This window comes from Xenorhabdus sp. NBAII XenSa04 (genome assembly GCF_963866145.1).
GTDB lineage: Bacteria > Pseudomonadota > Gammaproteobacteria > Enterobacterales > Enterobacteriaceae > Xenorhabdus > Xenorhabdus indica.
In genome coordinates this window covers 1-57,671 of the sequence record NZ_CAWMEB010000068.1, presented here as the reverse complement: position 1 = coordinate 57,671, position 57,671 = coordinate 1, and the positions used below count along the sequence as shown (strand labels likewise).

The window sequence follows — 57,671 nt, the reverse complement described above, 5'->3', positions numbered from 1 at the left end:
AATGTACTGTGGGGCCTTTTGCTCGTTTACGTCCAGGTTCTAAACTGGCGGAAAAAGCACATGTTGGCAATTTCGTGGAAATGAAAAAATCTTCCCTCGGCTTAGGTTCTAAGGCGGGACACTTGGCTTATCTTGGTGATTCTGAAATTGGCAATAATGTCAATATCGGTGCAGGAACCATTACCTGTAACTATGATGGTGCTAATAAATTTAAGACCATTATTGGCGATGACGTATTTGTGGGTTCTGATACCCAACTCGTTGCACCTGTAAACGTTGCTAAAGGTGCGACTATCGGAGCAGGAACCACGGTAACAAAAGATGTTGCTGAGAATGAGCTGGTCATCAGTCGTGTCAGGCAAACTCATATTCAGGGCTGGAAACGTCCCGTTAAGAAAAAATAAAATATATACATAATAAAAATCCCCATCTCTACCAAGCTCAGGGGCCGGCAAAGCCAGAACGCGATTTGCCGTAAGACAATCAGGTTGTACGACATAAAAAGGGCGTTGATTAGCCCTGTTTTTAGGAATGAAACACATGTGTGGAATCGTTGGTGCAGTAGCACAGCGTGATATAGCAGAAATATTGATCGAAGGTCTTCGTCGTCTGGAGTACCGTGGCTATGATTCTGCGGGTATGGCCGTTGTCGATAGCGAAAATCAGCTAACTCGTCTGCGTGAAGTGGGCAAAGTACAAATGTTGGCTGATGAAGCGGATAAACAGCCTGTTATCGGTGGTACAGGTATTGCTCATACTCGTTGGGCGACACACGGAGAACCAAGCGAGCGCAACGCGCATCCTCATGTTTCTGAACATATTGCGGTTGTACATAACGGTATTATTGAAAACCATGAAGAACTGCGTGAAGAATTGAAAGCACGTGGTTACAGCTTCTCTTCTGATACCGATACTGAAACCATTGCTCATCTTGTTCACTGGGAACAGCAACAAGGCGGCTCATTGCTGGAAGTGGTACAGCGTGTTATACCACAGTTGCGTGGCGCTTATGGCACCGTCATTATGGACAGCCATCAACCAGACGTGCTGATAGCGGCACGTTCTGGTAGCCCATTAGTCGTTGGATTGGGCGTCGGTGAAAACTTCTTGGCATCTGACCAACTGGCATTACTGCCTGTGACTCGCCGCTTTATCTATCTGGAAGAAGGTGACATCGTAGAAGTTACTCGCCGTACCGTTCGCATTTTTGATACACAAGGTGAAGCGGTTGAACGTGAGCAGATTGAATCCAATGTTCAGTATGATGCGGGTGATAAAGGTATCTACCGTCACTACATGCAGAAAGAGATTTACGAGCAGCCAATGGCAATTAAAAACACGCTGGAAGGCCGTTTGATCCATGGTGAAGTAAATCTGTCAGAGTTGGGTGCTAACGCAGAAGAATTACTGTCTCAGGTTGAACATATCCAGATCGTTGCCTGTGGAACTTCTTTCAATGCCGGTATGGTTTCACGCTACTGGTTTGAATCACTGGCGGGTATCCCGTGTGATGTGGAAATTGCCTCTGAATTCCGTTATCGCAAGCCAGCACGTCGTAAAGGAAGTCTGCTAATCACACTATCCCAATCTGGTGAAACAGCAGATACCTTAGCGGCACTGCGTTTATCCAAAGAGTTGGGTTATCTGACTTCATTGACTATCTGTAACGTAGCGGGTTCATCTCTGGTACGCGAATCTGACTTTGCCCTGATGACCAAAGCGGGCGCAGAAATTGGTGTTGCATCCACTAAAGCCTTTACTACTCAGTTAACTGTATTGCTGATGCTTGTGGCGTACATGGGACGCCTGAAAGGTGCTGATGCTTCTCTCGAACAAAATATTGTTCATGCACTGCATGCTCTGCCAAGCCGCATTGAAAGCATGTTGTCGAAGGACAAGGTTATCGAATCACTGGCTGAAGATTTCTCAGAAAAACATCACGCACTGTTCTTGGGCCGTGGCGATCAGTACCCGATCGCCGTTGAAGGTGCCCTGAAACTGAAAGAGATCTCCTACATTCACGCAGAAGCTTACGCTGCGGGTGAATTAAAACACGGGCCACTGGCACTGATTGATGCAGATATGCCGGTGATCATCGTCGCACCAAACAACGAACTGCTGGAAAAACTGAAATCCAACATTGAAGAAGTCCGCGCCCGTGGTGGATTGCTGTATGTCTTCGCTGATCAGGATGCAGGTTTCACCGACAGTGAAAACATGAAGATTATCTCTCTGCCACACGTAGAAGAGTTGATCGCTCCGATTTTCTATACCGTGCCGCTGCAATTGCTGTCTTATCACGTTGCATTGATCAAAGGCACAGATGTGGATCAGCCGAGGAATCTGGCGAAGTCGGTGACGGTGGAGTAACAGTATCATACTCCACTAATATGGTGTGGGATGACAAAATAGATCTAAACGAGACACTAGAGTTGTAAATTGAATAAATCCGGTTGTGCTGTATAAAAAGCATACCGGATTTTTTTATGGACAGATCGAAACAGTCACTTTCAGAGCCGGATATTGGGTTTACTACAAATATCCGGTGGAGTGATGTCAGGCTGCGTAGTCAGTTATAAAGTCATAATCATTTCATGCCAGGCCATGCCGCCATGGTCAGATTCGGAAGGTTTGATATATTCATAACCAAATTTCTTATACAAATCGACGTGATGAGTTTTACACATTAGATGAATCGCCTTCTTGCCCTGCTGTTTCATTAAGACAATAAATTCCCGCATTATGAGTGTAGCGTAGCCTTTGCCCTGATATGCAGGATCCAGCACCACCGACATAATCACAACGTTAGGTGCAGCAGCATCATGTCCAACCAATTCTTTGAACTCTTCATCTGACATCACGACTTCCCAGGCGCAGCCGGAGTTGATGAAGCCGACAACCTTGTCGTCCACTTCCAGGCATAAAAAACCTTCAGGATATTGTTGAATACGAGTGGCGATTTTTTCACGTGTTGCGGCCTCATATCCTTCGTAAGCTTCTGTTTCAATTACAAAACAACGGTCAAGATCCGTCATTTTAACTTTGCGAAATACAGGCTGCATCATAACATTCCCGTCAATGATTAAATATGGACAGCGCTGTTGTACCAGCTTATTATAATGCTAATACTGCATTTTATTCAGATAAAAAATGAAAGTTATGCATTCTTTCTTACGTAATATCGATCTCAACCTTTTGCTGGTTTTTGATGTGCTTTACCGTCAAAGAAAAGTTAATGAAGCAGCGAATGAACTTGCTATTAGCCCTTCTGCACTTAGTCATGCTCTGTCCAGACTAAGAATGTCGTTAGATGACCCGCTATTCATTAGATTAGATGGCCAAATGCGGCCAACCGCTAAAGCTGAACTCATCGCCCCTTCAATCACTGGTGCGTTAGCTAGCCTGTCCGCAAGTCTTAACACGAATGAGACATTTGATCCTGCCACCAATCATCAGGTGTTCCGTTTCGCGGTGACAGACTATACGGCAGCGGCTTTCTTCCCTGTGTTTATAGCTCGATTACAAAAGCTTGCCCCTAATATTGTTACCAAGGTGGTTTATTCATCAGGCTTTGATTCGTCAGATGATTTGCTCACCGGTAAAGTTGATTTTGCCGTGGGGTTTGAAGAAGGAGTGGCAGTACAACGTAAGGGTATTATGGCGATCGAAGGTTTTCAGGATGAGTATGTAGTGGCAGTCAGGAAAAAACATTCATTTATCCAAGAATCTCTTTCAATTGAAGATTACCTCTCTGTTGGCCATGTGGTAGTCAATCCCTGGAATGAACCCCATGGCACCATTGATCGTCTTTTGAAAGGGCTTAATGTCAAACGCAAGATTGTGGTGGAATTGCCAAGTCTGATGCCTGCTCCCCTGATTGTCGCTAACACTGATCTGGCCATTACTATGCCGAAAAGAGCCATAACAACCCTGTTTACTGCTACAGACTTAGCCGTATTTCCCACGCCATTCACCATTCCGCCTTATCGCTTAAAAGTGTATTTCAATCCAAGCTATAGCAATACCAAAGCCCACGATTGGATGAAAGAACAAATAGCCACGGCTAGCTCACTAGATGCTATTTGTCCCACCTAAAAGCTCTGAATGGTAGGACGCTTAGGCTTTAGTTTTTATGTTAATAGGGTTTTCAGACTTTCAATGTATTAGGAATTCTTTACTACACTTAAACGGTAACTTGCTGTGATTAAGGCAATGCTTTAACCGTTTAACGAAGAATATGAACCACGAGCATGAGTTTTGCTCAGTTGGCAATAAATGGAATTCCTCTGATGACAATTGAAAAAATCACCCTGAATTACCCAGAGTCCAAGAGTGCGGATATCACTCAAAAAAATATCGCTCAACTTAAACAACTTTTTCCTGAGGTATTTTCTGAAGGAAAAATTGACTTTGATGCTTTGAAAACGGTTCTTGGTGAGGCGATTGACGATAGCGACGAACGCTATAACTTTACATGGCACGGTAAGGCGCAATCACGTTTGATTGCGCAAACACCTTCGACAGGCACCTTACGCCCTTGTAAAGAAGAAAGTGTGAACTGGGATACCACGGAAAACTTGTTTATTGAAGGTGATAACCTTGAAGTCCTTAAAATATTACAAAAGTCTTACCATAAAAAGATAAAGATGATCTATATCGATCCGCCATATAATACCGGGAGCGATTTTGTTTATAAAGATAATTATCATGATAATATAAGGAACTATTTAGAAGTAACTCGGCAAATTAATATCAATGGACAATTGAATTCAACTAATAGAGAAACCTCTGGTAGGTATCACTCAAACTGGCTGAATATGATATTTTCACGGTTGCTCGTTGCTAAAAACTTACTTCATCCAGAAGGAATGATCTATATATCTATAGATGATAATGAAGTTTTTAATTTAGTGAAAGTTTGTGAGGAAATGTTTGGATATGATGCTGTTAAAATCATTGTGGTTAAAATGAGTGAAGCGAGTGGTCTAAAAATGGCTAATGTCAAAAAACTAGGCACTATTCCAAAATTAAAAGAATATATTATTGCTATAAAACCGAGTGGTATCAATAATATTGAATTTACACTAATAAAGAAACCTATGTGGGACTCGGAGTATAATATATACTTGGATAATTTTAGTAGGGAGAATAGAGACTTTTATGATTCTATAAAAAATTCGGAATATCTTAGTGATGATCAGTTAAAAAAACTAGATGAAATTTTATCAGGAATAACTTTAAAGTCTTTGTCCGAAGTATATAAAGGACCCGTTTCCAAAAAGAATGAATGGCTTTTCAATAATAGCTGGAGAATATGTCAGTGCGTCAAATCTAGTAGTGTTTACAAACTAAGCGAAGAAAAGAAGAAAAACAAAAAAATAAGTGATGTTTTTTCTGTTAAGTCAGCTCAGGGATTAGTATATCTTGTACGAGGAACATATCCAGAAACTAGTCGAGACCCTAGGCTACAATTAATATTTGCCTCTGATAACCTATTTGTTCATCCTGGTGATTTTTGGGCTCATATTAAAACTACAGGGCTTGATAATGAAGGTGGAGTCCCTTACAAAAATGGTAAAAAACCATTAAAGTTAGTGACTGAACTGATTAGCTCTTTAAAATGTCTTAATGATGGAGATATCGTTTTGGACTTCTTCGCTGGTTCAGCAACGACTGGTGAAGCGACAATGATAGTAAGTAAAAATAAAAATATTAAATTACATTATATATTAGTTCAATTACCTGAAAATTTAGAGGACACTTACAAATTAGCCAGTACTGATATCAAAAAGCAAATAAAAGAGTCTATGGATTACTTAAATGAACTGGGTAAGCCTCTTCTCTTAACAGAACTGGGAAAACAAAGAATTAGAATGAGTATTGAAAAATACAAAACTGAATCTCAAATAGATGGATTTAAAGTATTTAAGCTAGATAAAACTAATATCCGTTCTTGGGATGTTAACTTCGATAATTTGGAACCAGCACTTAAACTCGCATTAAAATCAATTAAAGATGATCGCTCGGTAGAAGATATTCTCTATGAAATCCTACTTAAATACGGTGTTGAATTAACCATCCGTGTTGAAGAGGTCACTGTAGAGGGTAAAAGAGTCTTTATTGTTGGCTCAGGTGCCTTAATGATTTGCCTGGATGATGACATCACCGAACAGGTGGTTGAAAGTATCGCCAAACTGAAAGAAAAGCTCAATCCAGAAAGCACTCAAATCGTTTTTAAAGACCAAGGCTTTGCAGACAGTGTTATCAAAACCAACGCGATTCAGATCCTAAAGCAGTATGGTATCAACGACGTAAAGAGCATTTAAGGTAATGATGATGAAGATTCAATTTAGATCGGACTTATTACACCAAACCAATGCAGTTGATGCTGTTTTAGGTGTGTTTGCAGGGCAGGAAACATTTCAATCTAATTTCACTGTCACAGATAAGATGTGGGCGAATCAACAACTGGATATCTTTGCTAAAAACAACGACCTCGGTGTCGGAAATGCTCTTACTTTATTGCCTGATGAGATTTATACCAACACACGTAATGTTCAGTTAAAAAATGGTTTGCCACAGGTTGAAAACACAAAGCAAGAACTGCCAAGTCTGGATTTCAGTGTTGAGATGGAAACAGGTACAGGTAAAACCTATGTGTACCTGCGCTCTATCTTTGAACTAAATCAGCGTCATGGACTGACAAAGTTTATTATCGTAGTACCGTCTATTGCGATTAAAGAAGGCGTCTATAAATCATTGCAAATCACAGAGCCACACTTCCGCGAACAGTATAAAAACGTTCAGTATGACTATTTTGTCTATGACTCATCAAAGCGCGAACAGGTGCGTAACTTTGCTACCAATGATTACATCCAAATTATGGTGATGAATATTGATGCGTTCAGTAAGTCATTCACCGATCCTACGAAAGAAACTACGGCGAATCTGATCCACCGTACAGATGACAGATTGAACGGGATGAAGCCTATTGAATTTATTCAGGCGACTCGCCCTGTCGTTATTATTGATGAACCGCAGTCAGTGGTATCAACGGCAAACCGAAAAGAAGCGATTAGCAGCTTAGCGCCATTGTGTACATTCCGTTATTCGGCCACGTTGGAAGAAGCACCACACCTGCTGTATAAGCTCGATGCTATTGATGCCTATGAGGGCAAACTGGTTAAGCAAATTGAAGTTGCTTCGCTGGAAGTTAAAGACGGGCATAACCATGCCTACATCAAGCTAGTGAGTGTTGATAATAAGAAATCCCCCATTTCTGCCAAGATTGAAATTGATGCTCAAACGCGCACAGGCAAGCTGCAACCACGTAAGGTAATCACTATCAAAGATGGTCAGATTAATGATTTATTTGAACTTTCTGGTGGGCGCAGTGTTTATGAAGGCTATATCGTTAACGATATTTATTGCGAAGAAGGTAATGAATATATTGATTTTACCAGTCGCGATGAAATTGTGCGCCTTGGGCAAGCCATTGGCGAAGTAGATTCGGACGCTTTCAAGCGCATTCAAATAGCCAAAACTATCGAAGAGCACCTGGAAAAAGAGTTGAAATTCTACCACAAGGTAACAACGGGTTATGACAAGCTCAACCATTCGAAAATCCTGAGCCAGAAAGGTATTAAGGTGCTGAGTCTGTTTTTTATCGATAAGGTTGCCAACTACCGCTGCTACTCTAAAGATGGCGTGCCTGTTCAGGGTAAGTTTGCCTGGTGGTTTGAAGAAGAATTTGCCAGGCAGGTTAGTAAGCCCAAATATCGCGTGTTGTACCCGATAATCTGGGATAATAATGGCGATAAATACACTATTAACGAAATAGCACTGCAAGAGCTCACCCAAACAGTGCACGATGGTTACTTTGCACAGGACAAGAAAAAAGACACTTCTGGCAACCCTCAGTTCACTGACTCGAAGCTTTCAGCTAAAGGCGAAGGGGGTAAAACCACGGCAGATGAGTCGGCCTATAATCTGATTATGAAAGATAAAGAAAAGCTTCTATCTATGGATGAGAAGTTGCGTTTTATTTTTTCACACTCAGCATTGAAAGAAGGCTGGGACAACCCGAATATTTTCCAGATTTGTACGTTGAATGAAACCCGTTCAGTCACTAAAAAACGACAGGAAATCGGTCGTGGCCTACGTTTAGCCGTTGATCAGTCTGGTGAACGCGTGCCTTACGGTTTTGAGGTAAATACCCTGACCGTTATGGCAAACGAATCTTATGAAAGCTTTGTTTCTGAATTGCAAAAAGAGATTGAAGCAGAAGAAGGCATTAAATTTGGTGTGGTTGAGTCTCACCAATTTGCCAACATCGTTGTTTCTGGTGAGTTGGAGCAGAAAGCCTTCTTGGGAGCGAAGGGGTCAGAAGAGATCTTCCAGCATCTTCTGTCTCAAGGTTATATTGATGGTAAAGGTAAGATTCAGGATGTGCTGAAAATTGCCATCAATAATAATGAGGTGAGTCTGCCTTCCCGTGTTGCTGAGTATACTGAGGCCATCGTTGCCATGTTGAAGAAGTTGGCAAAAGGCTTGAACGTGAAAAAACATGCAGAGAAGCGCTCTGTAGCCTTGTGTGAAGATACAAATGGTAAGCAGGTTGTACTTGGTGAAGACTTCAAAGCCCTTTGGGGACGTATTAAATACAAAACAACTTATCGTGTTAACTTTAATATCAACGAGCTAGTTGATAACTGTATCAAGGAAATTAGAGCGAATGTGGTTGTAGCCAGAGCCTGGTTTCAGTACACCAAAGTTAAGATTGCTGTTACTGAAGCTGAACTGAAAACCTACGATGAGAAAACCAAGATGCAGTATTATTGCAGTCGCAACTTCCAGTTGCCAGATATCGTGACTTATCTGACCGATCAGACCAATCTGACCCGCCAGACAATTATCGATATTCTGCTAGGTTTAGGCGATAAGCTGGAAGCCTTCAAAAATAATCCTCAGCGCTTTATCGAGTTAGCGGGTAAAGTTATCCGTAAACAGATGCGTATTGCCATTGTGGATGGAATTAAGTACCACCGTATTGGTGACGAGGCATACTATGCCCAAGAGCTTTTCCAAGAAGAAGAGCTGACTGGTTACTTCAAAGATATGGTGAAAGCTGAAAAATCGGTATATGACTACATCATTTGTGATTCAGATACTGAGCTTAACTTCGTTGAAAAGCTGGAAAATGCTGAAGAGGTGAAGATTTATTCCAAGCTGCCATCTTGGTTCAAGATTGATACTCCGCTAGGCAGTTACAATCCTGATTGGGCAGTAATCATTGATAAAGGTGATGGAGCCGGGGAGAAGCTTTACTTTGTGGTTGAAACGAAATCAAGCATATTCTCAGATGACCTGCGTGAAGCAGAAAACGCTAAGATCAAGTGTGGTGTTGAGCATTTCAATGCATTAAGTAAAGACAAAAATGGCAAAGAGGTGCCCAACGCTGCCAAGTTTGTTAAAGCCGATAACTTTGATACGTTCAGTGCTCATTTTGGATCTTAATAGCATCAAGGCATTAGCGCATAGTGCCTTCAGGTTACAGGCAAAGCACTGGTTTTTATCCGGCGCTCTGCCTTAATGTGTCGGGCAGGGTACGTACCGTAACTTTACCAATAAAATCAAATACTACCTTTATATTTATCTATTTCCTGATACGCTTCTGGTGGGATACCGAGTAATTCTGCAAAGGCAGATATAACAGGCGATAATCCCCTGCCATCAATTCAGAACGTAACTCAACCAAATGATCTAAATAATCTTTTGTATCGTCATCGTCCATATAGTAATCATTTTCGTCTACGGAAAAAGTGAATAACAGATAGTTTTCCCCTTTCTCGCAGATCACGGAATGCCCATCATCAATGCGCATAAATACCGAAGGGATCATATCTGGTGGCACTTTCAGGTAGCAAATAACCTGCCCCCAATCTGCATAATAGAACCCCACATCAAAATACTGAGCCATTAATCAAGAGGCAATGTTACAAAAATGGGGGTGGTCATAGCGTTATATGACAGATCTACTTAATACTCACCGTGGCAATATAATTAAGTTTTTTACGATTTCGCCGGAAGTAACGGAACATACACAGAAATTGTGGCCAGTTCTCTTTTTTCAGGGCGTTTTTCACAATGGTAAGCGCGCCGATAAAACCTTCATCATAGATAAGTCCTTGCGGTGACAGTAGTGTCATTGGCCCGCAATTGACAGAGACCTTACTGAACCCGGCATTTTTGAACAGATTTATCCACTCTTCTTTGAGCATGGGCTGGGCTTTCACGTGAATAGCCTGATGCATCTGTGTGAGGGTGACTGTTTTATCCTGTTGATTCCGTAATGCGATATCGTGAGTCAGCAAACGTCCTCCGGGTTTCAGTACCCGTAGATACTCCTGTAGCAAACAGGCTTTGGCTTTATTACTATACATTGTCAACATGGCCTCATTGATCACCACATCGAAACTGTTGTCATCAAAGGGAAGCCTGGAAGCATCTGCAAGGCGGATAGTGATCAGATGTGATAATCCTTTCTCGGCAATGTGTTTGCCCGCCTTTGCCAGTGCATCTTTATCCATATCGATTCCCACAATATGGCAATGGAAACGTTCAGCGATATCAATGGCTGTTGTTCCCATATTGCAGGCGATCTCCAACACAGCAGAGTCTTCTACGAGTGTGGAATGGGTCAACAGCCATTCGGTAGCTTTTTTTCCGCCGGGACGCAGGCGTTTTTTCCCCAAACGAGCCAGAAACTTATGTCCAGCTTCATGAGTTGTGATTTGTTCTTCCATATTGCCCCTTATTTTGCCGATGGTTTACCCGCGGGTTCCTTTAATATCACCAACAGCATTTTGGCTGGTTCAGGTGCATCCACAGCATGTGGGATATTGGCGGGCATGCGGACAATCTCTCCCTGTGTTGCGGTAACGGGTTTACCGTTGATGGTTAGAATAAGGCATCCTTCGATCACTATAACGATGGCGTCAAAGGGGGCGCTATGTTCAGAGAGTGACTGCCCTTCATCAAAGGCAAAGAGGGTGATATTGCCAGCACCATTTTTGGCCAGTACCCGTCTGGAGATCCTCTGTTCAGAGTAATTAATCAGGGCACTGATGGTCAGGGCTTCAGATGAAATGATTGTGTTGTCTTTCATGGTAATAATTCCTTATTAACAAAGATGTCTTTGTTATAGAAACAGTGGTTATCGAAACAGTGGGATCACGCCCTGTGTCTGTCGGTTTTGATGGTTGATGGGCGTGACTGCGATTGGGATCTGATAAAGCATCTGCAAATGAGGCTCTGTCAGAACGGTTTCAGTTTGTCCGAACTGGTAATTGCCATCGGTAAATAGCAATAGCGCGTGGTCCGCAATATGCAGCGCATGCTGGGGACAATGGCTGGTAAAAAGAATAGTCATTGAGCGGTTAGCGGCTAATTCCCGTAGAACCGTTAGCACATTGTCCTGATTGGCAAGATCGAGGGCGGAAGTTGGTTCATCCAGTATCAGAATTTCTGGTTCGCCAGCGAGTGCACGGGCGATCATCACCATCTGCTTTTCCCCACCGCTGAGTTGATCGAAAGGATGATCTGCCAGTTTGATTAATCCGAGATAATCAATGCATTGATCAATGATCCGGTAGTCATCTGCTGATGGAGAAGCATACCAGGGCAGATGGCGGATCCGTCCGAGACTAATCATGGTCTTAACCGAGTAAGTAAATGGAGATGCATTCAGTTGGGGTACATACGCGACAGGTGCATTGAGTGCTATATGGCCTGTCGCGCCTTTCTGCAAGCCAAGTAAGATCCGTAACAATGTTGTTTTACCTCGTCCGTTGGGTCCCAGAACGGCACCGATACTTCCCCTGAGCAGATGGAAATTTAGCGAGGTAAAAAATTGCCTTTTTCCGATAGTGTAATTGAGGTTATTAACGTGGATCATAGCGCTGTAACCTTTTTATTCATGGAGTGGATCAACAGGGCAAAAGCGGGTGCACCGATAAGGGCAGTAATAACACTGAGCGGGATTTCAGCATGGGTTATACAGCGGGCGAGGGTATCGACACCGATCATGTAGATCCCACCGATAATGGCGGAAGTGGGCAGGAGGATTCGGTGATCGTGACCAACCAGGATCCGTGCCATATGAGGAATAATTAAACCGACCCATCCGATTGTACCGGAGATTGCAACAGTTGCACTGGTGATCAGGGTGACACACAAGAGTATGAGCCAGCGTGTAGGAGTGACAGACATTCCGAGAGCCTGAGCATTTTCTTCTCCCAGTGATAACACATTGATACGAAAGCGTAGTGCAAAAATCAGACTGACAGCAATCAATATAACCGGCAGTAATATCCACAGTTTGAAATAGGTTGCACTGGCAAAACTGCCCATAAGCCAGAAAATAATCGACTGAAGGGTGTTGTTCGGATCTGCGAAACAGGTAATCAGCGAGATCAGTGCGCTAAAGAAAGCATTAATGATCACTCCGGCAAGAATCAGCATCAGTAACCGGCTGCCATAGCGGTTCGATCCCAACATAAATACCAGCATAATGGCGATAAATCCGCCGATAAAAGCGAAGCTGATGGTTATCAGCATGGAGGAAAAGAGCAGAATCGCCAGTGCACCTCCCAGTGCAGCACCGGAAGAAACACCGATGATCTGGGGGCCGACAAGAGGGTTACGGAAAATGCCCTGTAGAGCGGCACCGGAAACTGCCAGTCCGGCTCCGGCTAATGCGGCTATCAGCACGCGTGGCAGACGCACATATAACACAACATTTTCCGCTGTACGGGAGTAATCCCCGCTGCCCTGAATACCTGACAAGCTATCTGTAAGGATTTGGATCACTGTCAGAAAAGGCACGGAGTAGCGGCCTAAACTGAGTGCCGCTAACAGGGTCAGCAGAAGCAGCGTGAATAATACACACCATAGTAATCCACGGTTATTCATGAGGTTGCTCCATGAGTTTCAGGTAATCTCTTCCTTGCTGGTTCAGTTTGAGTTGCAGAATGTCGTCGATTTGTGATTCTGTGAGCCTGTAACCATAAAGCTGTTGGTAACGTTTATGGATTTCATCACGTAACGGCCAATGGATAGTATCAGGGTGGAAAATCATGGAGAGCCATTGCCAGTACAGCGGGGTTTCCTGATTAGGCGCATCCCAGATGAAACCGCCGATAGGAAGTTTATAAACCCGTTTATTTTTCACAGCAGTCACATCACTGAGTATCGGGTTGTGGTAGATATCAGCGGGAGAGAGACCAGCTTCAAAATTACCGAGCAGAATAATATCCGGATCCCATAGCAGAATTTGTTCGATATTCAGGGTTCGCGGGCCGATTAAATCACGGTTCAGGCTAACACCACCGGCAAGGGCAAAGTCCGCATTATTGTGTGAGGCTGACCCGAAGGTCTGAATGCGTTGATGGAAGTGGGAAAGGTACAGAACACGGGGGCGCTTTGCCTCAGGGATCTTATCGGTGATTATGCTTAACTGGCTAATAACCTCCTGCCGCCAGGAGATCATCTCCTCAGCTTTTTTGTCATGGCCGAGAGTGAGTCCCATCAGGCGGATCCACTCCTGTGTACAGGATTCTCCACCATAATTGAGCGTAGCAACTGTCAGGCCGGCATTACGCATCGGTGAAATAATGTCATCTCCTCGATGCCCCCATTGCCAGACAAGATCCGGCTGTACATTTAGCAATGCTTCAATATTGGGGGTAAAATTATTACCCACCATATCCGTACGGATATTGAGCACATCAGGAAAGATTTTACTCAGCATCCCATCCCGGGCGGCAACACCAGCAAAGGGATGCATTCCCACCAGTTTGTCACTGCTTTCATCAAGCCCTGCCAGCATGGATGCCGCAGGAATGGGGATCACAACGATACGTTCAGCAGGTATAGACAGGTGAATAACTTGTTGGGACATATCACGGAATTCAATAGCGCTATCCGTTGTTATACCAGCCGTTGCCACACCAGCAGCCATACTGGTGATATAGAATGTGGCAATGACCTTAAAAGTATTATTTATCATATGGTTATTTTATTCTCTAAATAATAACATAATTGATAATGAGTCTTATTATGATTTATATTTAAACGTATTTTATGGTGCACGAATGAGGATGACCTATGACATTTGTCAAAAACACATTTCCCCAGGATAAATTGATAACTATCCTGAAATCGTGTCCGCTATTTCGTGTCATTCCGAACGAGGGGCTGGTGTTGTTACTGGAAAATTGTGGTTATATTCAGTTTGAAACGGGAAGGATCCTCCATCATGAAGGCGAGCTTTTTAAATATTGTCCGCTGGTTATTGGTGGACAAATTGAAGTTTTCCGTAACTCATATCTGGGCAATGAGAAGGTTTTCGGTATTTTTCAGGCCGGTGAAATTGTGGCGATTGCTGCTGCCTTTATGCCTCATAACCGTTACCCCATGACATTAAGGGCAAGGGAAAAAGGTGAAGCGTTGCTGCTGGAGAAAAAAGACATTTTATTGTTATGTCAGCGTTATCCAGTGATCATGGAAAAACTGCTCGTACGCTTTAGTTTGAAGCTTTATGAGAACATCAATCATATCGACTGGCTGACATCCAGTTCTGCTGAGCAGCGTCTGGCGGCGTATCTGTTGGAGCTAACAAAACAACAGCAGACTGAAAATGTGCTTTTGCCATTATCCCGTGGGCAACTGGCCGCCAAACTGGGGATCCGTTATGAAACTCTGAGCCGGATTCTTTCCAGCTGGCGACAGAAAGAGGGTATCAATATTAAAAAAGGCAGGATTCAGATAAAAAACGGGGATTATCTTGCTCAACTGGCGATTTCAGCTCAACGCCCTTTTTAAGTCTGAATAATCCTGAGCTGAAAACCATCCCGGCAATAATTTAGCAGGGATGGTTATTTGAGATCTCAGAAATTATAGGTGATCCCGCCATTAACACTAAAACCCATACCAGGGAACAGGGTACTGTCTTTTTTGGTCACGGTGCGGTTAGCCACTGAAGTTGTAGCATAGCGCTCGCGGGTCAGATTATCGAAAGATAAATAGAGTGACCAGTTATCAGCGGGCTGATAATTGCCTTTAAATCCTAAGACGGCATAATGGTTATGCTTTTGGATGTCAAAGTGATTTTCGTGATCTACTGCCGTATCCGTTGGCATCCAGTGGAGGTTAGGGCCAAAGCGCCAGTTACCGATGTTATAAAGGACTTCCGTAGCGATAATATTGCGCGGAATACCAGCAATATAATTGCCGTTATACTCACCACCCACAAAGCGAAAATCGTTATATGTCCAGGAGATCCGATATTCCACATCACCGGAACCGACAGGGATCCGGCCTTTTAAGCCCGCCTCAAAACCTTGATGGCGGGTTTTGGCGGCATAATTAAAGACTCCCACCGCATTCCCTTCCGAATCATAGGTAGTGATATATTCATCTTTAATAAGGCTACGATAAAGTGCCAAATCCCATTTCAGGCTTTCTGATAATTGACCTTCGCCGCCGATTTCAAAAGTAACACCTTTCTGCGGTGCTAGTTTTGTCAGTTTTCCGTTGCTTGAATTAATGATTTCCCAGAATGTTGTCGGTTCCTGACTGGTACTGATATTGGCGAAATAACGCTGATTATCTGTGGGATGCCAAATAATACCGGCTTTTGGTGTCCAGAACGTCCAGTGCTGATTCAGGGAAACATCTTTGTCACGTTTATCCACGTCACGTTTAGCGTGTGTTCCTTTCAGATCGAGATTCAGGGTAAGGTCCGGCATCAGATGCAGTCCAACGCCAACGGAGCCATAGAGATTCTCCGCCCGCCCGTCATAGCGGCCAATCAGGGTCTTATCGGCAGGGGTTCCTTTACGGTTCTGCATCAGATTGGTTTTCAGCCCCATATGATCCCATGCGAATGCTGTCCGGTAAGTCACAGAGTCTGTTTCAATGTTATAGGTCAATTGTATGCCTTCACTGTGGCTCTGGCTGAAGCGGTAATAGGCTGGTGTGGTGAAACTGTCGTGGGTGCGGGTATGCCAGAGACCCGCACTTAACAGTTGATCACCGAGCTGCCAGTCAGAGCGGTTTGCCACACGGAATTGTTCAACATTACGGTGAGGATCCCGTAGCCATACCATGGGATAGACATCGGTAGGGTTGTCATTTAGAACTGCCTCAGAAACTGGGCCAGCCACATCAAAACGGAGATCTGTCCAGTTCAGCCAAGTTCGGTTTTCAAAGTTATCTGTCACATAACCGAAATTACTGCGCACAGTTTTCCGTTGTGAACTTGAATGCTTGCGATAACCGTCAAAATGATCATAGGTAAAATTAATACGTCCATCAAAATGATTATCATCACTTACGCCGCCAAAGGCGGCCTGAAGTCCTTCACGACCGTGAGAGCCATACTCATAGCGCAGGCGTCCCTGTTCGTTTCGTCCGGTATAGGAAATAACATCCAGTTCCCCACCCAGGCTGTTACTTTGCGGGTTCAGGCTATTTGCCCCGCGGCGTACGCTTACCATCATTGCATCACGCATTTCCAGCATACTGATATGGAAACTACCGTCAGCATCCGTCATTGGTAAACCATCTTGCATCAGCAAAACCCCACGGGCAAGCGGGGCGCTCTGGACTCCTGAACCACGGATATTCAGACGCGGCTGATCGATGCCTCCGAAGAAATTCTGTACCAAAATCCCTGGTTGATAATCCAGTGTGTCATGCAGTGTCGTGAGGCGGGTATCTTTTTCAATAACCGTCAGATTCGTTCCTCCGGCAACCGTTTTCAATTTTTCTTTTTCCCGCTGATAATTCGGGGAGAATTGGCTTTTTTGTGTGGCAGTCACAACTATGGTATCGCGGGGTGTGGCAGGCGATTGAGAGGCCGCTGTGGCAAAGGGAGTTATCCCGATTGCCAATGTGAAACAGTGTGTAAGTTGGCATTGTTTTGTCAGATTACGCATTTTCCTTAACCTTGATAAAGTTAATGATTATTATTTTCATTTGAAGGGCTAAAATAGAGGAGGTATCAGAGTTGGCCTATGATATTTGTCAAAAATGAGCAATCGAATGAAGGTAAGCAGACAAAGATAGAAAGAAAAATAGAAAGATCAGTCAGATCACTTATCTATGAGCTTCTGGTTTGGAAATCGTCTTTCTGCTCCAAATAATGCACCTTAAAATAGTATTCTAAAAATTCAACCGTTACTCTGATACGGGCAGACATAGCAAGACGTGTAACATAAACTGCCCATATATTCGCTGGCTGGTAATATTCAGGCAGAATATGAACTAAGGCGCCTGATTTAATATTTTCTCTGACATCCCAATACGAGCGTAAAGTAATACCATGACCCTCCAGACACCATTGGTGGATAATTTCACCATGATTGGATGACATTGGCCCGGTGACTTTCACCGATTGAGTACTGGTACTGTTTTGCAATTTCCAGATCCCGAAAGGGTGATCTCGTTCTTTGATCACCAGACAAGCGTGAGAAGGGAGTTCATTAATTGATTTTGGCATCGGGTTGCGGTCGAGGTTGGCCGGGGATGCACACAGGATCCGACGATTAGAAGCCAATTTGCGGGCAATAAGATTATCGTCAATATCGTCGCCAATACGAATATCCAGATCAATCCCCTCAGTAGCCAGATCGACAAGACGATCTTCCACATCAAAGCGAAGATCTAGCTGTGGATAAGTCTGGATCAATGCTGATAAAGCCGGGGCACAAATTTTCTGCCAAAACCGAAGCTACTGGTAATTCTGATTTTTCCTTGAGGTTCTTGTCGAAGTTCAGAAAGTTCATCAAGCATCTGATTAACATCATTCAGGATATGTTGTGCCCATTCATATATCCGCTCACCATCTTCTGTAATTGATACCCGGCGTGTTGTTCTGTGTAACAGGCTAACATTCAATACATTCCCTAATATGGCGATACGTTTGCTGATAAAAGCAGGAGAGGCTCCGATTTCTTGAGCAACGGCGACAAAACTTGCTCTCTTAGCCACTAAAAGAAAGACGCGCAGATCCTGTAAAAAAGGGAGATTATTCATAAATTGTAAATTATGTTTCTACATTTTTTATATTGAATACAAATCAATCAATTATAAGATATTTAAGAAGTCAATTCTGTATCCTGATAAATGAGAGATGTTCGATGAAAAAAACGTTTAAAATTGCTGCGATTCCGGGAGATGGAATTGGTCATGAAGTGCTTCCTGAAGGAATTCGGGTATTGCAGGCTGTAGCTGAAAAATGGGATCTCCGTTTATCGTTTTAACATTTTGAATGGGCCAGTTGCGATTATTATCTTAAACACGGCAAAATGATGCCCGATGATTGGTTTAATCAATTAATACAATTTGATGCCATTTATTTTGGCGCTGTTGGCTGGCCTGAAACGGTGCCTGATCATATTTCTCTTTGGGGGTCATTACTTAAATTTCGTCGTGATTTTCAGCAATATGTCAATTTGCGGCCTGTACGTCTCTTACCGGGAGTGCCTTGCCCGTTAGCGAACAAGAAACCGGAAGATATCGATTTTTATGTCGTCAGGGAAAATACCGAAGGGGAATATTCCACTATCGGCGGTCGTCTTTATGAAGGTACAGAACATGAAATAGTGATCCAGGGGGTTTTGGGGCGTCTTATTGATATGACATTTTTAATTGCAACTGTGGGAGCATTAACTATTTCTCTGGTGGTAACTGCATCCACATTAAGTGGCGGAATTTCTGTATTAATCGGCATACCGAATAATTTTATGGTTCAGGCTGGAATAACATTATTAGCAGCACTAATTTTTAGCTTAAGTTCTTATATTGGCATTGATAATGGTATGCGGCGTTTAAGCCAGATGGTAGGTTGAGGAGCATTGGGTTTTGCTTTTCTTGTTTTAATTGCAGGGCCTACAGAATTTACCATTAATAATATTATTCATGCGGTTGGTTTGACGACGCAAAATTTCTTGCAGATGAGCTTATTTACCGACCCTATGGGAGATGGGCAATTTACCCGTAGTTGGACGGTCTTTTATTGGTTATGGTGGATCTCATATACCCCCGGTGTTGCTTCATTCCACGGTTTTTGGCTATGGCCTTGTACGATGTATAACGTTACGCCCATCAGAGGCATGATGACGGTTATCTATATGAATTCCCGGTCGATGCAGAAACAACGCTGCAACATTACGATATTTACTTTACTAATGAAGACCTCACTCAAGAGCAAAAAGATTTAATCAAATTGCCATTAAGCGAGAAGAACATTCTCGTGGTGGATCGGCATTTATGCACGAAAAAGTGGTTATTGGCGATAAACTTGTTGTTTCTGAACCAAATAATTTATTCCCATTAGTATCCGAAGCTAAAAAACATATATTAATAGCGGGTGGAATTGGGATCACGCCTTTTATGTCCCATTTACATGAACTGGAACAGCAAAATGCAGAATATGAACTGCATTATTGCTGCCGAGATATGAATAAAAATGTGTTTCGGCAAGAAATAATGGCTTCGGAATTTAAGGATAAAGTTGTTTGCCACGTTTCATCCGAAGGTTCTCGTCTTGAACTCGATACTTTTATTGCTCAGTTACCAGAAGGAAGCCATGTTTATACATGTGGTTCAAATTCATTGAACGAAGGAGTAAAGCGAGCTGCACAAAAAGCCGGGTTTCCTGAACATCAGTTACATTTTGAGCCGTTTACTGTTGAAGATAAAACTGGAGATGAGTTTACCCTTGTGCTTGCCAGATCGGGCGTTGAGTTGGAGGTTGATAGTGAATCGACAATACTACAAGTTATCGAAAGAAATAACGTAGCGTCGGTTGAAAGTTTGTGTCGCGAAGGAGTATGCGGTACTTGTGAAACCATAATCTTAGAAGGCGAAGCAGACCACCGTGACCAATATTTTACTGATGAGGAAAAAGAGAGCCAAACATCAATGCTGATTTGTTGTTCCAGAGCGAAAGGAAAACGATTGGTACTTGATTTGTAAATTTAAAGCCTGCTTTTTTAAGCTGAACATAATAAATTAATTGCCAATGCTAAAAATATTAATGCAGTGATTTTATTTAAAATGTTTTGTATTTCTGGTTTATGAGATATTACTTCACTTAAATATCCTGATAAATATGAAATAATGGAAAACACAATAAAAGTGATGATAGAAAATATCACGCCAAGATATAATGACTGGAGTGAAATTGGGATGATATTTGTACTTTTATTGGTAAACTGAGGCAGAAAAGCCAAAAAGAAAATGATAATCTTGGGATTTGATAAATTCATCAGTATCCCTTTGCTGATGAGTTTTTTTGTATCATGAAAATTATCAGTATTTCCTTGAATAGAAAAAGGTTTAGCTTTGAAGGCACCCCAAGCCAGATAAGTTAGATAAATTATGCCAAAAATCCGAATAACTCCAAATGCTACTGCATTTTCTCGTAATATTGTTGCAATGCCTAATGATACTAAAGAAATATGTATTGCCAAACCAATACATAGACCAATGGTTATTAATATTCCAACTTTTCGTCCATTTATTGCCGATTGACTCAATATAAAAAGATTATCAGGGCCGGGTAAAAAGCATAAAAAAATTGAAATACTGATAAATGTAATTAATGTTTCTATAGATGGCATAATAATTACCGCTATTTTACTATTGATAAATTGGTTTGATTATATTAATGAAAGTAAATGATGTATAAAAGATGGAAAATCTACTTACGGGTATGAATTAATTTCATACCATGTCTGATTGTCCTTTCAAGGTGCGCTTTGATTAAAGGAAAACAAATTTCTCGGAACCATTTATGCTCTGGATCTTGATGATACTTGGCATGCCACAGTAAGTAGTATTGCTGCGGCTGGATATCAATGGGTAAGTATCTTATTTTCAAATCATAATTTTGGGCAAAATCAGCAGCGATATGCAATGGTATAGTGAGCATGGCATCTGTTTTTAACAGTAACTCAATGGCTGATTGGAAAAAAGGAACTGTAACCAAAATATTACGGTGGAGATCCATCATTGCTAATGTATGGTCAACGAAGCTATCTTTATCTCCGCCACCACTAATAAGAATATGCCGACTGTTAATATAGTCGTTAATGGTTAGCTCACTATCAGATTTAGGGTGATTATGTCTGAATACAACGACAAGTTGGTCTTCGGCCATTAACTTGCCATATAAATTATCAGGTATGGAGTCAGCAATAGTGGCCACTAAGTCAAGCTCTTGCCCGGCAAGTTTATTCAGGTTGTTTTTATACCACAATTTATATTCGATACTGACTTTAGGCGCTTCCCTTTCAATATGAAAAAAGATAGAAGGTAAGATGGCTTGGGCGACATAGTCGCTGGAGGCTAAGGTAAATTTCCTTTTACATTGACTTGGTTCTATTGATTCTGGTGCATATAGATTATCCAGTTGCTGCATCAATATTGGAAGCTGTGCTTTTAATTTCTCTCCTTTCTTGGTAAGGATAAATTTATTTGCCTCTCTTATCATAATCTTGTCATGAAAATCTTCACGGAGCTGATTTAATGTTTTACTCATCGCAGACTGTGTCACATTTAATTGTTTTGCTGATTCCGTCAAATTAAGTGTTCTCAGTATTGATATTAGAGCGGGTAGTAATTTGTAATTATTCAAAGTGTACTTTCCATATTAGCGGTTTTAATAATTATACGCACTTTAAGTGATAATTAATTTTTTATCCATGATTTTTCAATACTAATTAATTAAAAGAAATTTTTTAACAATCAGCTATGTATCTAATCATGATACTCCTGCCTCATAAATACAAATGGTTGTTCTATTGAATAAAAAATAACATACCGTCAGTAACGGGAGATTGATTTAATCAAAAGAGTACATTTATAGGGGAGGCAATAATATGGATAACCATTATGATGTTTTGATTATGGGAGCGGGCGTTTCTGGCATTGGTATGGCATGCCATTTGGCAAGAGAATGTCCTGACAAAAAAGTGGGGATCTTAGAGCGTCGTCACGCAATAGGTGGAACTTGGGATTTATTTCGCTATCCGGGGATTCGCACAGATTCAGATATGATGAGCTATGGCTATAAATTTCGTCCCTGGACAGATACCAGTATTTTTGCTGATGGGCCTTCAATTAGGCGCTATCTGAATTCAGCAGTAGAAGAGTATGAAATTGATAAGAAAATTCAGTTTGGATTAAAGATCACCAAAATTAACTGGTCAAATGAAACTCGCCAATGGACTGTTACCGCAATAGATGAAACCAGTGGAGAAACTCGGCAATTTACTTGTCATTTTCTTATCGGCGCGACGGGTTACTACAATCAGGATGAACCTTATGTACCTAAGCTCCCCGGCCTTGAAGATTTTAAAGGCACAATAGTTCATCCACAACACTGGCCTGAGACATTAGATTACAAACGAAAGCGGGTTGTTGTGATTGGAAGTGGCGCAACCGCAGTCACTTTACTTCCGGCAATGGCATATGAGACTGAGCATATTACTATGCTACAACGTTCCCCAAGTTATATTTTTTCAATACCGGGCAGGGATAAGATAGCTGAGTTTCTGAATGGCATTATTCCACAACGTTGGATTTATACATTAAGCCGAAAACGCAATATCTTATTTTTTAGCTTGTTATATAAAATCAGCCGGTATTTTCCTCACTTTTTGAAATCGTTATTGTTGGGATTAGCCCGCAGAAAAGTTGGCCCTGATTTTGACATGAAACACTTGACACCCAAGTATATGCCATGGGATGAACGGTTGTGCTTTGTGCCTGACAGCAATCTATTTAAGGTTCTGAAAGAGGGGAAAGCTTCTATCGTCACTGATCAAATTAAACGTATTACTGAAGACGGGATTTTATTGCAATCAGGTAAAAAATTATCTGCTGATATCATAGTGACAGCGACAGGGTTGCAATTACAACTGATGGGGGGAGCTGAGATTGCTATTGATGGTCAACCACAGCAAGGTAATAACATGATGTTCTATAAAGGGACATTGATACAGGATATTCCTAATTTTGCTTATCTATTTGGTTATATTAGCAACGCCTGGACATTAAAAGTTGATCTCTCAGCGGAATATATTTGTCGTTTATTACATGAAATGGATCGCCGTCAGGCTACGGTTGTGACACCACATGCTCAGCCGGATGAGGTAGTACCTGATAAACATTTATTTGGTGCCTTGCAATCTGGCTATGTGAAACGAGGCGAAGATGCACTTCCCCGTCAGGGACGCAGTCCAAATTGGCAAGTGTCACATGATTATCAAAAAGATAAACAAGTCTTACGGCAGCCAGTGGATGATCCCGCTCTGGAATGGTTGTAATCATAATCAGCCCGTTATGATAACGGGCGAATTATTTTTTATCAGATTTCAGAGTAATAAGGGGTCATGCTCCCAATAATTAGATCTTGTGATAAACTTCCCATTTTTTATTATGGGTGAGATATGGCTAAAGTTGATGTGGTTTGTCGTTACTGTCACAAAAATTTTTTGATTGGCTATTATTCTTTATTGAAATCAAGGAAATCTACAGCGTATTTAAGATATAAATTCAGGAGGAGATATTAGTTGATATAATTTTTTATTAAATGATCAATTAATAAATTATTTACTCCAGACTAATTATATTTGCAAAGGAATACCTGAATAAATTTCGATATGGTTTAAAAATGGCATGCGGATTGCCGCAAAATGGTTAGTTCTGTGGCGCATAAATTTACTTGCACCTTTTCTCATATTTTGTCAGCTTTAGTAGTGTCAGGGGTGCTGACAACGACTTTTTCAAGACAGGGTAACTATGATGAAAAGTGTAGGTTTTATCGGCTGGCGTGGTATGGTTGGCTCAGTATTGATGCAAAGAATGGTGGAAGAAGGGGATTTTAACCAGATCAAACCCGTTTTTTTTACGACTTCCCAACATGGACAACCAGCCCCAGAGTTTACTGGTAAGTCGGGCGTTTTGCAGGATGCTTTTGATATTGAAGCACTGAATGCGTTGGATATTATTATTAGTTGTCAGGGAGGGGATTATACCAATGAAATTTACCCCAAACTGAAAGCAACGGGCTGGCAGGGATATTGGATCGATGCGGCTTCTGCACTCCGCATGAATGATGATGCTGTCATTATTCTCGATCCTGTTAACCATCAACATATTCAGAACAGCCTGAATAAAGGGATTAAAACTTTTGTTGGCGGTAATTGTACTGTCAGTCTGATGCTAATGTCATTAGGTGGTTTGTTTGCTAATAATTTGATCGAGTGGGCATCAGTCTCAACCTACCAGGCAGCTTCTGGTGGTGGTGCTCGCCATATGCGCGAATTGTTGATGCAGATGGGCATGCTACATGATCAGGTTGCAGATGAACTGCAAAAACCGGCTTCTGCGATTTTAGATATTGAAAAGCGTGTAACTGATTTCACTCGCAGCGGTATTCTGCCGACCGACCAATTCGGTGTTCCTCTGGCGGGGAGTTTAATCCCGTGGATTGATAAGCAATTAGAAAATGGGCAGAGCCGTGAAGAGTGGAAAGGTCAGGCGGAAACCAACAAGATTTTGAATACGGGTGATGGCATCATTCCGGTTGATGGCCTGTGTGTTCGTATTGGAGCACTGCGTTGCCATAGTCAGGCATTTACCTTGAAATTGAAAAGAGATATTCCGATTCACGAAATTGAAACGTTGTTGGCATCCCATAATGATTGGGTTCGCGTGATCCCGAATGATCGCGAACTGACCATGCGTGAATTAACACCGGCGGCGGTGACGGGGACTTTGAATACACCAGTAGGGCGTCTGCGTAAGCTGAACATGGGGCCGGAATATCTGTCTGCCTTTACGGTTGGTGATCAGTTACTGTGGGGAGCGGCAGAGCCGTTGCGCCGTATGTTGCGGATTTTGTTGTAGTAAAGCATTTAATAGACCGCCATTATTGAATAAATATTGGTGGTTGTTTTGTTTTTTTATATCTTACACTTACGTAATAGGGGCAATCAGGATGTGTCGCCATTTTATGTTGGTCCCTGCATGCTAGTTTTTTATAAATTCTCATGTTATTGATTTTAAGATAATTTAGATCTCAGCGTTGTTTTTCACTTTCCGCAATTAGCTTATCACCTAGGTATTTTTAATGCCTGCCGCTCTTTCGGTGGAGCGCTGGCTAATTTCGTCAATGCACAGATAAAAGCATCTACATCAAGGGGTAACTGTCCGGTTTTCGATACTTGTCAAATGCACAAACAAGAGTTGTTCTCGATAGGTGAGTGATAGTAGCTTGAAACTGATTTGAGGTGTTTTAAATGGTAAGAACGGGCGGTTTAATTCGCCCGTTTAACATAAAAGGAGTTTAATTAACCATACTTCTTAGCGAAATCTTTATCTGAAATGCATAAATAGATAATAAATTCAATAAAAGAAATGATATAAGGAATAAACGTCCAGCAAAAAATAAGGTATAAAAACCCTGATCCTATTTTTCCTAGATAAAATCTATGCACCCCGATAAAACCAAGAAAGAAAGCTAATAGAGCTGCAGTTATTCTGCTTTTTTCACCTTGTGTTTCTTCTTTTTGAACTGCACCACAGCTAGGGCAAGAGCTTGCGGAGGTGTGGATTTCTTTTCCACAGCCACGGCAATAAACCATGTTTGACATATAAATATCCTTAGTGTTATCTATCTTATTCTTATTTATATTAAAACTATCAAGTTAAAAAACCAATGATTTTAAGAAAAATAAGACAGTCTCAGGGTGACCAATGGGAAGAAGGTTATAAATCCAATTTATTGATAGTGATGAATGTTTAGATAATAGCCAATTCTCAGACATGTACTGTCTCCCGACATTCCATTCATAGCCATATCTACGTTTTGTTTATGTGTGTCAGAATGACATGCGGTTCCAGTTGCCAAGAATGGCGATCGTTATTTCTGTATTTTGAATGTATCTTCCGAATAATTGGTGAGTATTATTTGCTAGCATGGTTAAGTTTCTCGATAAAAATTAAGGACACAACCCAGTAAAGCGATATCCTCCATTTGCGGCAGAAAATACCCATAATTTGCTGTTACTTGGGTCTAATATCATCGAATATGGTGCATCATCAATAAACCCAAGCCTGTTGTAGGCATTTGAAAGGTGTTTCGTTGCGGTCGTCAATTTTAATTTTCCATGATGGCCTGTTTGGTAGGACAAATTGACAGCTTTTTCTATCAATAAATAAGCACAATTTTGGATCCCCGGATGGGTAATCAGGTAACTGACTTCAGGATAATATGGGTAGTGATCATCTTCATTGTAGGTAAATAACATTATTCCAATGGGCACCATCAGAGAAGACACTGAGTCTGTTGGAAAGTGAGTTGTATAACAAACAAAGTAGGTATAATTGCAGCCTTGATATAAGGTACTATCTTTTTTTCTGATGCGAAATGATAAATTATCTTTCACTGTACATAACAGGCTATCTGTTATACAACATCGAAGATCCCATAATTCTTCGGTGGAAGGATTCGATTTTGCTTCTATATTGTCTCTTCTTCGATATGTATTTTCGATATGTGACAGCCATCCATCCTGTTGAATTGAATTATATAATTTCCTGACTGCCATTTCCGCTTCTTGCAATGTTGCTTTTTTGACTATTGGAATATATCCATTTATTAATCTGGGGTTGTGATGATTGACATTGATATTCAACATATTTTTGGAGGGCTGAGTATGGAAAGAGTTTGAGCGGGATAAAGTTCCAGATGACATTTTGTGTATATAGCTATTAAAAGAAGAATTTCTTTTTAACATAATAATAACCTCGATAGTAGAAATTGAATATGATTAATAATTTAAGCTACTCTTAACATTTAGGTTTAATATCTTATTGAGAATTAAAAATTCCTGATTTATATAATGAAAGTGAAATTTTTCTTATGTTATTAATGAGGTTATTTTTTGTTTTTTTATGACGAAATATCCTTAAATAATCGCTTCTTATCAGGATAAATAAATAAAGGATTTTTCAATTAATTTGAGAAGTAATATAAGGCAATTTTAGATGGTTTTCCAAGTAACCAATGAATATTTTATAGATAAATTTTGAACCGTCTTTTCCCCGGATAACATTTTAATTATCCGGGGCAGGAGTAGGAATATCAGATATCAATATTCGCAGCTTTCAGTGCGTTCTCTTCAATAAATGCACGACGAGGTTCAACGGCGTCACCCATCAGGGTGGTGAACAGTTGATCTGTCGCAATGGCATCTTTCACAGTGACACGCATCATACGGCGAGTTTCTGGGTTCATTGTAGTTTCCCACAACTGATCAGGGTTCATTTCCCCCAGACCTTTATAACGTTGGATAGAAAGACCACGGCGTGACTCTTTGCTCAGCCATTCCAGTGCTTGCTCAAAGCTACTTACTGCCAGACGGCGTTCGCCACGCTCAATATAAGCACCTTCTTCAATCAGATTACCGATCAATTCACCCAGTTTGCTGATGCGACGGTATTCGCCTCCGTGAATAAAATCGAAATCCAGATTGTAGTTAGTATCAACACCGTGTGTGCGGATGCACAGAACCGGCTCATAAACCTGACGCTCGCGATTTTCATGGATTTGGTAGCTGTAAGTGCTGCCATGTTGCTCTTTGTCATTCAGACGGATGGTCAGTGCACTTACCCATTCTTCCACTTTGGTCTGATCGGTTATGGCATCTTCCGTTAATACCGGATGGTAGATTAAGTTATTCAGTAGCGCCAACGGGTACAAGCGTTCCATGCGTTTGATTATTTTTTGTGTAGTATTGAATTCAGTTACCAGTTTTTCCAGTGCTTCGCCTTTTAGAGCCGGAGCGTGTGGATTGGTGTAAAGTGATGCACCATCCAGTGCAATGGACATTTGGTAGGCTTCCATTGCATCGTCGTCCTTGATGTATTGCTCCTGTTTGCCTTTTTTCACTTTGTACAGGGGTGGCTGAGCAATATAGACATAACCACGCTCAATGATTTCCGGCATCTGACGATAGAAAAATGTCAGCAACAGAGTACGAATATGGGAACCGTCAACGTCGGCGTCGGTCATGATGATAATGCTGTGATAACGCAGTTTATCCGGATTGTATTCATCACGGCCAATACCACAACCCAATGCGGTAATCAGGGTTGCCACTTCCTGTGAAGAGAGCATTTTGTCAAAACGCGCTTTTTCAACGTTCAGTATTTTACCTTTCAGTGGCAGGATAGCCTGATTTTTACGGTTGCGCCCCTGTTTGGCTGAACCGCCCGCAGAGTCACCCTCCACCAGATAGAGTTCGGACAGTGCAGGATCACGCTCCTGACAATCAGCCAGTTTGCCCGGCAGACCTGCCAGATCTAATGCGCCTTTGCGGCGGGTCATCTCACGCGCTTTACGGGCAGCTTCACGGGCACGTGCTGCGTCAATAATTTTGCCAACAACGGTTTTGGCATCGTTAGGGTTTTCCAGCAGGTATTCCACCAGCTTCTCGTTCATCATCGTTTCAACCGCAGTTTTCACTTCAGAAGAAACCAGTTTGTCTTTCGTTTGTGAAGAGAATTTCGGATCTGGAACTTTAACCGAAATAACCGCGATCAGACCTTCACGGGCATCATCACCGGTAGCACTGACTTTGGATTTTTTGTTGTACCCCTCTTTATCCATATAGCTATTGAGAGTACGGGTCATCGCTGTACGGAAGCCCACTAAGTGGGTTCCCCCATCGCGCTGAGGTATGTTGTTGGTAAAGCAATATATGTTTTCCTGGAAGCCATCATTCCATTGCATGGAAATTTCAACACCAATACCGTCTTTTTCAGTGGAGAAATAGAAAACATTCGGATGGATCGGGTTTTTATTGCGGCTCAGGAATTCAACAAATGCCTTAATACCCCCTTCATAATGGAAGAGATCTTCTGTATTGGTGCGCTTGTCAACTAAACGGATGGAAACGCCGGAGTTCAGGAATGATAATTCACGCAGACGTTTTGCCAAAATATCAAATTCGAAATCGGTGTTAATTTTGAACGTATCCATACTTGGCCAGAAACGCACAGTTGTTCCTGTTTGTTCTGTATCACCAACGACTTTCAGTGGTGCTTGCGGAACTCCATGATGGTAGGTCTGTTCATGTACTTTACCGTCACGACGGATAGTCAGTTCCAGTTTTTCAGATAAGGCGTTAACAACAGAAACCCCTACGCCATGCAGGCCGCCGGAAACCTTATAGGAGTTGTCATCGAATTTACCCCCCGCATGCAGCACGGTCATGATGACTTCCGCTGCTGAAACACCTTCTTCTTCGTGTATGTCGGTAGGAATACCGCGGCCATCATCCTGTACAGAAACTGAGTTATCTGCATGGATTGTGACAATTATTTTGTCACAATGGCCTGCGAGGGCTTCGTCGATAGCGTTGTCAACAACCTCGAAGACCATGTGGTGCAGGCCAGTACCATCATCGGTATCACCGATATACATGCCTGGACGTTTACGAACAGCATCCAGCCCTTTTAATACCTTGATACTTGAGGAGTCATATGTATTCGACATCAACGTTTCTCGCTTATCTTAATCCTGTGGTTGAACCTCTATACCCTTCGTCTTTCGAATTGCCGCTTTGTTGGCTGCACCTCGAAATCCATTGGGCATATTTTGCCATGTTCTACGCGAAACATCCTGCTATTTACATCAATCATGTCTGCAACTTGCTCAGGCGTTATTGCACTGACAAACACCTGGGCCTGCGTAGATTTCAGACGCTCGGCTAATAAATTACGACGACCGGCATCCAACTCAGAGGCAAAATCATCAAGCAGATACAGGCATTTTTGCCCGCTCTGTCGGGTGAAATATTCACCCTGTGCTAACCTCAGGGCACACATCAGTAACTTAAGCTGACCACGTGAGAGCATATCTTCTACAGATATGCCGTCTGCCCTGATCCGCAGATCGGCTTTGTGGGGACCGGATGCGGTATAGGTTAATGCTTTGTCGCGCTCAAACTGACGCGCGAGCAGTTCTGCATATTCACTTTCTTTATCCCAACCTTGTTGGAAAGAGATATTGAGAGTGAATTCAGGTAAAAATTGTTTGCAGGTTTTTTCAATATCTCCGGCAATACCTGCAATATATTCTGCACGCCATTGGCTTATCTGGGTCGCAAGCGGTGCAAGCTCGTGATCCCAGTGCTGGATCTGGTTATAACGGGTTACCTGTCGTAATGCCGCATTTCGTTGTTTGAGCAGCCTTTTCAGGTTGACCCAACCAGTAAAAAAACGCGGTTCATTATGAAAACAACCCCAATCAATAAAAGCACGGCGGTATTTCGGGCCACCATTCAACAGCGTAAAACCTTCTGGTGTGATAAGTTGCATCGGCAACATTTTTGCCAGCTCGGCAATTTTGTGCCCATCACTGCCATCAATTCTGACTTTGCTGTCACCCTGACGGTTTTTGCTTAATCCAACCGATAGCGTTCGTTCATGGGATTGTTGCTCCAGCCTCCCATGAAGAATGAACTCCTCACAATCCTGACGGATCACTCTTCCCGCCTGAACACTGCGAAAAGCGCGTCCATGGCCCAAGGTGTAAATGGATTCCAATACACTCGTTTTGCCGCTGCCATTTGGCCCAACAAGAAAATTAAATCCCGTTGCCAACGGCAAATCGGCATTTGCGATATTACGAAAATCGCGGATCAACAGACGCGAGAGAATCATGAGTTATGAATTAATACTTGTTACAGACGTATTCTTTACAGACGCATCGGCATCACGACATAAGTCGCTGCCTGACTGGCTGAATTCTCTATTTTTACACTGGATGTGGCGTCCGTCAGCAGTAAACTGACTTGCTCGCATTTTAATGCGTTGAGGACATCCAATACATAACTGACATTGAAGCCAATTTCCATTTCCGCGCCGTGATAATTGACGTCGACGATCTCTTCTGCTTCTTCTTGTTCCGGGTTATTTGCGGTAATTCGAAGCTGGTTTTCGCTTAGGTAAATGCGAACACCACGGAATTTTTCGTTGGATAAAATCGCAGCTCGTGAAAATGCCTGCTTAAGCATGTCACAATTTGCTTCCAGCGTTTTATCAGGATTCTTGGGCAGGACACGACGATAATCAGGGAAACGCCCATCAACCAGTTTTGAAGTAAATATAAAGTCACCAACGTGGGCGCGAATATTGTTGCTGCCAATCTGCAATTGGAGTGGGTTATCTCCACCATCCAGTAATCGCATTAATTCAATGACACCCTTACGAGGGACAATCACTGAGTGTGAAGGTAAACTCTGGCCGATATTCATTGAACAGACCGCCAGACGGTGGCCATCTGTAGCAACAGTACGCAGTTCTTCCCCTTCAGTTTCGAATAGCATACCGTTCAAATAATAGCGGACATCCTGATGTGCCATTGAGAATTGAGTAGACTCAATCAGACGTTTTAATGTTGCTTGTGGTAGTGAGAATTCAACTTCGCTTTGCCAGTCATCCAGATTGGGGAAATCGGATGCAGGTAGGGTAGAGAGTGAAAAACGACTGCGTCCGGAGCGAACCAGAATACGGTCACCATCCAGCTCAACGCTGATTTCCGCTCCGTCAGGCAATCCGCGCCAGATATCAAAGAACTTACGCGCGGGAATGGTGGTTGCTCCCTCTTCATGTGGCTGAGTGAGTGCTACACGAGCCTTCATTTCCATTTCTAAATCTGTACCTGTCAGTGACAGGGAGCCGGTTGTCACCTGCAACAATAAATTGCCTAAAATAGGCAGAGTAGGGCGGCCACCTAAAGGGCTGCTGACCTGCTGCAAGGGTTTTAATAATTGCTCACGTTCAATGATAAATTTCATAGCGCTAGGAAGATAATGTTCTGATTAAGTTAGAAAAATCTTCTTTGATGTCATGACTTTCTTCACGCAATTGTTCTATTTTACGACATGCGTGCAATACGGTTGTATGGTCACGACCACCAAAGGCATCCCCGATTTCAGGCAAGCTGTGATTTGTCAGCTCTTTTGCCAGCGCCATTGCCATCTGTCTTGGACGGGCAACAGAGCGTGAGCGGCGCTTGGAAAGCAGATCAGCAACTTTGATTTTGTAATATTCAGCGACTGTTTTCTGAATATTATCAATAGTTACCAGTTTTTCCTGTAGAGCCAATAAGTCACGTAATGCTTCGCGTACAAAATCAATAGTAATCGCCCGGCCAGTGAAATTGGCGTTGGCGATGACTCTGTTCAAAGCGCCTTCGAGTTCACGGACGTTGGATCGCAGGCGTTTAGCTATAAAGAAGGCCACTTCCCCCGGTAACTGAATCTGGTTTTCATCTGCTTTTTTCATCAGAATGGCAACTCGGGTTTCCAGCTCCGGTGGTTCAATAGCAACAGTTAATCCCCAGCCAAAACGGGATTTTAACCGATCTTCAACGCCATTAATCTCTTTTGGATAGCGATCTGATGTCAGAATAATCTGTTGATTACCTTCCAACAGAGCATTGAACGTGTGAAAGAATTCTTCTTGTGATCGCTCTTTATTAGCGAAAAATTGAATGTCATCAATAAGCAGGGCATCTACTGAACGATAATAACGCTTAAACTCTTCTATCGCATTGTTCTGCAACGCTTTAACCATGTCCTGTACAAAACGTTCAGAATGCATGTATACCACTTTGGCATTGGCTTTACGTGCCATGATGCTGTTGCCGACAGCATGTAAAAGGTGGGTTTTACCCAATCCCGTGCCTCCATAAAGGAATAGCGGGTTATATGCTCCTCCCGGATTATCGGCAACTTGTCTGGCTGCTGCCCTGGCGAGTTGGTTGGATTTACCTTCAACAAAGTTATCAAATGTATGTTTCGGATTTACGTTTGAACGATAGGATAACTCCGGCTGCGCTTTTGCATTATCCCAGCTCGGACGTACAGATAAACTGGATGGAGCAGTAGCCACCGGCATATCAGCAATGATTTTCTGAGACGTAGACTGGCTCGGTGAAACAGGCTTATTACCTACTTCAAAACGCAGTAATGGTACTTCAGGACCACAGAAATCATTTAATAACAAATTGATATTATTTATATATTTCTCTCTAACCCAATCCAATACAAAGCGATTAGGCGCATAAAGAGCCAAAGTGTTATTACTTAGTTCTGCCTGAAGGGGTCGTATCCACATACTGAATTCTGTGGCAGGTAACTCATCCTGCAAACGGGCAAGACATTGCTGCCAAAGCGAAAGTGACACGGCAAACTCCCCTAAAACAAGACCAATAAAAGAAACTGGAATAAATAGATACGTTATACTGGGCACAAGACATTACTATTTACCGATGAGAACGTTTTGACCGATAAGAATATTACCGATAAGAACATCTACCGATGAGAAAGCTCGCAGTACCTTGTGGCGACTTTTACTTTCATCGCTCTCCCAACGATCCGTACAGCGAGATCGGAATCGTGACCAATGATCATAACGCAAAAGACGATATAAATCCTCATTCTTTTACACAGCTTTGACGCTTTTTATCCACAGGGAGATCACCACGCGTTGGTACTCGTAGAATATAAAGCCCATAGAAGATACTGTAGTGTAATCATGGTATATAGCAAATCCCATTTAGTTATCGTTTAAAATTCAAAGGGAAAACAGCAGTATAATTACCAACCAAATGTCAGGATCTGTGTTGCATCCTTGCGCTTTGTTAAACAGTCCGTATAATCTTGCACCCTGTGTGTAATGCCGAACGATTTTTTTCCGGCTGTGGCTGGTGGAAGTCAGGGTTAACACTTTAAATAGCAAAATATTAGGTAGCAACAAGTCTGACACCGATTGAAGCGCGGTCAGGCTCGCGTCATCTTGGATTGACTAAGGGTAGTACATTTTATTACAATCCTGCCTCTTTCTATATATTGATGTTGCGATTGAGGCATCGGTGTCTACTTATTTCTCACTGGTCGCCAACGCATTTGCTGAATCAGTTACAAATTTTAAGTTAGGTAGAAATCGCTATGAAACGCACTTTTCAACCATCCGTACTGAAGCGTAACCGTACTCACGGCTTCCGCGCTCGTATGGCCACTAAAAATGGTCGTCAGGTTCTGGCTCGCCGTCGTGCGAAAGGCCGTGCTCGTCTGACTGTTTCTAAGTAATAAAGCTAACCATTCCAAGTGGTTAAGCTCGCTTTTCCGAGGGAGTTACGTTTGTTAACTCCCGAGCATTTCACTTATGTTTTCCAGCAGCCACAACGGGCAAGTTCCGCAGAGATCACCATCCTTGGACGCCTTAATGAGCTGGGGCATCCCCGCATCGGTCTAACCGTCGCCAAAAAAAATGTTAAACGCGCCCATGAGCGTAATCGTATTAAGCGATTGGCTCGTGAAAGTTTTCGTTTAAACCAACATAAATTGCCTTCCATGGATTTTGTCATTTTGGTGAGGAAAGGGGTCGCTGAGCTTGATAATCGTGAGCTAACGGAAACGTTAGGCAAATTATGGCGTCGTCACTGTCGCTTGGCTCGCGCCTCTTGATTATTTTAATCAGAGGTTATCAGTTAGTGATTAGTCCACTACTGGGGCCTCGTTGTCGTTTCAACCCTACTTGTTCCCAATATGGTATTGAGGCATTACGCAGGTTTGGAATGATAAAAGGCAGTTGGTTAACGGTGAAACGCGTATTAAAATGCCACCCTTTACACGAAGGTGGTGATGATCCTGTCCCACCTAGAAAAAACGAAGATAACAGAGAACATTAACGATGGATTCGCAACGCAATCTCCTTCTCATCGCTTTGCTGTTTGTTTCGTTCTTGGTCTGGCAGGCGTGGGAGAATGATAAGAACCCACAACCAACAGTACAGATCTCGCACCAAACAAGTACGCTGGGTAGCGAAGCAGGCAATGGGCAAGGCAAACTGATCACCGTGAAAACGGATGTGCTTACGTTGCACATCAATACCCGTGGTGGTGATATTGAAGAGGCTGACCTGCTGGCCTATCCTGATACTATGGGTTCCAAAACACCATTCAAACTGCTTGAATCAACCCCTGAATTTACTTATCAGGCTCAAAGTGGATTAGTGGGTCAAGATGGTCCTGATAACGCAAAACGTTATAAAGAACGTCCTTTATATAGCACAACACAAACGAATTATGTTCTGGCTGATGATCAGAATGAGTTGCGTATTCCGATGACTTACACTGCGCCGGATGGTGTAGTTTACGTTAAAACATTTGTTCTGAAACGTGGCGATTACGCGGTTTCAGTTGATTACAGCATCGATAACGTGACTGACAAGCCATTAGAAGTTGCGTTTTTTGGTAAGCTGAAACAGAGCGTTGAATTACCAACGCATCGTGATACAGGTAGCAACAACTTTGCTCTGCACACTTATCGTGGTGCTGCTTATTCATCAGATGATGAAAAGTACAAAAAATACAGCTTTAGTGATATTGAAGATAAGGATTTATCTTTATCTACAAAAGGTGGCTGGATAGCGATGTTGCAGCAATACTTTGCTACAGCTTGGATCCCGAATCAAAACGAAACCAGCACTTTCTACACTCGACATCAGGATAAAAAATTAGCGGAAATCTGGTATCAAGGTGCTTCTGTTGATGTCGCTCCTCACAGTAAACAGTCCGTTTCTTCTACCTTGTGGGTTGGCCCTGAAATTCAGGACAAAATGGCAGCGGTTGCTCCACATCTGGATCTGACTGTTGATTACGGTTGGTTGTGGTTTATTTCCCAACCTTTGTTCAAGCTATTGAAATTCCTGCATGAGTTCATCGGTAACTGGGGCTTTTCCATTATTGCGATTACCTTTATCGTGCGTGGTATCATGTACCCGCTGACTAAGGCGCAATATACCTCTATGGCGAAAATGCGTCTGTTGCAGCCTAAAATTACTGCGATGCGTGAGCGTTACGGTGATGATCGTCAGCGCATGAGTCAGGAAATGATGGCGTTGTACAAGACAGAGAAAGTAAACCCATTGGGTGGCTGTTTGCCTCTGTTGATTCAGATGCCAATCTTCCTTGCATTGTATTACATGCTGATGGGATCTGTTGAACTGCGTCATGCACCATTTATGGGCTGGATTAAGGACTTGTCTGCCCAAGACCCGTATTACATCCTGCCATTGCTGATGGGTGTGACTATGTTTGTGATCCAGAAACTGTCACCAACTACCGTCACTGACCCAATGCAGCAGAAGATCATGACTTATATGCCAGTCGTGTTTACTATCTTCTTCCTGTGGTTCCCGTCTGGTCTGGTGCTGTATTATATCGTCAGTAACCTGGTTACTATTATCCAACAGCAGGTTATTTTCCGCAGTCTGGAAAAACGTGGGTTACATACTCGCGAAAAGAAAGTAGACCTTTCTAAAAAATAAGTCTTTTAAAAATAGATTTTTTAAAAAATATAATAGAGGGCGGTCATTGGCCGCCTTTGCTATTTCAGAAAATGGGTAAAAGAGAGAATTTCATGAATACCACCGATACGATAGTCGCTCAGGCCACTCCTCCGGGACGAGGCGGTGTAGGCATTCTGCGTATTTCTGGCCCCAAAGCTGCGGAAGTTGCTGAGGTGGTATTGGGAAAACTCCCGAAACCCCGTTATGCCGACTACCTGCCGTTTTGTGATCTGGATGGTTCTGTATTAGATCAAGGTATTGCCCTTTATTTTCCTGGCCCTAACTCATTTACCGGTGAAGATGTGCTGGAGCTCCAAGGGCATGGCGGGCCGGTTATTCTTGATTTACTGTTGAAACGTATTCTGGCAATTTCCGGTGTACGCATCGCAAATCCGGGAGAGTTTTCTGAGCGCGCATTTCTGAATGATAAACTTGATTTAGCTCAGGCTGAGGCAATTGCGGATCTGATTGATGCCAGCTCAGAACAGGCTGCCCGTTCTGCAATGAACTCTTTGCAAGGAACATTCTCCAAACAGGTTCATCAAATGGTGGAAGCGCTGACTGACCTGCGTATCTATGTTGAAGCGGCGATTGATTTTCCTGATGAAGAAATTGATTTTCTTTCCGATGGCAAGATAGAGGCCAAGTTGGATGAAGTGATTGCAGAACTTGAGCAAGTTCGTTCACAAGCACGTCAAGGCAGTCTTTTGCGTGAAGGGATGAACGTGGTGATCGCCGGTCGTCCAAATGCAGGTAAATCCAGTTTGCTGAATGCGTTGGCTGGCCGTGAAGCTGCGATTGTCACCGATATTGCGGGGACAACACGTGATGTTTTACGCGAGCATATTCATATTGATGGCATGCCGTTGCATGTGATTGATACCGCAGGTTTGCGTGAAGCCAGTGATGAAGTAGAGCGCATTGGTATCGAACGCGCATGGCAAGAAATCGAACAAGCTGACAGAGTACTGTTTATGGTGGACAGTACGACAACCAATGCTACCGAGCCTGCACAAATCTGGCCGGAATTTATGGCAAGTCTGCCTGCATCTTTGCCTATTACGGTTATTCGTAATAAAACAGATATGACCGGAGAAGAAACCGGTGTATCAGAGGTAAATGGTCATTCATTGATCCGCCTTTCTGCCCGTGAAGGTGATGGCATTAATTTGCTGCGTGATCATCTAAAAGAAACCATGGGCTTCAACAGTAATACCGAAGGCGGTTTTCTTGCCCGTCGTCGTCACTTACAGGCCCTGAATACCGCAGCAGAACATTTGCAGGAAGGTCATCAACAATTAGTATTTGCCCGTTCAGGAGAGTTGTTGGCGGAAGAACTGCGTTTAGCACAACAAGCATTGAGTGAAATCACGGGAGAATTTACTTCTGATGATCTGCTTGGCCGGATTTTCTCAAGTTTTTGTATTGGGAAGTAATATTCTGAAAGTCCCAAAAACATAAAGCTATTTCAAATGATATCGGCTGATTTGAAAAATTTTATTCACTGAGGGAAAAGATTCTAATCCATTGTGCTCCGATTTTAGTTTTTTGGAGCACAGTTTTTGGAGATTTAGTTATCCCCGCAATACAGCATAAATTCCGGGAAAAATCTTTCAGTAAAAATTGCGGGTTCATGCAAGAAGTGATGAAAAGAACCGGAATATCCAGGGCAACTGACTTCAAGCTAAAAAATGATTTGTCAATCCAACTCAAAGCTAATTTTCAGTGTGATATCTGCCGCCAGATTTGCAGGTTTCGGGCCAATAGATTTAGCAAGACTGAGTGCTTTTAATGCCTCATTATCCATTGCACTGTAACCGGAGGATTGAACGACTCTGGCTGCGGTGATGGAACCATCATTTTGCAGTGTAAAATTGACGGTCACCGTGCCTTCCTGTCTCATTCGTCTTGCTTTGCGGGGATAACGTTTATGACGTTCAATTTCCTGTCTGAGTTTTGTGCGGTAATTATCTGATTCACTATGACCTTGACCCATCACTGGTTGTGAAGTTGTTGCTCTGCTCATGCCGCCTTGTGAATTGATCTGCTCAAGGCCATTGGTTTCCAGCTCTTTTAGGTGCTGTTTCTGAGCGGGTTGAACGGATTGTTTTTCTCCATTTTCTTTCGGTTTTTCTTTTGGTTTTTCTTTCCGCTGCTTTTTCGGCTTTTGAATGTTAACTGGCTCGACAGGTTTCTCGATCTTTTTTTCTGTTTGAACTTTTTTATCCAGTGTAATTGCTGGTGTTGTTGGTGATTCAGGAACAGTTGGCAATAGCTGAGATAATTCAACAAACTCCGGTTCCTCCTTCCACGATGAAACCGCTACCATAGTGATCGAAAACTCTTTTTCAGGCGAATTTTGGTTGAGATGTTGAGCACTCTCATCGTAAGAATCTGTATGTCGGTTTAACAGCCATATCAGACTGGTATGCACTAAAACAGCAATCAGGATACCAACCAGAAAGCGTTTATTGAGTGTCAATGGAACATAGTTAACAGGGTTGTCTGATATCGCTGTGTTGATCATATTATCCTCTAAAACTGGCTGGTAAGACTGAGTTTAAAGGTTCTGCCCGGTGCCGGTATCATTGAGCGCGTCAGCGGATCAAGATAATAGCGGTTGGTTAAGTTAGTACCAGTCAGCTCCATTGATAGGGTAGGGGTGATCTGATAGCTAACATAAGCATCGACAGTGAATACCGGATTCCAGCGCATTGGATTGTTGGACTGCCCTTTGTAAACATCTGGCAAGATATTCATCAGCCATTTTTCATCTTTGTTTTCCGCTCCGCTGTGATAGAGCATCCGGCTGCCTAGCTCCAGTTTTTCATCAAACAGACGTCCGCCGATATTCAGATTAGCTGAATATTTCGGTTGAATGGAAGTACGCAGATAACCTCCTGGAAAACCACCGTCAATACACTCAGGGATACCATAACGATTCTGGGAGTCGATTCTTGCGACTGAGTTATTGTCACACACCTTGTTTTTCATATTGTAGACCAAGCCAATATCGGTAAAAACACTACCGTTGTCGTAACGCGCCTGTAACTCCAGACCAGCCAGTTTTTGTTTATCCAGTTGGGAGAAACGATAGGTATTATCCCGGTCGAACACATTTTCAATAACAGTATTGTAATAGGAGAGTTTGATATCGGCATTGCGTTCAGCATTAACCAATTGGCTGAAATCATAGACGAAGCCCACTTCTGTGGTTTTGGCTCGTTCTGGTTTGAAGTTTAGGCCTGTGTAATTTGCTTTAAAGCCTGAAAAGCCGACAGTATCTTCAAAAATACTCGGCATTCTTACTGCTTCAGCATAACGGGTATAGATTCGGAGATTGTCGGTGATATAGGCCGTAGCAGAAAATGTTGGTGCCCATGCGTGATCCTTACGTTTTGGGGCTGGTTCCCAGGGATTGGTAGGATCAGAGCCAGATACACTATTTGCATCGACTACCATGCCGTATTCATATTTATAAACTTCTTTGCCAGTTATTGGATCGATGATTCTCTCATTCATATCAAGCTGACCGTTGAAATAGGGGTTTTGGTTCTTTTTGAGCTGACCATTACTGGAATCATATTCCCAAGTGAATTCTTCTTGAACCATCCAACGCATCTGCTCATGGCGATCAATTTTGGATTTAATTTTTTTTACTTTATTACGTAACTCTTTTTTTTCTTTTCTGTTAAGTTTGGAATAATAATCGTTATTCTGCTTTTTCTTAAAATATTCCGATTCTTCTGCTGTTAGTGTTCGCCAATAACTCATCTCATGCCCGATGGAATCACCCACTTTTTTATAACGTCCATCTCTCGCGGCACGACGTTCATTGAGAAAATCATCTTTGGACCAATAGGAAACACGTTTAGCACCCGCGCTTAATGCCAGCCATGAAGCAGGGCGCCAATCAAAGTTAAAAGCGAGATTGATTTCTTGACGTTGCCCTTTCCTTGCCGGTGACTGGAAAAAGTACATATTTTGGGGATTATACTCATCGTTGGAATCCAGATGTTCGCGTTGGAAATTTCCTATCAGGGTCAAGTCCAGATTGCGGGTCAGCTCAAATTTATTAGAAATATCCACGCCCCAGCGATTATTTTGGGAATTGGTGACGGCTGTATTTATCAATGTGCCATCAATATCGGGGGTCTTTTTGTCGCGCTCGTTTTCCCATTTATAATCCCGGCTAACCGGACTACGGGGATATCCACCCGCGGTATTGGTATTCCCTGTCGTGCGGGTTGTCCACAAGTTTATATCGAAATCGATATAGGGATTTTCAGCAGGGTGCCATTTATAAGTCAGGTTGGCTGCTTGTTGACGGACATTAGCCAGCGGCCATTGAGGAACCACATTATCTTCAGCAAGTACCATTGCCAGTCTTGAAGGCATAATATCGCCAAAATCCATGCGAGTATTGCGAAAACCAAGTTGTAGTGCTTGATCATCGGTGAAGTGCCAGGTGTTTTTGATTAACACAGATTGCATCTCACTGGAAGTATTAGGAACTTCATTACCGGGGCGGTAGATGCGGGCAGCAAAGGGCAAATAAGGGTCTAAACTTGTTTGTGGTTCAGTCATCAGTTTTTTATCGGCTTCTGTAACGGCTTCATCATAACGATGGGCTCCACCTTTACCGGCAAAATAGTTACCCTGACGGCGATAAGCATAAGCCAGCATCAAATCAAAATATTGCTGCCTTGTGCCCACGGCGATACGGAATGCATTGTCTTTGAAACCAAACAGTTTATTGTCTTTTGATGAATGTGGCGTGATTTTCAAGGCAGGATCAGTTTCAGCATCTTTGTAGGTAAAGTCAGGAATATCGCGGTAATCCTGCCCCAGTGACAAAGAAGGGATACGCTCTCTGACTGAATTACTACTGGTTTCCAGTTTGGTATTGATGCCAAACGTTTCTCCTTCCGGCACCACATCATCAATATTTAGTGTTTTGATAGCGACTGCGCCCCCGATAGATCCTTTGACTTTACGATTCAGGGAGGGGCCTTTTTCGATTTCAATACTGCTGATTAAGTTTGGGTCAATATAGTTGCGGTTATTAGCACCGTTGTAACCACGCCCAACGGTAATGGCCTGTTCCGTTCCATCAATAGTGACGGGAACACGTCCCTGCCCCTGAATACCACGGATATTAATATCTAAGGCACCACTATTGCGGGCATCACCGCTGTATACACCTGCGGCACCTTTAATGACGTCAGCAGGAGATGCACCTTTGTAGCGCTCGATCTGCTTTTTGCCGATATAGATATTGGAAATATCTTTGTCATAGACCGCATCATAACCGGTTTCATCTTTATGACTGCTATCTGTAACCCGAATTTTGCCTAAATCAGTCTTGCCGTTTGGGGCTGTGGTCGCAGGTTTGGATTCAGCAAACAGAGGTGGTGCTGCCAGTGAAAATGCCAGTGATAAGGCCACTGTGGTGGGGGTAAGCCGGGTTTTGAGTCGATATGCCATTGATATTTCCTGCCTCAATTATCATCGTACAAATAAAAATCATCAGATTTTGCTTAAAAATATTTTTCCAGCCTGATCAGCACTTCGTTTTTGTTAAAGCTGTACAACCAATCCACATTGCTGTGATTGCGTCGGTGGCGGAAAGTCACAGAGGGGGTCATGCCCAATATTTCAGCGGCAGGAATTTTGATAACAGCAGTGTAAATCTGCTCCGTATCCTGACGTCTGGCCCTAAGCATCGGGCTGTAAGCGCCAAAGCGCCGATCCCGCAGTGTGGCAAATAGTGAACCATTGATACCGCGGTAGATTTGCCCGGCAATCCCGGCACGTGCACCCCATTGTTGATAACGGTCTGCGGGATGCAGGTCGTTATCCCGGTAAACCCAGTCACCGCCGCCAAACAGGATAAATTCTTTGTTAATGGCGTGGGATAAGGTGAGGTAAGAAGAGGTGAGTGCGCCATCTTTTCTGCGGTAATGTTGCTGATGGCGCAATTGTTTGTGCTCAAGTTCAATATTAAGCACTGTTTGGGAGGTAATTCCCCATCTCCACTCAGTTTTGAGACCTGTGGCGCGATAAAAGGTATCACCAGCCCGCTGCTTATATTCAAACACAGGGCCAAAAGAGATATTGTGGTTCCTGTTTTTATAATTATAGCCGCCGATTAGCTGGAAAGTGTTTTCGTTCTCATCATGGTAATCACGATAGTTTTCACCATAAATCAGACCACGCCCAAAAATACCGTGATGGCCGATAAGCTGGTAGCGCCGGTTTAATGTAGCATCATAAGACATCCCCCACGCCTTGATGGCTCTGGGGACTTGGCTTTGAAAGAATCGATTATTCTTTAGGTCATAATACTGAGAGAAGCTTTCCTGATCAGGAGACATATTGACGTTATCGTTATAGGCATAACCAGCAGAGAATGAGCCACGCCAACCATTTCTCAGTTTTATGGCTTCCAGGTAACTGTTAATGTTCTTTAAAACTGCTTCTGGTAACTGTTGCGGTTCACTCGATGCTGAGAACAGGTCTTCAGCTTCCCGGTTTTTATGATCTTCAAAATAGACACGAGCTAATTCTAGTTTGATGCGAAGAAAATCGGGTTGTTGTTTCAGAATTTGTTGATAATGATAGGCAGCGAGATCCAGGTCACCTTCAAGACGTGCCAGCCCACCCTGGGCAAAATTCACCAACATAACATCATGCCCGGATAATTTTTGGTAAGCGGCGAGAAAGCGACTGACATCCGGCCATTGTCGGTGGTTTACGGCAAGATAGAGAGCCTGACCGATATCATTTAGATTATTTTCTACCTGAAATGTTCGCCCATTAATGACAATAGATGAAGCGTCGTCCTCGGTAAAAATGGGATCAGGGGTAATCAGATTGGTTTCTTTTTCCTGTTGATTATGTTGTGCCTCTTGCCAGATTTTATGTGAGGTATCTTCATCCGCATAAGTGGATAAAGAAAAGCATAAGGCTATCAATGCTGTTAATAATATTGGCGTTTTTCTATTGTCAAACATTGGGGAAACCAGATCACAAAGTTCATGCTATTAGAAAAAATAAAAACAGAGAACAGTGCCCATTTGGGGCACTGTTCTCTAAAAAATTAACAATTACTGTTTAGTACCACCGAAGGCGGTATCTTTGGATCTGTCATCGTCAAATTTGGCATATCCAGCCAGACTGGATGCATTATCTCCAAAGAAGTGACCTTCTGTTGTCCCGACAAGGTTGCCAATGTTAGCGTCGCCCTCAAACTTAGCATCGGCATAGATATCGGCATCAATATTTATTGTCATTGCAGCATTTGACATCGAACCAATCAGTGTTTTTTCACCAAAATCTGCGGTAAATTCACCGGACAGAGCATTATTACCGCTGTATTGGTTAATACCTGTTACTGTATAAGTTGCTGTACCATCGGTTGGAATGTTGGTAGTGACATCCTTGCCAGCGTAATAAACCGTATGGGTTGAGTCATCGGCATTACCCGTCTGGGACCATTCACCAAAGTAAACATCCGCATTGGCAACTTTGCTGAAATGAAATACTCCCATACTACCGTGCGTACCCGGAGCACCCGCCATTGAGATATTATGAATGCCATTATTATCGGCTGGAGCCATACGGGTCAGACCAGCAAACCCAGTGATCTGACCACCGTAGACGGAACTGACACCTATACCCGGTTCACCCGCTCCGCCACCGTGTGGACCACGACCCGCTTCGGTTTTCCCAACCTTAATATATGATGGTGTACTTACTTGACTCTGACCAAATCCTACTGCTGCCTGAGCCTGTGCCATAAATCCTAAGACGCCTACAGCGGCGACTAATACTTTAATCTTTCTCATTATTATCCTCGCTTGGAATAGGGGTTCCTTTTTACCCCATCATGAAAAATGAACTGATTTACTGCGCAAAGAAAATTACACTTTTCATATGATAATGTAAATGATAATAATTCTTGTTTGTTTTTTGGTGTGTGGAGTGGTTAATGGTGGATTTTACATAATATGTTGAATTTATTTAATTTTTATATTTTTTGATAGAAGGGTGACAATTTTCTTTTTGTCAAAAATGTGAGGTTGGTAAACTTAAACACTTTATATTGTTGTGGTATTAATAATCTAATTTTATTCAGTGAAATAGTTACTTATACTCGGAGAAGCTTTTTTTGTATGAGCATAACGCGAATTCTATTAAGAATGTCTTTATATTTATCAATCTGATATTTGTTTAATATGGAACCTGTTATGGACACCAGAATCATTATTCAATCAGCTAAAGAAAGGAAAGATTTCAGGGAAGAATCCTATGATATTATCAGTGCCAGTTGGCCGGAATTTGTAGATCATGGTGAGGTGGTCGAGCAATATTGGGATACGTTATATGAGCCTGATTTTAGTCATTTTCAAAAATGTGCCATCCTTAAACAAGGGCAACAAGAACGTCTGATTGGATTATTGAATTCAATTCCTTTTCCGTGGGAGCAAACTTCCTTAAATCAACTGCCTGACGATGGTTGGGATGCAGTATTGCGTAAGGGTGCAGAGGCTAAGGGAAAAAAGCAAGCAAATATGCTGTCAGCTTTGTCTGTGACTGTTGATCCTGAATTCCGTGGACATCATGTTCCGGCTTTATTAATTGATAGTGTGAAACAAACCGCGCGTGAAGCAGGGTTGCAAGGGATGGTTGTTCCTGTCAGGCCAAGTCTGAAAAGTTGTTATCCACTGCAAGATTTTGTCGAATACTGTAACTGGAAAAATGAAAAAGGGGAGCCATTTGATCCCTGGATACGTACTCATTGGCGTTTAGGGGCCAAAATCATCAAACCTGCACTCCGTTCGATGAATATTTACGGTACAGTGGAAGAGTGGCAAGAATGGATAGGTATGAAATTCCCACAAAGTGGGGAATACATCATTCCAGGTGGATTAGTGCCATTGGTGGTGGATACGGAGAAACAGATGGCCCACTACATCGAACCCAATTTGTGGGTGTTTCATAGCCTTGATTAATCTTTTAACCGTTGAGGGTGTGTATATATTGTTGCTCGTCCCGGCTTACAGAAACCTGCCAGTGTCAGGTTACATTTTTCCGCTACTTCGATTGCAAGTGAAGTAGCGGCAGAAACTGCAAACACTATTTCCACGCCACAATTGGCGGATTTTTGCACCATTTCGTAACTGGCCCGGCTGGAAACCAAAACAGCCCCTTGCTGCCAACCTGTTTTTGATCGCATTCCCAGTAACTTATCCAATGCAACATGGCGACCAACGTCTTCGCATCCACCCAGTAAATTTCCTTCTAAGTCAATCCAACCAGCAGCATGTGTACAACCCGTTATTGCACCGATATTTTGCAAACGGGGTAATTGTGAAAGCGCCTGATCCAGATAGCTTAATGAGAAATTTTGTGTAAAGGGCAGGGGAGTGATTGGGCGAAATATTTCAGATAGCTGTTCGGTGCCACAAATACCACAACCCGTTCTGCCAGCCATACTGCGACGGCGCTCTTTCAATTCAGCAAAGCGGCGACTGGAGAGTTCGATATGTAATTCAATGCCGCCGTGACAACTGATAATTGAATCAATACCACGAATTTCCTGCGGAGAAATGATCAGCCCTTCCGATAATGAGAAGCCGATTGCGAAATGTTCGAGATCTTTCGGACTTGCCATCATCACAACATGAGAAATGCCGTTGTAAACCAAGGCAATGGGGACTTCTTCTGCCACCCAATCCAGTTTGGGGCTGCTCAGATGATTTTTTTGTTGTACATAGGTACGGGAAGTACCGCAAATCTCATGAGTGATTAAGTGGTTTCCTGACCTTGTGTTACCCATTTGCTTCATTCTCCATCGGATTAATTTATGATGCTGTTGATTGAATATCATCGGCTCAATCCGGCGTTTGCGCTGCCAGTAAAAATACCAGAGACTATTTTCTTCTCTGGTTTTACTGACTTTATTGCTTGAACAGTTCTTTATTCGAATAAAAAACTATTCGAATAGTTTTCTGAGCCTATGATTCGCTTCTTGTTTATCAAAAGGTTCAAGTGATTCACTTGGGGACAACCCGATATATTCCAAGTGCTCTGCTTCATCTTCGGTCAATAGCTTTCTCTTTCTCAACTTGAGTAAATAATTCCATTCCCAAATACCGCCAGAATCTTCAGTTGGGCAGATCCCGTTACCTGCGGTAACTTTAGGCTGAAGGACATCTTTTTCAAGCACCTTCTCTACTGTTACCTGATGGAGCCAGTCATCACCAAAGTCATACTGGTAGTTGAGTTCATCACCAATATCACGTAAGAATAAACCAATACATACCTGGTCATAATTTTCTTCCGGGATTTCTATTCCCCCAAGTTCAAAACGGAACAGATGCATATTTTCCCATCCCATGACATTTTGTATCACATCATGCAATTCATTCAGTGTCATCTGGTTACTGATATGAACCCGACGCCAGATAGCAGGGCTTGCTTCCAGTAAGCTGATTTTGATAACCAACCCTTGTGGTGGGATTGAAGAAGAGAGGTCATCCAGATCCATAGTAAAAAGCCGAAAACTGAATTCAGACAGGGTATCAAATAAACCAAATCTCTTACGGTTTATCGCGGGATCGTGGAGCGCATGAGCCAAATCCAGATATTCATTCGTCAAACGTTTCTCTTCTGGTGGTAGCTTATATCTCTCGACAGCGGCGGAGTAAGTCAGACGCCCGGTAAACACGTCCTTGTTTGCATAATAGTAGAGTTTCAATAAGTCTCTGGGTTTTTTCGCTTTCAATATACATTCTTCTGGTGCCAGCCAGCTCATCATGAGCGCTGATTCAACAGATTGGCCGAGGCTGAAGTAACCGAGACGACTCTGCTCTTGCCGCTTCGGGTTTACCTCATAACCCAATTTCTGGCTCCATTGTTCAAGATTAAACTCTTCTGGTTGAGTCCAGTCGATAGGCAATTGTGACAACCAATAAAGTGAGTAAAGGTCGAGAGGTGTATTTTTAGCTTGCTGAACGGAAAAGATCCACGGTAGCACTTGTTGCAGCCAGTCTGGAGAAACAAGCGTAAATTCAACACTGGTATCGGTGCTTAATTGTGCTATTAACTCACTGAGTGTTTGGTCAGGGACGGTATTCAATAAGGTTTCCCGGATACCAGATTTAAAATCCAGCATCATACTTATCTGGTACTCCTTACCATCCAGTGTGGCTTTCATCATCATGCTAGCGCAATCATTACCGTCAACCTGGGTGGTGTATAGTTCGTATATTTCTGCTGTCGCCCGTGCCTTATGGTGTGCCAGTGCACGTTTTTTCCATCGCTTCAGATAGGGTTTAATTGAAGGATGACGGTTGAAACGGGCACACAGGTTTATAAGCTGTAAGTAGGATAAATGTTTCCAGGCAGAAGAAGAACATTGATCCAGCACTTGTGCACTGGTAAGCGCTATTGGTTCCTCAAAGTATTGAGTTAGCAAAAGTAGTGCATCAATACCCCATGAATACTGTATGACTTCCGACAGTATATAGTGTAACGCGTCAAGGGGGGCAACAGAAAAACCATCTTCAAAAAATTCAATGAATTCGATGCCGGATTGAAGATTAAGTTCATGAATGAGTTCTTTTAATTTAGGAGGATTTTGGGGAAAAGAAGCCACATTTGTGCTATCGGTATGTTTTGTAATATCCAACAATTGAGCAATGTCAGCTTTGATGTGAAACTGGTATCGCTTCAAGATTGAGGAACATAACAATACGTTTTCACTATGCAGCTCGAAGTTTTCTTTAGCATAATTTAGTATTAGTTCAATAGCTTGTTCAAATTGTTGTTTGACTTCCTTAGGTGAATTGACAGCGATTAATGCGAGTTCTGAGATGGCAACTTCAAGCCAATCTTGGACGCTGTCTCCTATATCATCCATAGTTTCTTCAGGTAGAGTTAATGCCGTAGTGATCATCAAAAAGATATTCTCTGGATTGGCAAACCACTGAACTTGTTTTGGGGTTAGATGTCGTTGCTTCTCTGGCTGGAGGGCATATTCTTCTATCGCAGAGCACAATTTTTCAGGTGTTAGTTTCATCATCAATCTCTTCTATTTTCAATATATTAATCAATAAGAATAACCATGATTGTACTGTCCAATCTAACCTAGATTGTAAATATAGTTATTAACAGGATTTCATTCTGATAATACTCTTATTTGTCACTATGATCGCCAATTTATTCAACAGATTTTAAATTTAATAGTTAATTGCGATTGAATTAATCAACATAGTGTTAACAGTAGAATCATGGTGATAGATTTTTTAAAAACTTACCCTTATCTGTCAGGTTGGCACATTAGGTACTGAAAGACTTGCTTTATTTTGTCTACAGTATGTCGGGAAACCTGTGCTATTTTCATCGGCTGGTATGAAACTGGACTCATGCATGGAACACAGTAAGGTATGAAGAAAAAAATAATCTCAGGGGTTTATTTGGGGGTATTGTTGCTCGCAGCTCTGGTATTAGTATTTGAAAAAAGTGCTGATATCTATCCCGCGTTAGTTTCTGTTGGTGTATTTAGTACGCTCTTTGGGCTGGTATTTCTTATTACAGCACGCGGGTTGTTTTCCGCAGTATTTACCGGAACCCTTTTTATTATCATCAAATTCCTCAACCAGCTAAAAGTTCACTACTATAAAGACCAACTGATGTTCTCTGATTTGAATATTATGCTCGATCCTTCAAATCAGGAAACTCTGCACCACTATTGGTTAGCCGGTCTTGCAGTAGTAGCGATGCTGGTTTGGCTAATCTTCAATATGTTCCTGAGCTGGAGAAGTGCAAATCCAGTGCGAGGGCTAAAATGGCGGGTGTTGAGTGTTGTATTGGTTGCTGCCGGTGTTGGGAGTGTCAATCTTACCGTCAATGCTTACCATAACGAATGGCAGGCTGAATTACCCAAAGGGCGTGGGACAATGACCAATATGGTGATGTCAGCTAAAGATGTAGAGTACCAATCTCCTAAATTTGGTGTATCAGCAGATTATTTTTTGCAGCAGGCGAAAAATGTCACTCTGCCTGAACCACAATCAGAGGTAAAACCGGATGTGGTTGTATTATTGCAGGAATCTACGGTTAACCCGCATATTTATCAGTTACCGACGAATACTCGGTTACCAGACCTTTTTATGTTTCAGCATGATGCGGGGGTCAGCGCGCAAAGTCCACTCCGGGTACAAACCTTTGGTGGTGGAACGTGGCTATCAGAGTTCTCTATCCTGACTGGATTAGATACTGATGACTTCGGCTCGCGTAAAAATTCTGTGTTTTATTTTGTGGTTGACCATCTGCAAAATAGCCTGTTTCATGCCATGAAAGATAATGGTTATTATACTGTGGTGCTGACGCCATTTAATAAATCTGCCTATCATGCCGGACATGCATACCAGACACTGGGTGTTGATCGCATTATCCAGCCACAAGAGTTGGGTTATCCAGCAAGTATGGATGAGAATTTGTGGCAGATCAGGACACAAGATGTATTGTCTTACGTGAAAACTCTCCTGACTGAGGAGACGGATAAACCCATCTTTATTTACGCTCTGACTATGTACGAGCATGGGCCTTATGAAGAGAACCATAGCGACGATTATGGATTGACGGGCAAACTTGAAACTTCATCGGCAATAGGAAAATTCAGCCACTATATGGAAAAGATCACGACATCGGATCCATCTATCAAAGAATTCAGTGAATTTGTGGCTAAACGCGATAAGCCGACCGTTTTTCTCTCATTTGGTGATCATCAACCTAATATCCATTTTAACCAATATTCCTCTTCACTGCCTGATCCGGCGTATCTGACTCAATTTACGATGCGGGATAATCTGAAACAGGGAACGCCTATTACCATCGGCAAGCTGACAGATATTTCTTTTCTCGGCGGGATGATTTTGGAAAGGGCTCGGTTAACCGTTCCACCTTTCTATCAGGCTAATATAACGATGCGTCATTTATGTGGTGGTGAGCTTAATGACTGTCAGGACAAAGCACTGGTGGAGAGCTATAAGCATTATATTTACCAGCAGTTATCTGTGGCAGGTAAAGAATAACCTGGCTGTTATGTAAATATTAAGCAAATAAAACCTACATGCGCTCAATCGTGTAGGTTTTATATGTAAGCTTTATCTGGTCTATTTCAATGGTGTAATGCGGTAAGCACAGCGTCGGGCACCGTTCAGAATATATTCAGTTCTTTCCACTTGTGCTTGCAGAATTTCCCGAAACATTTTGAGCTCAGCGCGACAAAAACCCTGGCATATGCTGGCGGCAGCACAGATTGGGCAGTGATTTTCAACAAACAAAACTGAATTATCTTCCTGAACGATATATTGAGCCATATAACCTTCCTGGCAGCGTATCTTAGCCAGACGCTCAATTTTTTCCTGTAATCCAGTTGCTCCTTCCATTGCGATTTTATAATTATCAGAAACTTCTTTTTCACGAGATTTGATAATGAAATCCAACGTTGATTCACCCAATTGATCGCGGATAATCGTAATCATCTGGACGGTTAATTCTGCATGAGTATTGGGAAATTTAGCGTTCCCCTTGTCGGTCAGATACCAAAGCTGAATAGGGCGACCGACTCCCCTTGTTTCTGAGTGCCCTTCAACCAGACCCTCTTTAGCCAGCTTCACAAACTGTTGGCGGGCAGCTTCCGCAGTGGTGCCTAATATCTTACCAGCATCAGCAGATTGCATAGCACCTCGCGTTTTTAATAGCATCAATAATCGTTCACTCACAGAGTGTGGCGTTATCATGCTATTTTCCAAGTCAATGCTTGACATATTGTTAGACCTGACAGTAATTTATTCCAAGATTTATCTTGTTTAATTTAACGTAACAAATTTCACAACTCAACCTGAGTTCAGGAATAATCATCATGACAATAACTGAGGAAAATCGCTGGAGGGATCTGTTTTCCAGTAAAAATGCACCGAGTGCGATAGCGCTTTCACTGGGTGTGGGATTGATGGCTGTTAATACTTTGATTGCGATTACGATTTTGCCTTCTGTTGTAAAGGATATCGGGGGATTGAACCTCTATGCCTGGAATACAACGTTGTTTGTTGTCGCATCTATTATCGGATCGATACTCTCAGCACGACTGCTGAGTGCATCAGGTGCAAGAAATGCTTATTTGGTTGCTGCCCTGGTTTTTTTTATTGGCAGTCTATTTTGTACTTTCGCACCAACAATGGAAATTATGCTGATTGGGAGAGCCATTCAGGGGATTGGAGGTGGATTTCTCTTTGCACTTTCCTATTCAATGATTAATCTGGTATTTGCACAATCGCTTTGGCCACGAGCGATGGCATTAATTTCAGGGGTATGGGGGGTGTCAACCCTGATCGGGCCAGCTATTGGTGGTATTTTTGCTGAAATGAATGTGTGGCGTTATGCGTTTGGCATTATGTTGCCTATTATTTTGTTGTATGCCTTATTCACTTATCGGATTCTCCCCAAAAAACAGGTAGAGAATACAACGAAAACAGCGTTACCCGTTGTGCAGCTTATTCTGCTATCCGCTGCTGTACTCGCAGTCTCCGCAGGGAGTTTGTCACAAGATGTGCGTATCAATATTCTTGGCATTGTGACAGCAGTAATATTGGTATCCTTATTGGTTATCTATGAATCCCGCACTTCAGCAAAATTATTTCCAGAGAATGCGTTGAATTGGCACTCTCCCCATTTGATCTTATTCGCGACTATATCGCTTTTAGTGATAGGGCTGGCGGGTGATGTTTTTATTCCCTACTTTCTGCAAATTCTGCACGGGAAATCTCCTTTAGCTTCTGGTTATATGGTTGCCACTGCGGCAATTGGTTGGACGATTGGGGAAATGCTCAGTGCTAGTTGGCAGGGTGAGAAAATTCGCTTGGCGATTGTAAGTGGTCCTGTCTTCATGCTTATTGGTATGTTGATATTGCTTGTCATGTTGCCTTATCAGTCAGCGGGAGAGTGGCAAATAATCCTACCGATAATTTTTGGCTTGGGGCTATTTGGTTTTGGTGTCGGTTTTGGTTGGCCTCATTTGTTGACCCGCATTTTGCAGGTTTCCAATGATACTGATAAAAATATTGCCGGTTCATCTATTACTACTGTTCAGCTATTTGCCACAGCATTTGGCTCTGCATTGGCTGGCATGGTCACTAACATATTTGGATTTTATCAGCCCGGTGGCATTGAGGGCGCAGTTTCTTCTTCCCATTGGTTATTTTTACTTTTCACTATTGCACCAATATTGGCATTATTGACTGCATGGAAATCAGCAAGGATTACAGTAGAACAGCAGTAAAATAGGCAAATGGTATAATCTGTGCATTGGCTTTCTATGGAAAACCAATGCATAAAAAGTATCGGTTTTTGCAGAATATCAGCCATATTAAATTCCTTTAATACCCATCAATTCATTTAGATAATTACGATATTAGACGTAACAAGATAGGTAAATATAATATGATATGGAAAGATGTTATAAAATAAAACTAAGGATATTTGATGTTCATGATTTCCAATCTACCAATGGATGGTTTAAGTACCAACATAAAACATACCCAAAGATATAGCCGCTCAATAATAAAACATGTTTTGATACTATTTATGCTCTTCTTTAGCATAAGCAGTGTATCAGCAAAAGAGAGCCGACAAGAGACGACGCTCGTTGAAGTGCCGGCACTTACCCAGAGTGTAACGGATGTATCCAATGTCCTAACCAAGAATGAACACCAACGTTTGACTCGCAAACTGAAAAAATTGCAATCAGAACACAAAGTTCAAATGGCGGTTTTGATTATTCCGACGACAGGGAGTGATAGTATTGAAACCTTTGCTTCCCGCGTATTCACTGAATGGAAACTAGGCAGTAAACAACGTAATGATGGCATTCTGTTTTTGGTGGCATCAAATGATCATAAGATGCGTATTGCCGTTGGCTCCGGGCTTAAAAAGCAGCTAACGGAAACTCAACTGGCAAATATTTTACGTAAGGATGCGAAGCTTGCTTTCAAAGAGGATGACTATTATGAAGGTCTCAATAATAGCATTGAGTCCCTTGAATCCTTGGTAAAACAACCTTGGCAAGAGAAGGCGTCGCAAGAAACATCGAAGATTACGCAGGCTTTTGAAGACGACAACAGCGATACTTCCGACAACATATCAGATAAAGATTTTTCGAATCTGCTGATTTTTTGGTTGATCGGCCTGATATCTTTGCCACTGCTGGTTTTCCGCAAAGGTGGCCGGTTTAAGCGTTTCCTCAAGAGTGCATCAACGGTGGCTGTCTGTACTTTTGTTCTCAGTTTGGTTGGTATTTTTCCTACTATCCCGTTGGGATACTATCTGATGATTTTCTTCTTACCCGTAATCCTGATACTTGTTGTGCTCTTTTTCGGTGCATCGTTACTGGGCAGTTTATTCAGTAGTCTCTTTGGTGGGTTATTTGGTGGTTCCGGTTCAGAATCTCCTACTACTGCTACTGAGCGTACGGCAAACCCTAACGATGACAGTTTTTCCGGTGGTGGCGGAAAAAGTGACAATGATGGTGCATCAGGGGATTGGTAACCTGTTTGGTTAGAACCTGATTGTTAAGCAGACATGCTTTTTATACGTAATATAAGAACATGTCTGCTTTTTTGTACGCTTAACTAAAATATCTTCTCCATTTGGTCGATAGGGTTTTAATCGTGAAGAATTGGCATAATTATTTACCTATATTTTAGTTTATTACATGGCATATCGATAATTCCAACATTGAATATTCAAGATGTTGAAATTTTATCGAAGGCGAAATCTGACAGGTTTTGTTGATAATTCACACAACGTATTACCATTTTTACTATTTGAATAATTCGAATTAAACCAATTGCTTGAAATAGAATATTGTCAGAACACGCGATATGAGACTTCAGAAAGAAGTTATTCATATCGCGGTATCTATAGATCATCCACTTAATGATTTTGATCCGATTGCTTGTACCCTTCATTGTTAATAAAACAGGATAAACAAAGCACTACGGTTGCCAGAACTAGGCAATAAGCGACAATTGGCCAGGTAGTCGCATTGGATAAAAAGGTAATGGTGAGCGTTCCGCCTATTCCCAACAATAACCCTCCCAGACAAGAGTAGAGTGCTGTTACAGTGCCGGCCATATGATCAAAACCTTGTAGTGCGCCATTAGGTGCAACAGAAATCGCCATAGAAACTCCAACACCGACGAACCACATTGGGACGATGAAACCAAATACTGACTTAGGTATGAGCGTTTCCCCAACAGACAGCAATAGTGCTCCTGTTATCAGGCAAAACATCCCCGCCCGTAATATATTCAGGATGCCCCATCGGGTAATCAAAGTACCTACATTTCGCGCAGTTACCATCATTGAGATAGCCACAGTCGCAAATAGCAAACTGAAGGTAAGCTGAGATAATCCTTGTCGGTTTATCATTACCCAAGGCGCTGTTGAAAAGAAGACGAAGAAACTCCCAAGTCCTGCGCTATAGCAAAGTGTATACAGCCAAAAATGCAGGTACTTTACTGGGAGAAGTAGTTGCGACAATTGTAAGTCTACCGTCTGTTGTCGCCGGGTTTCTGGGAAGAGTTTCCAGGCTGCAATAACAACAATTGCCATCGTACATCCTAATAAACCAAAGATAGCGCGCCATCCTAGCCAAATATTAACCAACGTTCCGAGCAAAGGGGCTACTGCCGGAACCATGGTAAGCATAGAACCGAGCAAACCATAGATGATGTTGATTTCTTTGCGACCAGAATAGATGTCGCGTACCGCCGCGAACATGGCTACGAGACATGCTGAAGCACCGCATGCTTGAATAATGCGGAGGCCCAAAAAAACTTCTGGTGATGAAGTTATCGCAAGGCCGAATGAAGCAACCGTATAAGCCATTCCACCGCTAAGTAAAACAGGACGGCGACCGAGCCGATCTGACAGTGGGCCAAATAGAAGTTGGCCGACTCCTAACAAAATCATGTATACGGTTAGAGTTAGCTGGATCGCCCCTGCTCCAGCACCAAGTGCATCAGCAATCAAAGGCATTACGGGCAGATACATATCCATAGCCAGTGATGCCAGTAAATCGAATGGGGATAACAGTAATATTGTGGCGGTAAGAGAATATCGCCAGGAAAAATCGTTTGAGTGCACGAATCCATCTCCTAAAGTTAAGGATTTGACGGCGTGCTCATAGAATTGAGAGGTTCTTGAGGACGCCGCAACAACCGAAAAACGATGGTTGCTGCGGCTTATCTATCTGTGTGCTTTTTGATCATGCTCATATGTAGGTTATCCTATGAATGAGTGGATTCGTATCGTGAGATCTTCATGCTGAGAAGCAAAGATCCTTAAATTACGTGTGGTACTTTATAGATCATTGTTAATCTTTTCTAACAATTTTTTGTTTGATGATAGTTCCTTACGGGGCATTTCTTAGGTCAGGAACTGAGCCTGACTAATTGAAAAACAATCAGGCTGCAAATATGCAATCTGGTCGAGATTACCGAGATTGGTGTGTTCTGTTGGCGATAGGGAACTTGTGGTATTTCCGAAGGGGGAGCGGTTAGACATCCATGTCTAGATTGGTATGAGAACAATAACAGATAGTTGCGGTTATTTTCCTGTTATCACTTTGGTTGTTCAGGCCATACGATATCAGGGGCAATTGAGCAATCCACCCGACTGAGCAACACCCGGTATTTACGCCATGCAGTGAATGCAGATTTTTCGGCATCAGTGGCAATACCTAAATCGACGGCATCCTGTAGTGGAGCAATCCGATGAAACACCTCAATCAGCAATTGTTGTTTCTGAGATTTTGCCTGCTGCACTTCATGTTGATGCTGTGCTTCAATATCCGTCACCCACTGTGTACCATTCCATTTATCAAAGGGAGTTTTCGGCTCCAGTAGCGTGAGTTCTGTGGGAAGCTCCCCAATTTCCATTATCTCAATATGTTCACGAGTCTGAATATGGTATGCCTTTTTACCCCGGTAATCTGATACATACTCCCATGATTTGCCGTCAACTGTCCGGCAAATCACCTTATTCGGCGCTTTGGGTAGTTTGGGTTCATCCAGATACGATCCCGCAGATAAAGTAACACCAATAAAGGTACGTTCCAGTTTTGTTCCGATGTATTCCCGGTTTACCGCATTCGTGCAATAAACCTGTACCCAACCATAGGACAGAGCAAATCCATTTTTGTCAAATTGTATCGGTGGTTCTGTTGGCTGAGTCATTACCTTCCCCTTACTAAAAATATCACCGCAACATTTTTCATCCTATTTTCAGCCGATGTCGGGACAACGGAAGATGCACGAAATTCTCGATCCTCATAAACGTAGCCATTGTCCCCAAATGCGCCACTGTAAACGTGACTTCCTCTACCTTGGTCAATGATGGAGAATGCTCCAGTTGTATGATCGTAAATCTCATCTGTTTTACGACTACCTGTCCTAATTACTCCTGTGATATCTCTGATAGCATCAGCCTGAAATGATCCCAGTACCCTCCCAACCTCCGAGTCAACACTTCCAGTTTTATCCCATCCACGAGGCACATAACCCCGCCAATCTGGCAGATTTCCTGAAGGGTAGTGTTTGAGTAATTCAGGATATTTATTAGGGTCAATTTGTCCGCCCTCCATCGGCAGGAAGTTATTGGGATGCGGTAGATCACTGCACCACATTAAAATACCACCGATGGGAACTGCCAATAATTCAGCGTCTTCTTTTTTGATAAGCTCACTAATCAGCATAGTTGTCACATTTTGGCTCATCACAAGATCATTAGATACCCCAGTTTGTTGAACAATAGCTGATTTTGGCAAGGCATTTTCCGCCTGATTGACTGTATCTCGTAATCCGAGATTATTTACAAAAGTGTCTTTATCAGGAATATCAGCTCCGTTCTGGTCTTTCGCTAAGCGGGTATTGGCATTGTTATTCGCATTGTTGGCGTTTTGGTAGGCTGTATTGGCTAGGTCATAGGCTACTTTCACTGCTTTTGGTGTTGCTGCGTTAGCCTCGCTATCACTGCTGACATCATTGCTCAGGGTAACAAATCCTTTATCACGTAGCGTTGCATCTGGATGG

At 42.5% G+C, this 57,671-nt stretch carries 43 protein-coding genes and 4 pseudogenes (1 of these 47 running past the window's edge); 20 read left to right on the top strand and 27 right to left on the bottom strand.

Annotated features, from left to right (window positions below; translation table 11 throughout):
• Together glmU and glmS are read left to right on the top strand one after the other, a co-directional pair.
• Window positions 1–404, top strand: the 3' end of a protein-coding gene (glmU, locus tag AAC147_RS03535; RefSeq protein ID WP_047679063.1) for a bifunctional UDP-N-acetylglucosamine diphosphorylase/glucosamine-1-phosphate N-acetyltransferase GlmU. Its footprint begins 988 nt before the window's first position; the window shows 404 of its 1,392 coding nt (coding positions 989–1,392); its start codon lies beyond the left edge, outside the window; its stop codon occupies window positions 402–404.
• 136 nt (window positions 405–540) lie between these two features.
• Window positions 541–2,370 carry a glutamine--fructose-6-phosphate transaminase (isomerizing) gene (gene glmS / locus AAC147_RS03530; protein ID WP_047679040.1) on the top strand — a complete coding sequence of 610 codons (1,830 nt, stop codon included), beginning with the start codon at window positions 541–543 and terminating at the stop codon, window positions 2,368–2,370.
• A 203-nt stretch (window positions 2,371–2,573) separates the two neighbouring features.
• On the opposite strand, the gene AAC147_RS03525 is transcribed toward glmS, so the two are convergent.
• A complete protein-coding gene (locus tag AAC147_RS03525; RefSeq protein ID WP_047679038.1) occupies window positions 2,574–3,065 on the bottom strand; it encodes a GNAT family N-acetyltransferase in 492 nt (163 codons plus the stop codon).
• Window positions 3,066–3,150: 85 nt separating this feature from the next.
• On the opposite strand from AAC147_RS03525, the gene AAC147_RS03520 reads away from it, so the two are divergent.
• The 3 genes from AAC147_RS03520 to AAC147_RS03510 all read left to right on the top strand — a co-directional run bounded on the left by AAC147_RS03520 (window position 3,151) and on the right by AAC147_RS03510 (window position 9,516).
• Window positions 3,151–4,095: a LysR family transcriptional regulator gene (locus tag AAC147_RS03520; RefSeq protein WP_047679036.1), complete on the top strand. Its 945-nt coding sequence runs from the start codon at window positions 3,151–3,153 to the stop codon at window positions 4,093–4,095.
• Window positions 4,096–4,295: 200 nt separating this feature from the next.
• Entirely contained in the window at window positions 4,296–6,326 is a 2,031-nt protein-coding gene (locus tag AAC147_RS03515) for a site-specific DNA-methyltransferase (protein WP_445286327.1), read from the top strand.
• Window positions 6,327–6,330: 4 nt separating this feature from the next.
• On the top strand, window positions 6,331–9,516 hold the full coding sequence (locus AAC147_RS03510) for a restriction endonuclease (RefSeq protein WP_052189380.1): 3,186 nt from the start codon (window positions 6,331–6,333) through the stop codon (window positions 9,514–9,516).
• A 139-nt stretch (window positions 9,517–9,655) separates the two neighbouring features.
• On the opposite strand, the gene AAC147_RS03505 is transcribed toward AAC147_RS03510, so the two are convergent.
• The 6 genes from AAC147_RS03505 to AAC147_RS03480 are packed head-to-tail and all read right to left on the bottom strand — an operon-like array spanning window position 9,656 to window position 14,068.
• The gene (locus AAC147_RS03505) at window positions 9,656–9,979 is read right to left on the bottom strand and encodes a hypothetical protein (RefSeq protein ID WP_047679030.1); all 324 of its coding nucleotides are present in this window, start codon (window positions 9,977–9,979) and stop codon (window positions 9,656–9,658) included.
• Between the two features lie 55 nt (window positions 9,980–10,034).
• Window positions 10,035–10,805 carry a class I SAM-dependent methyltransferase gene (locus tag AAC147_RS03500; RefSeq protein WP_047679028.1) on the bottom strand — a complete coding sequence of 257 codons (771 nt, stop codon included), beginning with the start codon at window positions 10,803–10,805 and terminating at the stop codon, window positions 10,035–10,037.
• A gap of 8 nt (window positions 10,806–10,813) precedes the next feature.
• Window positions 10,814–11,167, bottom strand: a complete 354-nt coding sequence (locus AAC147_RS03495; RefSeq protein WP_047679026.1) for a cupin domain-containing protein — start codon at window positions 11,165–11,167, stop codon at window positions 10,814–10,816.
• Between the two features lie 48 nt (window positions 11,168–11,215).
• The gene (locus AAC147_RS03490; RefSeq protein ID WP_047679024.1) at window positions 11,216–11,956 is read right to left on the bottom strand and encodes an ABC transporter ATP-binding protein; all 741 of its coding nucleotides are present in this window, start codon (window positions 11,954–11,956) and stop codon (window positions 11,216–11,218) included.
• On the bottom strand, window positions 11,953–12,972 hold the full coding sequence (locus AAC147_RS03485) for a FecCD family ABC transporter permease (protein ID WP_047679022.1): 1,020 nt from the start codon (window positions 12,970–12,972) through the stop codon (window positions 11,953–11,955). The genes AAC147_RS03490 and AAC147_RS03485 overlap by 4 nt, the downstream gene beginning before the upstream one ends.
• Window positions 12,965–14,068, bottom strand: coding sequence for an ABC transporter substrate-binding protein (locus AAC147_RS03480; protein ID WP_047679020.1), 1,104 nt, complete (start codon window positions 14,066–14,068; stop codon window positions 12,965–12,967). Before AAC147_RS03480 ends, AAC147_RS03485 begins: the two co-directional genes overlap by 8 nt.
• A 98-nt stretch (window positions 14,069–14,166) precedes the next feature.
• On the opposite strand from AAC147_RS03480, the gene AAC147_RS03475 reads away from it, so the two are divergent.
• Window positions 14,167–14,883: a Crp/Fnr family transcriptional regulator gene (locus AAC147_RS03475; protein WP_047679018.1), complete on the top strand. Its 717-nt coding sequence runs from the start codon at window positions 14,167–14,169 to the stop codon at window positions 14,881–14,883.
• A gap of 65 nt (window positions 14,884–14,948) precedes the next feature.
• On the opposite strand, the gene AAC147_RS03470 is transcribed toward AAC147_RS03475, so the two are convergent.
• The gene (locus tag AAC147_RS03470; protein ID WP_047679016.1) at window positions 14,949–17,000 is read right to left on the bottom strand and encodes a TonB-dependent receptor family protein; all 2,052 of its coding nucleotides are present in this window, start codon (window positions 16,998–17,000) and stop codon (window positions 14,949–14,951) included.
• A 164-nt stretch (window positions 17,001–17,164) separates the two neighbouring features.
• Window positions 17,165–18,099: pseudogene (locus AAC147_RS03465) on the bottom strand (LysR substrate-binding domain-containing protein).
• 104 nt (window positions 18,100–18,203) lie between these two features.
• Between AAC147_RS03465 and AAC147_RS03460 the strand changes: the two are divergent.
• The 3 pseudogenes from AAC147_RS03460 to AAC147_RS03450 all read left to right on the top strand — a co-directional run.
• A pseudogene (locus AAC147_RS03460) lies at window positions 18,204–18,677 on the top strand (isocitrate/isopropylmalate family dehydrogenase); the annotation flags it as partial.
• Between the two features lie 21 nt (window positions 18,678–18,698).
• Window positions 18,699–19,291 (top strand): annotated as a pseudogene (locus AAC147_RS03455) (BCCT family transporter); the annotation flags it as partial.
• Window positions 19,288–20,043: pseudogene (locus AAC147_RS03450) on the top strand (PDR/VanB family oxidoreductase); the annotation flags it as partial. The pseudogenes AAC147_RS03455 and AAC147_RS03450, both read left to right, overlap by 4 nt.
• A gap of 17 nt (window positions 20,044–20,060) precedes the next feature.
• On the opposite strand, the gene AAC147_RS03445 reads toward AAC147_RS03450, so the two are convergent.
• Window positions 20,061–20,690, bottom strand: a complete 630-nt coding sequence (locus tag AAC147_RS03445; protein ID WP_047679012.1) for a LysE family translocator — start codon at window positions 20,688–20,690, stop codon at window positions 20,061–20,063.
• Window positions 20,691–20,770: 80 nt separating this feature from the next.
• Entirely contained in the window at window positions 20,771–21,706 is a 936-nt protein-coding gene (locus AAC147_RS03440; RefSeq protein ID WP_047679010.1) for a LysR family transcriptional regulator, read from the bottom strand.
• A gap of 244 nt (window positions 21,707–21,950) precedes the next feature.
• On the opposite strand from AAC147_RS03440, the gene AAC147_RS03435 reads away from it, so the two are divergent.
• Together AAC147_RS03435 and asd are read left to right on the top strand one after the other, a co-directional pair.
• On the top strand, window positions 21,951–23,399 hold the full coding sequence (locus AAC147_RS03435; protein WP_047679008.1) for a flavin-containing monooxygenase: 1,449 nt from the start codon (window positions 21,951–21,953) through the stop codon (window positions 23,397–23,399).
• 478 nt (window positions 23,400–23,877) lie between these two features.
• Window positions 23,878–24,984 carry an aspartate-semialdehyde dehydrogenase gene (asd, locus tag AAC147_RS03430; RefSeq protein WP_047679006.1) on the top strand — a complete coding sequence of 369 codons (1,107 nt, stop codon included), beginning with the start codon at window positions 23,878–23,880 and terminating at the stop codon, window positions 24,982–24,984.
• A 443-nt stretch (window positions 24,985–25,427) separates the two neighbouring features.
• Here the strand turns inward: asd and AAC147_RS03425 are convergent, their stop codons facing one another.
• From AAC147_RS03425 to dnaA, 6 genes are all read right to left on the bottom strand, one after another.
• Window positions 25,428–25,730 carry a TM2 domain-containing protein gene (locus tag AAC147_RS03425; protein WP_047679004.1) on the bottom strand — a complete coding sequence of 101 codons (303 nt, stop codon included), beginning with the start codon at window positions 25,728–25,730 and terminating at the stop codon, window positions 25,428–25,430.
• Between the two features lie 348 nt (window positions 25,731–26,078).
• The gene (locus tag AAC147_RS03420) at window positions 26,079–26,876 is read right to left on the bottom strand and encodes a hypothetical protein (protein WP_047679002.1); all 798 of its coding nucleotides are present in this window, start codon (window positions 26,874–26,876) and stop codon (window positions 26,079–26,081) included.
• Window positions 26,877–27,223: 347 nt separating this feature from the next.
• A complete protein-coding gene (gene gyrB / locus AAC147_RS03415) occupies window positions 27,224–29,638 on the bottom strand; it encodes a DNA topoisomerase (ATP-hydrolyzing) subunit B (protein WP_047679000.1) in 2,415 nt (804 codons plus the stop codon).
• 38 nt (window positions 29,639–29,676) lie between these two features.
• A complete protein-coding gene (recF, locus tag AAC147_RS03410) occupies window positions 29,677–30,807 on the bottom strand; it encodes a DNA replication/repair protein RecF (protein WP_047678998.1) in 1,131 nt (376 codons plus the stop codon).
• Between the two features lie 35 nt (window positions 30,808–30,842).
• Complete coding sequence (dnaN, locus tag AAC147_RS03405; protein WP_047678996.1) at window positions 30,843–31,943, bottom strand: DNA polymerase III subunit beta; 1,101 nt, start codon at window positions 31,941–31,943, stop codon at window positions 30,843–30,845.
• 4 nt (window positions 31,944–31,947) lie between these two features.
• On the bottom strand, window positions 31,948–33,336 hold the full coding sequence (gene dnaA / locus AAC147_RS03400; protein ID WP_047678994.1) for a chromosomal replication initiator protein DnaA: 1,389 nt from the start codon (window positions 33,334–33,336) through the stop codon (window positions 31,948–31,950).
• Window positions 33,337–34,100: 764 nt separating this feature from the next.
• Between dnaA and rpmH the strand changes: the two genes are divergently transcribed.
• The 5 genes from rpmH (at window position 34,101) to mnmE (ending at window position 37,940) form a co-directional block, all read left to right on the top strand.
• Window positions 34,101–34,241, top strand: a complete 141-nt coding sequence (gene rpmH / locus AAC147_RS03395) for a 50S ribosomal protein L34 (RefSeq protein WP_038267117.1) — start codon at window positions 34,101–34,103, stop codon at window positions 34,239–34,241.
• An 18-nt stretch (window positions 34,242–34,259) separates the two neighbouring features.
• Window positions 34,260–34,619, top strand: a complete 360-nt coding sequence (gene rnpA, locus AAC147_RS03390) for a ribonuclease P protein component (protein ID WP_038267113.1) — start codon at window positions 34,260–34,262, stop codon at window positions 34,617–34,619.
• On the top strand, window positions 34,583–34,843 hold the full coding sequence (yidD, locus tag AAC147_RS03385; protein WP_047678992.1) for a membrane protein insertion efficiency factor YidD: 261 nt from the start codon (window positions 34,583–34,585) through the stop codon (window positions 34,841–34,843). The genes rnpA and yidD overlap by 37 nt, the downstream gene beginning before the upstream one ends.
• A gap of 2 nt (window positions 34,844–34,845) precedes the next feature.
• Window positions 34,846–36,483 (top strand): membrane protein insertase YidC, encoded by a 1,638-nt coding sequence (gene yidC / locus AAC147_RS03380; protein WP_047678990.1) that lies wholly within the window; start codon window positions 34,846–34,848, stop codon window positions 36,481–36,483.
• A gap of 92 nt (window positions 36,484–36,575) precedes the next feature.
• Window positions 36,576–37,940: a tRNA uridine-5-carboxymethylaminomethyl(34) synthesis GTPase MnmE gene (gene mnmE, locus AAC147_RS03375; RefSeq protein ID WP_047678988.1), complete on the top strand. Its 1,365-nt coding sequence runs from the start codon at window positions 36,576–36,578 to the stop codon at window positions 37,938–37,940.
• A gap of 263 nt (window positions 37,941–38,203) precedes the next feature.
• Here mnmE and AAC147_RS03370 read toward each other — a convergent pair whose 3' ends face one another.
• The 4 genes from AAC147_RS03370 to AAC147_RS03355 form a co-directional block, all read right to left on the bottom strand.
• Window positions 38,204–39,031 carry an energy transducer TonB gene (locus AAC147_RS03370; protein WP_047678986.1) on the bottom strand — a complete coding sequence of 276 codons (828 nt, stop codon included), beginning with the start codon at window positions 39,029–39,031 and terminating at the stop codon, window positions 38,204–38,206.
• Between the two features lie 8 nt (window positions 39,032–39,039).
• Window positions 39,040–41,991 carry a TonB-dependent receptor domain-containing protein gene (locus tag AAC147_RS03365; RefSeq protein WP_047678984.1) on the bottom strand — a complete coding sequence of 984 codons (2,952 nt, stop codon included), beginning with the start codon at window positions 41,989–41,991 and terminating at the stop codon, window positions 39,040–39,042.
• Between the two features lie 53 nt (window positions 41,992–42,044).
• On the bottom strand, window positions 42,045–43,520 hold the full coding sequence (locus AAC147_RS03360) for a surface lipoprotein assembly modifier (protein WP_047678982.1): 1,476 nt from the start codon (window positions 43,518–43,520) through the stop codon (window positions 42,045–42,047).
• Window positions 43,521–43,613: 93 nt separating this feature from the next.
• On the bottom strand, window positions 43,614–44,354 hold the full coding sequence (locus AAC147_RS03355; protein WP_047678980.1) for a Slam-dependent surface lipoprotein: 741 nt from the start codon (window positions 44,352–44,354) through the stop codon (window positions 43,614–43,616).
• A 402-nt stretch (window positions 44,355–44,756) separates the two neighbouring features.
• On the opposite strand from AAC147_RS03355, the gene AAC147_RS03350 reads away from it, so the two are divergent.
• Entirely contained in the window at window positions 44,757–45,521 is a 765-nt protein-coding gene (locus tag AAC147_RS03350; protein ID WP_047678978.1) for a transferase, read from the top strand.
• On the opposite strand, the gene fdhD is transcribed toward AAC147_RS03350, so the two are convergent.
• A complete protein-coding gene (fdhD, locus tag AAC147_RS03345; protein ID WP_047678976.1) occupies window positions 45,518–46,348 on the bottom strand; it encodes a formate dehydrogenase accessory sulfurtransferase FdhD in 831 nt (276 codons plus the stop codon). The genes AAC147_RS03350 and fdhD overlap by 4 nt on opposite strands.
• Window positions 46,349–46,504: 156 nt before the next feature.
• A complete protein-coding gene (locus AAC147_RS03340) occupies window positions 46,505–48,595 on the bottom strand; it encodes a plasmid pRiA4b ORF-3 family protein (RefSeq protein WP_231571315.1) in 2,091 nt (696 codons plus the stop codon).
• Between the two features lie 364 nt (window positions 48,596–48,959).
• Between AAC147_RS03340 and AAC147_RS03335 the strand changes: the two genes are divergently transcribed.
• A complete protein-coding gene (locus tag AAC147_RS03335) occupies window positions 48,960–50,609 on the top strand; it encodes an LTA synthase family protein (protein WP_047678974.1) in 1,650 nt (549 codons plus the stop codon).
• A gap of 81 nt (window positions 50,610–50,690) precedes the next feature.
• On the opposite strand, the gene AAC147_RS03330 is transcribed toward AAC147_RS03335, so the two are convergent.
• On the bottom strand, window positions 50,691–51,347 hold the full coding sequence (locus AAC147_RS03330) for a helix-turn-helix transcriptional regulator (RefSeq protein WP_047678972.1): 657 nt from the start codon (window positions 51,345–51,347) through the stop codon (window positions 50,691–50,693).
• Window positions 51,348–51,442: 95 nt separating this feature from the next.
• Here AAC147_RS03330 and AAC147_RS03325 point away from each other — a divergent pair, with 95 nt between their 5' ends.
• Window positions 51,443–52,858, top strand: a complete 1,416-nt coding sequence (locus tag AAC147_RS03325) for an MFS transporter (RefSeq protein ID WP_047678970.1) — start codon at window positions 51,443–51,445, stop codon at window positions 52,856–52,858.
• A 203-nt stretch (window positions 52,859–53,061) separates the two neighbouring features.
• Complete coding sequence (locus tag AAC147_RS03320) at window positions 53,062–54,123, top strand: TPM domain-containing protein (protein ID WP_052189378.1); 1,062 nt, start codon at window positions 53,062–53,064, stop codon at window positions 54,121–54,123.
• 387 nt (window positions 54,124–54,510) lie between these two features.
• On the opposite strand, the gene cml is transcribed toward AAC147_RS03320, so the two are convergent.
• The 3 genes from cml to AAC147_RS03305 all read right to left on the bottom strand — a co-directional run.
• Window positions 54,511–55,725 (bottom strand): CmlA/FloR family chloramphenicol efflux MFS transporter, encoded by a 1,215-nt coding sequence (gene cml, locus AAC147_RS03315; protein ID WP_052189376.1) that lies wholly within the window; start codon window positions 55,723–55,725, stop codon window positions 54,511–54,513.
• Window positions 55,726–56,201: 476 nt separating this feature from the next.
• The gene (locus AAC147_RS03310; protein WP_047678968.1) at window positions 56,202–56,816 is read right to left on the bottom strand and encodes a tail fiber assembly protein; all 615 of its coding nucleotides are present in this window, start codon (window positions 56,814–56,816) and stop codon (window positions 56,202–56,204) included.
• Window positions 56,816–57,671 (bottom strand): tail fiber protein (locus tag AAC147_RS03305; RefSeq protein WP_052189374.1); only part of this gene is annotated, 856 nt, incomplete at its 5' end. The genes AAC147_RS03305 and AAC147_RS03310, both read right to left, overlap by 1 nt.

Excerpts from the sequence above, each read along its gene's own strand:
- glmS (WP_047679040.1), top strand. The coding sequence starts at position 541 with ATGTGTGGAATCGTTGGTGCAGTAGCACAGCGTGATATAGCAGAAATA.
- AAC147_RS03525 (WP_047679038.1), bottom strand. The coding sequence starts at position 3,065 with ATGATGCAGCCTGTATTTCGCAAAGTTAAAATGACGGATCTTGACCGT.
- AAC147_RS03520 (WP_047679036.1), top strand. The coding sequence starts at position 3,151 with ATGAAAGTTATGCATTCTTTCTTACGTAATATCGATCTCAACCTTTTG.
- AAC147_RS03510 (WP_052189380.1), top strand. The coding sequence starts at position 6,331 with ATGATGATGAAGATTCAATTTAGATCGGACTTATTACACCAAACCAAT.
- AAC147_RS03505 (WP_047679030.1), bottom strand. The coding sequence starts at position 9,979 with ATGGCTCAGTATTTTGATGTGGGGTTCTATTATGCAGATTGGGGGCAG.
- AAC147_RS03500 (WP_047679028.1), bottom strand. The coding sequence starts at position 10,805 with ATGGAAGAACAAATCACAACTCATGAAGCTGGACATAAGTTTCTGGCT.
- AAC147_RS03495 (WP_047679026.1), bottom strand. The coding sequence starts at position 11,167 with ATGAAAGACAACACAATCATTTCATCTGAAGCCCTGACCATCAGTGCC.
- AAC147_RS03490 (WP_047679024.1), bottom strand. The coding sequence starts at position 11,956 with ATGATCCACGTTAATAACCTCAATTACACTATCGGAAAAAGGCAATTT.
- AAC147_RS03485 (WP_047679022.1), bottom strand. The coding sequence starts at position 12,972 with ATGAATAACCGTGGATTACTATGGTGTGTATTATTCACGCTGCTTCTG.
- AAC147_RS03480 (WP_047679020.1), bottom strand. The coding sequence starts at position 14,068 with ATGATAAATAATACTTTTAAGGTCATTGCCACATTCTATATCACCAGT.
- AAC147_RS03475 (WP_047679018.1), top strand. The coding sequence starts at position 14,167 with ATGACATTTGTCAAAAACACATTTCCCCAGGATAAATTGATAACTATC.
- AAC147_RS03470 (WP_047679016.1), bottom strand. The coding sequence starts at position 17,000 with ATGCGTAATCTGACAAAACAATGCCAACTTACACACTGTTTCACATTG.
- AAC147_RS03445 (WP_047679012.1), bottom strand. The coding sequence starts at position 20,690 with ATGCCATCTATAGAAACATTAATTACATTTATCAGTATTTCAATTTTT.
- AAC147_RS03435 (WP_047679008.1), top strand. The coding sequence starts at position 21,951 with ATGGATAACCATTATGATGTTTTGATTATGGGAGCGGGCGTTTCTGGC.
- asd (WP_047679006.1), top strand. The coding sequence starts at position 23,878 with ATGAAAAGTGTAGGTTTTATCGGCTGGCGTGGTATGGTTGGCTCAGTA.
- AAC147_RS03425 (WP_047679004.1), bottom strand. The coding sequence starts at position 25,730 with ATGTCAAACATGGTTTATTGCCGTGGCTGTGGAAAAGAAATCCACACC.
- AAC147_RS03420 (WP_047679002.1), bottom strand. The coding sequence starts at position 26,876 with ATGTTAAAAAGAAATTCTTCTTTTAATAGCTATATACACAAAATGTCA.
- gyrB (WP_047679000.1), bottom strand. The coding sequence starts at position 29,638 with ATGTCGAATACATATGACTCCTCAAGTATCAAGGTATTAAAAGGGCTG.
- recF (WP_047678998.1), bottom strand. The coding sequence starts at position 30,807 with ATGATTCTCTCGCGTCTGTTGATCCGCGATTTTCGTAATATCGCAAAT.
- dnaN (WP_047678996.1), bottom strand. The coding sequence starts at position 31,943 with ATGAAATTTATCATTGAACGTGAGCAATTATTAAAACCCTTGCAGCAG.
- rpmH (WP_038267117.1), top strand. The coding sequence starts at position 34,101 with ATGAAACGCACTTTTCAACCATCCGTACTGAAGCGTAACCGTACTCAC.
- yidD (WP_047678992.1), top strand. The coding sequence starts at position 34,583 with ATGGCGTCGTCACTGTCGCTTGGCTCGCGCCTCTTGATTATTTTAATC.
- yidC (WP_047678990.1), top strand. The coding sequence starts at position 34,846 with ATGGATTCGCAACGCAATCTCCTTCTCATCGCTTTGCTGTTTGTTTCG.
- mnmE (WP_047678988.1), top strand. The coding sequence starts at position 36,576 with ATGAATACCACCGATACGATAGTCGCTCAGGCCACTCCTCCGGGACGA.
- AAC147_RS03370 (WP_047678986.1), bottom strand. The coding sequence starts at position 39,031 with ATGATCAACACAGCGATATCAGACAACCCTGTTAACTATGTTCCATTG.
- AAC147_RS03365 (WP_047678984.1), bottom strand. The coding sequence starts at position 41,991 with ATGGCATATCGACTCAAAACCCGGCTTACCCCCACCACAGTGGCCTTA.
- AAC147_RS03360 (WP_047678982.1), bottom strand. The coding sequence starts at position 43,520 with ATGTTTGACAATAGAAAAACGCCAATATTATTAACAGCATTGATAGCC.
- AAC147_RS03355 (WP_047678980.1), bottom strand. The coding sequence starts at position 44,354 with ATGAGAAAGATTAAAGTATTAGTCGCCGCTGTAGGCGTCTTAGGATTT.
- AAC147_RS03350 (WP_047678978.1), top strand. The coding sequence starts at position 44,757 with ATGGACACCAGAATCATTATTCAATCAGCTAAAGAAAGGAAAGATTTC.
- fdhD (WP_047678976.1), bottom strand. The coding sequence starts at position 46,348 with ATGGGTAACACAAGGTCAGGAAACCACTTAATCACTCATGAGATTTGC.
- AAC147_RS03340 (WP_231571315.1), bottom strand. The coding sequence starts at position 48,595 with ATGATGAAACTAACACCTGAAAAATTGTGCTCTGCGATAGAAGAATAT.
- AAC147_RS03335 (WP_047678974.1), top strand. The coding sequence starts at position 48,960 with ATGAAGAAAAAAATAATCTCAGGGGTTTATTTGGGGGTATTGTTGCTC.
- AAC147_RS03330 (WP_047678972.1), bottom strand. The coding sequence starts at position 51,347 with ATGTCAAGCATTGACTTGGAAAATAGCATGATAACGCCACACTCTGTG.
- AAC147_RS03325 (WP_047678970.1), top strand. The coding sequence starts at position 51,443 with ATGACAATAACTGAGGAAAATCGCTGGAGGGATCTGTTTTCCAGTAAA.
- AAC147_RS03320 (WP_052189378.1), top strand. The coding sequence starts at position 53,062 with ATGTTCATGATTTCCAATCTACCAATGGATGGTTTAAGTACCAACATA.
- AAC147_RS03310 (WP_047678968.1), bottom strand. The coding sequence starts at position 56,816 with ATGACTCAGCCAACAGAACCACCGATACAATTTGACAAAAATGGATTT.